Raw genomic sequence first — 56,729 nt, 5'->3', positions numbered from 1 at the left:
CGCGGGAAGGTCGGCGGTGGGGTTCTCATGGCCCTGCTCGGCGCAGGGATTCCGGCTCTGGTGGGAGCGGCCCTCCACACGGACGTCGGGCAGCCCTACCAGGAGACCCGGCTGTACTTCGGCACCCAACGGGCCGACGGCCGCAACCCGGTCGAGGAACGCGAGTTCATGAGGTTCCTGGACCTGGAGATCACCCCCGCCTTCCCCGAGGGGCTGACCCTCCACGACGGGTACGGCCAGTGGCGCGGCCAGGACGGCAAGATCGTCCGCGAGACCTCGTACGAGGTGGTCCTGCTCTACCCGGAGAAGGACGCCGACGAGCGCAGCACGCGCATCGAACGGATCCGGCAGGCGTACGAGGACCGGTACCAGCAGGATTCCGTCGGCCGGTCCGACGACAAGATCAGCGCCGGGTTCTGAGTCACCGGACCGTCGGACCGTCGGACTGCCAGGGCTTCGGCCTCAGTTGCCCGCCACGTCCTTCACGGCCACCTGTACCGGCGTCGAACCCGAGACCAGCTCCAGGGTCAGGCCCGCCGTCGCCGGGGTCTCGACCAACTCGGCCAGCACCGCCGCCACGTCGTCGCGCGGGACGGCCCCGCGGCCCGTCTGCACCTCCAGACGGACCAGGCCCGTCCCGGCGTCGTCGATCAGCGAACCGGGGCGCAGGACCGTCCACTCCAGGCCCAGCCGGGTCCGTACGTGGTCATCGGCCTCGCCCTTGGCCCGCAGGTACGCGTCGAAGACCTCGTCGCCCCCGTGATGCGTGTCCGCACCCATCGAAGAGACCATCAGGAAGCGCCGTACGCGGGCGCGTTCGGCGGCGTCGGCGAACAGCACCGCCGCGCCCCGGTCCACGGTGTCCTTCCGCCCGATCCCGCTGCCGGGGCCCGCACCGGCCGCGAACACCGCCACGTCCGCGCCCTGCAGAATCCCCGCCACATGCTCCACCGAGGCCGACTCCAGATCGCAGAGCACCGGCTCGGCGCCCGCCTGCCTCAGGTCGTCGCCCTGTGCCGGATCGCGGACGATACCCGCGACCTCGTACCCGCGCGCGGCGAGCAGGCGCTCCAGCCGCAGCGCGATCTGACCGTGTCCACCCGCGATGACGATGCGCATGACCCGACCGTACGACGAGCCGGGCGCCGACGCCCGCGAGCGGACGGCGAACTTCAGGTACCCGACTCCGTACGGCCCTGCCGGGGCAGGTCCAGGGCCACCGCGACGGCGGAGTCGCAGTACTCCCGTACGGCACTCGTACGGGCTACGACACGCCCGCGGTGGATCACGATCCGGCTGTAGGCGAGGGACAGCACGCCCGCGATCCGGTCCCCGCGAACGGCGAGCAGCTCCGCCGGGAAACCGGCCTCCACCCGGACCTCGGGCAGGCCCATGGCCTCGCGGGCGCAGCCGCTGACGGACTCGTAGGCCTCGGCCGCCCGGAGCCCTCCCTGGGAAGCCAGCAGATACGCGGCCTCCAACGGGTCCCCACGGCCGACGGGGTTCCCGGCGTCCCGCAGTGCCCCGCTGCCGGCCGCGACACGCACACCGGCGGCCCGTAGCAGCCGGACGGGGGCGGTGCGCAGGCCGCGGCGTTCCAGGGCCGCGCAGTCACCCTGGGGCAGGCAGGTGACCCGTACGCCGGCCGCGGCCAGTTGGTCGGCGGCGCGGGCGGCCGCGTCCAACGGGAGCCGGGCCAGACCACCACAGGGGCCGATGGTCACTCCGGGGCGCAACCCGCCGGCCATCGCCGCGAGCCGGGCGAGGCGGCCCGGGTCGTCACCGTCCGTGTGCAGGTCCACGGGGCAGCCGTGCTCGGCCGCGAGTTCCAGGACGGCTTCGAGGAAGCCCGTCGGGTCCGGGTCCAGGTCGGGGCAGCCGCCGATCACGGAGGCGCCCATCTTGACCGCGTCCCGCAGCATGGCCAGCCCGTCCGCGCCGGCCACCCCGGTCAGCAGCCGGGGAACGGCCACGGCGGTGAGGTCGGCGAGCCCGCGCAGGGAGCGGCGGGCCTGGAGCACGGCTTCCATGGGGCCGAGGCCGTGCACGTCGCCGATGCGGACGTGGGAGCGAACGGCGGTGGCGCCGTGGCCGAGCTGGAGCAGGGCGGCTTCGGTGGCCCGGCGCTGGACCTCGTCGGGGGTGTAGGACACGGGCCCGTCGGCGTCGGCGGTCAGCGCGGTGTCCCCGTGGGCGTGCGGCTCGGCGGGGGCGGGGAGCAGCAGGTAACCGGTCAGGTCCACCCGGGACAGCGCGGGGGCGGGGAGGCTGCCGGCGGTGCCCACGGCCTGGATCTGGCCGCCGCCGAGGCGGACGTCGACGGTGCGGCCGTCGGTGAGGCGCGCCCCGGTCAGCAGCAGGGTGGTGGCCTCGGCTGCGGCCGCGTTGCTGTTGCCGCCTCCGCCTCCGCTGCGGGGCGATTGGAACGGCTGCTGCGGCTGGCTGTCGGACATCGCGCTCCTGCGGTGGCTCGGGCGGTTCCTGGAGCCGTGGCCCGCGGCCCAAGATCACGCAGCGTGCTCCGAGCCTAGGGCGCGGGGCTGCTCGCTTCGCGGAAGAGCGCAATAGTCGTACCGGTGTGGTGCCATGCGCCGGAGCGCCCGCACGTGCGCCCCGACGGGCTCCAAGGCTCCGATCCGCGACCGTCGGAGTGTGAGCCCGACCACAATCTGCCCGAGAAGTGGGTCGGAAGTGATCCATGGGGTGATTGAGAGCGGCTCGCGAACCCCCTCGGAGCCCTGTCCCCGCAAAGGATTTGGGCGATCGGCAGGCAACCGTGTAATGTCTTCATCGCTCGCCCCAATAGCTCAGTCGGTAGAGCGTCTCCATGGTAAGGAGAAGGTCTGCGGTTCGATTCCGCATTGGGGCTCTGGTGAGAGAGGTTCCCCACCCTCGGGTGGGGAGCTGATCACATCAAAGCGGCGTAGCTCAGTCGGTAGAGCAAGCGGCTCATAATCGCTGTGTCACCGGTTCAAGTCCGGTCGCCGCTACACACAGTAGCCGATTGCGGGGTCGGTCTCCCGGTCGGCTACTCTTGTATGCGTTCATCCGTCCCAATTTCCGTCAAGGAGCACTCACGTGGCTGCCACCGACGTCCGCCCGAAGATCACGCTGGCCTGCGTGGAGTGCAAGGAGCGGAACTACATCACCAAGAAGAACCGGCGTAACAACCCGGACCGTCTTGAGATGAAGAAGCACTGCCCGCGCTGCAACTCGCACACCGCGCACCGCGAGACCCGCTGACCCTAGCGAAGTCTCGAATAACAGGCACCGTCATGAGGTCGTCCCCTTCATTGGGGGCGGCCTTGTGTCGTTTCCGTGCCCGTTCCTGTCTTTGTTCTTGCGTCATTCGTGTCCCTTCAACAGGAGGTAGTGAGTCATGGCTCTCGACCAGTCCTTCGTGGGGCGGAGCTACCCGCCCACCGATCCGTACGAGGTCGGCCGGGAGAAGATCCGCGAATTCGCGGCTGCGGTGGGTGACACCAATCCCGTCTTCAGCGATCCCGAAGCTGCGAAGTCGTTCGGCTACCCCGATGTGATCGCTCCGCCGACTTTTGTGTTCGCGATCACTTTCAAGGCCGCCGGCCAGGTCGTCCAGGACCCGCAGTTGGGACTGGACTACAGCCGCGTCGTGCACGGTGACCAGAAGTTCGCGTACTCCCGCCCGGTGCGCGCCGGTGACCGCCTGTCGGTGACCTCCACCATCGAGTCCGTGAAGTCGCTCGCGGGCAATGACGTCATCGACATCCGCGGCGAGGTCCACGACGAGACCGGCGAGCACGTGGTGACGGCGTGGACGAAGCTCGTCTCCCGCGCCCCCGAGGAGGCCTGACATGGCAGCGCAGATCCAGTACGCCGACGTCGAGGTCGGCACCGAGCTGCCGGCGGCGTCCTTCCCCGTGACGCGCGCCACGCTCGTCCAGTACGCGGGCGCCTCGGGCGACTTCAACCCGATCCACTGGAACGAGAAGTTCGCCAAGGAGGTCGGACTGCCGGACGTGATCGCGCACGGCATGTTCACCATGGCCGAGGCGATCCGCGTGGTCACCGACTGGGTCGGCGACCCGGGCGCGGTGGTCGAGTACGGCGTGCGCTTCACCAGGCCGGTCGTGGTCCCCAACGACGACCAGGGCGGGCTGATCGAGGTCACCGCGAAGGTCGCCGCGAAGCTGGACGACAACCGCGTCCGGGTCGACCTGACGGCCATGAGCGCGGGCCAGAAGGTCCTGGGCATGTCCCGCGCGGTGGTCGAACTGGCCTGAGCCGACGGTACGAAACGAGCAGGGCGGCGGCGCCGAAACGGCGCCGCCGCCCTTCTTCTTGGGGCGAGGCGGGCGGGGCAGGCCGGACGGTGGCCGGTCGGCCACCGCCACCCCGCAACCCCGGCTCGCCTCGCCACTTGACTTGGTTAGTGATTGAGCAATAACTTTGTCGCATGGTCAGGATGAGCGCGGACGAGCGGCGTGAGAGTGTCATTCGGGCGGCGATGCATGAGTTCGCCCGGGGTGGCTACTACGGGACGTCCACCGAGGCGATCGCCAAGCGGGTGGGGGTCTCGCAGCCCTATCTGTTCAGGCTCTTCCCCAACAAGCAGGCGATCTTCCTGGCCGCCTCCGAGCGCTGCCTGAGGGATACCCGCGAGGTCTTCGCCGCCGCGGTCGAAGGCCTGCGCGGCGAAGAGGCGCAGCAGGCCATGGCCAACGCGTACACCCAGCTGATCGTCGAGGATCCCGACAAGCTCCAGATGCAGCTCCAGATGTACGTCACCGTGGCCGCCGCCGAGGCGGCCGGGGATCACGAGCTCGGCGAGTTGGTCCGCAAGGGCTGGATGGAGCTCTGGGACACCGTGCACGTGCCGCTCGGCGCGGACGCGGGGGAGACCACGACCTTCATGGCGTACGGGATGCTCATCAACACCCTCGCCGCCATGGGGTTCCCGCCCGGGCATCGGGTCTGGCAGGGTCTCTACCCCGATGCCGTCGTCAAGGGGCGCCTGGAGAAGTGAGTGAACTCCGTGCCGGCTGTCCGGCGCGGCTTCGCATGATCGATGAAGTTAGTCATCAATAACTAACGAAGTAGGGGGAATCGTGAACACACCCGACACCGACACCAAGCTCCGCGGGCCCGCCGTCTGGGCCCTGATCCTCACCGGCGTGGCCAGCTTCATGGCCGCACTCGACAACCTGGTCGTCACCACCGCCCTCCCCGCCATCCGGGAGGACCTCGGCGGCAAGCTGGAGGACCTGGAATGGACGGTGAACGCGTACACGCTCACCTTCGCCGTCCTCCTCATGTTCGGTGCCGCCCTCGGGGACCGCTTCGGTCGCCGCCGGCTGTTCATCGTGGGCCTCGCGATCTTCACCGGCGCCTCCGCCGCGGCCGCCCTCTCGCCCGGCATCGACGCGCTCATCGCCGCCCGCGCCGTGCAGGGCGTCGGCGCGGCGATCATGATGCCGCTCACCCTCACCCTGCTCACCGCCGCCGTTCCGGCCGCCCGCCGTGGCATGGCGCTCGGGATCTACGGCGCCGTCACCGGCCTCGCCGTCGCCAGCGGCCCCCTCATCGGCGGCAGCCTCACCGAGCACATCTCCTGGCAGTGGATCTTCTGGCTCAACGTGCCGATAGGCCTCGCCCTGATCCCGCTCGCCCGCCTGCGCCTCGCCGAATCCACCGCCCCCGGCGCGCGCCTCGACGTCCCCGGCACCCTGCTCATCAGCGGCGGCCTCTTCGGCATCGTCTACGCCCTGGTCAACGCCAACTCCGAGGGCTGGACCAGCGCCACCGTCCTGACCGGCCTGATCGTCGGCGCCGCGCTCGTCGGCGGCTTCATCCACCACGGCTTCAACAACGCCAACCCCATGCTCCCCATGCGGCTCTTCCGTGACCGCGGCTTCCTCGGGATCAACCTGGCCAGCCTGCTGATGTTCCTCGGCATGTTCGGCTCGATCTTCCTGCTCAGCCAGTTCCTCCAAGGCGTCGCCGGCTACTCGCCCACCGAGGCCGGCCTGCGCATGCTCCCCTGGACCGGAATGCCGATGCTCGTCGCCCCGCTGGCCGGGATCCTCTCCGACCGCATCGGCGGCCGCCCCGTCGTCGCCGCCGGGCTCGCCTTCCAGGCCCTCGGTCTCGGCTGGTTCGCGGCGATCCTGAGCGCGGACGTCTCGTACGCGGCCCAGCTCCCGCCGCTGATCCTCAGCGGGATCGGTATGGCCCTCTACTTCGCCCCCGCCGCCAACGTCCTGATGTCCACCGTCGCCCCGGCCGACCAGGGCAAGGCCTCCGGCACCAACAACGCCCTGCGCGAGGTCGGCGGAGCCCTCGGCGTCGCGGTCCTGGCCTCGGTCTTCTCCGCCCAGGGCGGCTACGAGTCCCCGCAGGCCTTCACCGACGGCACCATCCCCGCCCTGTGGATCGGCGCCGGCGCGGTCGCCCTCGCCGCCGGCCTGGCCCTGCTGGTGCCCCGCAAGGCCAAGGCCGACCGGGCCCCCGCCGACCGGAGCGTCGCAGTCCTCGAGAAGGTCCCGGCCGCGGGCTGACCCGCCGGCACCACCACCCCGTACGCCCCGCCCCGCAGCCAAGGAGTGCCCGCCGTGCCCGACATCCCCTGGTCCACGCCCACCCAGGCCGCCCCCGACGCCGAGGTCTACGTCATGGCCTCCCGCTTCGAGACCGCCACGCTCGCCGGCGCCTTCCGGTTCTTCCTCAAGGCGCCCGGCATCATCCTCCAGATCCGCAAGGCCCCCGGTGCCCACGGCGTCGCCCTGCGCGCCCGCGTCCTGCGCCGTACCTTCCTCACCCTCTCCGCGTGGGAGGACCGGGACGCGCTCCACCGCTTCGCCCGCAGCGAGCCCCACCGCTCCAGCTCCCGCGCCGCCGGCGCCTATATGAAGGAATCGGCCTTCACCTACTGGACCGTGCCGGCCCGCGAGCTCCCCCTCACCTGGGCCGAGGCCGAACGCCGCCTCGCCGAGCAGAGCGCGGGCCACTGACCCGCCCGGCAGGGGGGACGAGTGAGTGCGGTCCGTGGCCCCGCAGGGATGCGAGGGGCACGGACCGTACTCTTGTCCACGTGCAGGAACTCCACGATGCCCCCCTCGCCCCGCTGACCACCTTCCGTCTCGGTGGTCCCGCCGCCCGCCTGGTCACCGCGACCACCGACGCCGAGGTCGTCGCCACCGTGCGCGCCGCGGACGAGAGCGGCACCCCGCTCCTGATCATCGGCGGCGGCAGCAACCTGGTCATCGGCGACCGCGGCTTCGACGGCACCGCCCTGCGCATCGCGACCACCGGCTTCACCCTCGACGGCACCACCCTGGAGCTCGCCGCCGGCGAGAACTGGAGCGACGCCGTCGCCCGCACCGTCGAGACCGGCCTCGCCGGTATCGAGTGCCTCGCCGGAATCCCCGGCTCGGCCGGCGCCACCCCGATCCAGAACGTCGGCGCGTACGGCCAAGAGGTCTGCGACACCATCACCGAGGTCGTCGCCTACGACCGCACCACCGGCGAAACGGTCACTCTGAGCGCCGCCGAGTGCGCCTTCCGGTACCGCAACAGCACCTTCAAGGACCAGCCCGACCGCTACGTCGTGCTGCGCGTGCGCTTCGCCCTGGAGGACGCCGGCGGCCTGTCCGCGCCGATCAAGTACCCCGAGACCGCCCGCGCCCTCGGCGTCGAGGCCGGCGACCGGGTCCCCGCCGCCACCGCCCGCGAGACGGTGCTGCGGCTGCGCGCCGGCAAGGGCATGGTCCTCGACCCCGCCGACCACGACACCTGGTCGGCCGGCTCCTTCTTCCACAACCCGATCCTGACCGACGAGGCCTACGCCGCCTTCCTCGCCCGCGCCCAGGACCGCCTCGGCCCCGACACCGCCCCGCCCGCGTACCCCGCCGGCGACGGCCGTACGAAGACCAGTGCGGCCTGGCTGATCGACAAGGCCGGCTTCACCAAGGGCTACGGCACCGGCCCGGCGCGCATCTCCACCAAGCACACCCTCGCCCTCACCAACCGAGGCGAGGCCACCACCGAGGACCTCCTCACCTTGGCCCGCGAGGTCGTCGCGGGCGTCCACGCGGCCTTCGGCGTCACCTTGGTCAACGAACCGGTGACGGTCGGCGTCAGCATCTGAGGAGCCCCGGCCGCCCATGCTCTGTCCCCTGCACGGGGCCGGTACGGACCCCACCCGTCTCGTGGGGCGCACGCTCAGCCGAGTCGTGGCGTCCTGGCACATCAGCGACGGCGAACGTTCCGAGGCGCCCCTCGACGTCTGGCTGATCGACAGCATCGGCGACACCATCCGCATCACCACCGGATCCGACCACTGCCTCATCGTCGAGTCCGCCACCCCGCACGCGGCGTACGACATGGGGGAGTGGGGCCGCATCGAGGTCGGTGAGGACCTCGGTGACCACCCCTTCCTGCGGCACCTCGGCGAGACCGTCGCCTCGGTCGCCGAGTTCGCCCTGCCCGAGCAGGGCCGCACCCACCTGGAGATCGGCTTCCTGGACGGCGGGCGGGTACGCGCCGACTGCTACGAGGGGGACCTGCGGCTCACCCGGTGAGCCAGTGGTCGATCCCCGACAGCAGCTTGGCCTGTACCTCTTCGGGCGCCGCGCTGCCGCGTACCGACTGGCGGGCCAGCTCGGCGAGTTCCGCGTCCGTGAAGGCGTGGTGGCGGCGGGCGATCTCGTACTGGGCCGCGAGCCGGGACCCGAAGAGCAGCGGGTCGTCGGCGCCCAGCGCCATGGGGACCCCGGCCTGGAAGAGGGTGCGCAGCGGGACGTCCTCGGGCCGCTCGTAGACCCCGAGGGCGACGTTGGAGGCCGGGCAGACCTCGCAGGTGATCTGCCGGTCGGCGAGCCGCTTGAGCAGCCGGGGATCCTCGGCGGCCCGCACCCCGTGCCCGATGCGGGAGGCGTGCAGGTCGTCGAGGCAGTCGCGGACGGAGGACGGTCCGGTGAGCTCGCCGCCGTGCGGGGCGGCGAGGAGGCCGCCCTCACGGGCGATCGCGAAGGCCCGGTCGAAGTCACGGGCCATGCCGCGGCGCTCGTCGTTGGAGAGGCCGAAGCCGACGATGCCGCGGTCGGCGTAGCGGACGGCGAGGCGGGCGAGGGTGCGGGCGTCGAGGGGGTGCTTCATGCGGTTCGCGGCGATGAGGACCCGCATGCCGAGGCCGGTCTCGCGGGAGGCCGCGTCCACGGCGTCCAGGATGATCTCCACGGCCGGGATCATTCCGCCGAGCAGGGGGGCGTAGGAGGTGGGATCCACCTGGATCTCCAGCCAGCCGCTGCCGTCCCGTACGTCCTCCTCCGCGGCCTCGCGGACCAGACGCCGGATGTCGTCGGGCTCGCGCAGGCAGGAGCGGGCGGCGTCGTAGAGCCGCTGGAAGCGGAACCAGCCGCGCTCATCGGTGGCGCGGAGCTTGGGCGGCTCCCCGGCCGTCAGGGCGTCGGGAAGGCGCACGCCGTACTTGTCGGCGAGCTCCAGCAGGGTCGATGGCCGCATCGACCCGGTGAAGTGCAGGTGGAGGTGGGCCTTGGGCAGAAGCGTGAGATCGCGTGCGTGCTCCATCTGGTGATCCTGCCGTACCGCTGCGCCCGGCGGGAGGGGGTTTTACCGATCGGGGGCTTGCGCGAACGCGTGAACGGGTGCGGATCCGCTGCGCGGGGGCCTTCCGGGCGCCGCCCGGACCCGCGCCTCAAACGCCGGCGGGGCTGAAGATCCGGCCTCCGCCCCGGACCCGCGCCGCGAACGCCGGCGGGGCTGAAGATCGGGGCTCCGCCCCGGACCCGCGCCGCGAACGCCGGCGGGGCCTGAAAAAGCGGCGGCCCCCCCCGCACCGGGGAGCCGCCGCCTCAGGTGGCTGTCAGGCCTTGGCCTCCGCCAGGAGCTTCTGGATGCGGGACACGCCCTCCACCAGGTCCTCGTCGCCCAGGGCGTAGGACAGGCGCAGGTAGCCGGGGGTGCCGAAGGCCTCGCCCGGGACGACCGCGACCTCGACCTCGTCCAGGATCAGGGCGGCGAGCTCGACGGAGCTCTGCGGGCGCTTGCCGCGGATCTCCTTGCCGAGGAGCTCCTTGACCGACGGGTACGCGTAGAACGCGCCCTCGGGGGTCGGGCAGAAGACGCCGTCGATCTCGTTGAGCATCTTCACCATCGTCTGGCGACGGCGGTCGAAGGCCTTACGCATCTCCGCGACCGCGTCGAGGTTGCCCGAGACGGCGGCCAGCGCGGCGACCTGGGCCACGTTGGAGACGTTCGAGGTGGCGTGCGACTGAAGGTTGGTCGCCGCCTTGATGACGTCCTGCGGGGCGATGACCCAGCCCACGCGCCAACCGGTCATGGCGTACGTCTTGGCGACGCCGTTGACAATGATGCACTTGTCGCGCAGGGCCGGGACCAGGACCGGCAGCGAGGTGAACTTCGCCTCGCCGTAGACCAGGTGCTCGTAGATCTCGTCCGTCAGCACCCACAGGCCGTGCTCGGCGGCCCACTCGCCGATCGCCTTCGCGTCGGCCTCGCTGTAGACCGAGCCGGTCGGGTTGGACGGGGAGACGAACAGGACGACCTTGGTGCGCTCGGTGCGCGCGGCCTCCAACTGCTCGACGGAGACGCGGTAGCCGGTGGTCTCGTCGGCGACGACCTCGACCGGGACACCGCCGGCGAGACGGATGGACTCCGGGTAGGTGGTCCAGTACGGAGCCGGGACGATGACCTCGTCACCCGGGTCCAGGATGGCCGCGAAGGCCTCGTAGATCGCCTGCTTGCCACCGTTGGTCACCAGGACCTGCGAGGCCTCGACCTCGTAGCCGGAGTCGCGCAGCGTCTTGGCGGCGATCGCGGCCTTGAGCTCGGGCAGACCGCCGGCCGGCGTGTAGCGGTGGTACTTGGGGTTGCGGCAGGCCTCGACCGCGGCCTCGACGATGTAGTCCGGGGTCGGGAAGTCGGGCTCGCCGGCACCGAAGCCGATCACCGGGCGTCCGGCGGCCTTGAGGGCCTTGGCCTTGGCGTCCACGGCGAGGGTGGCGGACTCGGAAATGGCGCCGATACGGGCGGACACCCGGCGCTCGGAGGAAGGCGTTGCAGAGGTCATACGAGCAATCGTCCCAGACGGCAAAGAAGCCCCGCACACCGTTTCAGTCAACGGACTGCCGCATGTCAGCTCGGGTGCTGTTCGACGTCAGGTCCCGGTTCACGTACACTCACCTGTCGTTGGCCCTCGCCAGCCGCTGAGAAGCGTGAGCACTCCGTGCACTCGCTCGGATGCGGTAGGTTGGGGGACGCAAAGGGTCGTAGCTCAATTGGTAGAGCACTGGTCTCCAAAACCAGCGGTTGGGGGTTCGAGTCCCTCCGGCCCTGCTCCACACTCCATCTCGGACGTGTGTGCGCAGGTACGTACTTAGATGCAACGCCGTGCGGCGCAACCGGGCGCGGTACGGCCACGACCCGGATTCAGGTGAGAGACGTGACGGACGCCCTGGGCTCCATCGACATGCCTGACGCCGAGGACGAGACGCGCGAGAAGAAGGCCCGCAAGGGCGGCAAGCGCGGCAAGAAGGGCCCTCTGGGCCGTCTCGCGCTTTTCTACCGCCAGATTGTCGCGGAACTCCGCAAGGTTGTCTGGCCTACTCGCAACCAGCTCACGACGTACACCACCGTGGTGATTGTCTTCGTGGTCATCATGATCGGTCTGGTTACCGTGATTGACTTTGGGTTCGAAAAAGCCATCAAGTTCGTCTTCGGCTGATCCCCGCGGAGGGCGGCGCCTTGATGGTGTCGCCCGTTTTCGCATGTTCCACCACCTTTTGTATCCAGGAAGAAGCAGCCACCGTGTCTGACCCGAACCTGAACGCGAGCCACGACTCCGTCGAGTCCGTCGAGGACGAGCTCGACATCGTCGAGGCGGCAGACGCTGTGGACCCCGACGAGGCCGAGCTCGCCGACGCCGAGGCGGGTGCCGCCGCCGAGGAAGCCGCGTTGCACGTCGAGTCCGACGAGGACGAGGACGAGGACGAGGCTGACGCCGAGGTCGACGCTGCGGTCGAAGAGGCTGCTGACGACGCCGAGGCCGACGAGGAAGAGGCCGAAGAGGCCGCTCCGGTCGAGCCCGCCGAGCCCGTCGACCCCATCCAGGCCCTGCGCGAGGAGCTGCGCCTGCTCCCCGGCGAGTGGTACGTGATCCACACCTACGCCGGCTACGAGAAGCGCGTGAAGGCCAACCTGGAGCAGCGCGCCGTCTCGCTGAACGTCGAGGAGTTCATCTACCAGGCCGAGGTGCCCGAGGAAGAGATCGTCCAGATCAAGAACGGCGAGCGCAAGAACGTCCGGCAGAACAAGCTGCCCGGCTACGTTCTCGTCCGCATGGATCTGACGAACGAGTCCTGGGGCGTCGTCCGCAACACGCCTGGCGTCACCGGCTTCGTCGGCAACGCGTACGACCCGTACCCGCTGACCCTGGACGAGATCGTCAAGATGCTCGCCCCGGAGGCGCAGGAGAAGGCCGCCAAGGCCGCCGCGGAAGAGGCCGGTCTGCCCGCGCCCGCCGTCAAGCGCACCATCGAGGTCCTGGACTTCGAGGTCGGCGACTCGGTCACCGTCACCGACGGCCCGTTCGCGACGCTGCAGGCGACCATCAACGAGATCAACCCCGACTCGAAGAAGGTCAAGGGCCTCGTCGAGATCTTCGGCCGCGAGACCCCGGTCGAGCTCAGCTTCGACCAGATCCAGAAGAACTGATCTTCTGAGCGACAGCTTCCGGACAGGTCAGATCGCCCCGTGAAGGGCGGTCTGACCTGCTCGGTTTTTAGCCCCGCACCGATACCCGTTATCGTGGTGCGGTATGCCTCCATCCGGATGACCGGATGGGCGGCTGAAAACTCTCACTAGGACCCGGAGAGAGCAATGCCTCCCAAGAAGAAGAAGGTCACGGGGCTTATCAAGCTCCAGATCAAGGCCGGTGCGGCCAACCCGGCTCCGCCGGTCGGCCCCGCGCTCGGTCAGCACGGCGTCAACATCATGGAGTTCTGCAAGGCCTACAACGCCGCGACCGAGTCGCAGCGTGGCATGGTCGTGCCGGTGGAGATCACGGTCTACGACGACCGCTCCTTCACCTTCATCACCAAGACTCCGCCGGCCGCGCGCCTCATCCTGAAGCACGCGGGCATCGAGAAGGGCTCCGGCGAGCCCCACAAGACCAAGGTCGCCAAGCTCACGGCTGCCCAGGTCAAGGAGATCGCCGAGCTGAAGATGCCCGACCTGAACGCCAACGACATCGACGCCGCCGTCAAGATCATTGCCGGCACCGCGCGTTCGATGGGCGTCACCGTCGAAGGCTGATCCAGCCACCCCAGCACCATCAGTGGTAGGACCAAGCGCTGGTCCGCACCACGACTCCATGCCTGAAGCCAAAACACAGGAGCAGAAGTGAAGCGCAGCAAGACTCTCCGCGCTGCGGACGCCAAGGTCGACCGGGAGAAGCTGTACGCCCCGCTCGAGGCCGTCCGTCTCGCCAAGGAGACCTCCACGACCAAGTTCGACAGCACCGTCGAGGTCGCCTTCCGCCTGGGTGTCGACCCGCGCAAGGCCGACCAGATGGTCCGCGGCACCGTGAACCTCCCGCACGGCACCGGCAAGACCGCCCGGGTCCTGGTCTTCGCGACCGGTGACCGTGCTGCGGCCGCGGAAGCCGCCGGGGCCGACATTGTCGGCGACGACGAGCTGATCAACGAGATCGCCAAGGGCAACCGCCTGAACGAGTTCGACGCCGTTGTGGCCACCCCGGACCTCATGGGCAAGGTCGGCCGCCTCGGCCGCGTGCTCGGTCCCCGTGGCCTGATGCCGAACCCGAAGACCGGCACCGTCACGATGGACGTCGCGAAGGCTGTCACCGAGATCAAGGGTGGCAAGATCGAGTTCCGCGTCGACAAGCACTCGAACCTGCACTTCATCATCGGCAAGGTCTCCTTCTCCGATGAGCAGCTGGTCGAGAACTACGGCGCGGCCCTGGACGAGATCCTTCGTCTGAAGCCGTCCGCCGCGAAGGGCCGCTACATCAAGAAGGCCGCCCTCAGCACCACGATGGGCCCCGGCATCCACCTGGACTCGAACCGCACCCGGAACCTCCTCGTCGAGGAAGACCCGGCTGCTGTCTGAGCCTGACGGCTCACCGAGTGGCTCAGCGGGCCCCTCGCCCCCTTCACAGGGTGGCGGGGGGCCCGCTTCCGTGTTCCGGGCCACACGTCCCTCGAGCGGGGCGTCACGGGGCGCGATCCGGCAGGGGGAACGTAGGGTCGGCTCGAACAAGCGATTGATCACGGGGTGGGGGATGCGCGTGTCCGCGTACCGGAAGAAGGCCATCGGCGCAGCGCTGGCCGCCGTACTGCTCGTCGGTGGTGCCACGGCATGCGAGGGCGGGGAGATCGCGCTGTCGGACCGTCCCGTGGTGGACGGTGCCGCCACCGAGGCGCTCGCGGCCGCGTACAAGAAGACCTCCGCCGCGAAGTCGGCCAAGTTCCGCATGACCATGACGATGCCCGCATCGCTCGGCGCGGGCGGCACCGTGGAGATGAGCGGCGTCCAGGGCTGGGACCCGCGGGTCATGGACGTCACCATGAAGGGCGCGCTCCCTCGGGGGTCGGGCGCCGACTCCCTGCGCATGATCATGTCGAACGACGTCGTGTTCATGGAGGCGCCGAAGGACTCCCCGATGACCGGGGGCCTGGAGGGCAAGCACTGGATGAAGCTGGACCTCGATGCGGTGGCGCAGGCCTCCGGCGACGCCGAGGCGCTCAAGAAGCTCAGCGGCATGAGCGGCATGAGCGGCGTGGACCAGAACCAGGACCCGGCCAAGCAGCTCGCCCTGCTGCTCAGCTCGCCGAACGTGAAGCACCTCGGAGCCGAGAAGGTCGAGGGCGTGGACGCCGAGCGCTACAAGGGCACCCTGACGCTCAAGGAGCTGCTTGCGGCGGACGGGTCCGGCAAGGCGCTGTCCGACGCCGAGCGCGCGCAGCTCGTCGAGGCCATGAAGAAGGCCGGCATCAAGGGCTACGACATGGACGTCTGGGTCGACAAGGACGGCCACCCGGTCCACATGAAGGTCGGCATCGGGACGCCGCAGGGGACCGTGAAGATGGACGCCTCCTACTCGGACTACGGCACCGGGGCCACGGTCCGGACGCCGTCGGAGAACGAGACCTTCGACCTGCTCGCGATGTTCGAGCAACTGGGTGAACTCGGCGCGGGGGCCTGACCGCCCCGCGTGCCGCGGCCGAGCCCCGGGACGGCAAGTCCTGGATGAGCACGGACCTGGCCAAGGGCGGCGAGCCCGGGCTCCGGCTCGACGACGACCCGGCCGAGTACCTCGCGATGCTGCTGGGCCAGGAGAAGCTCACGCACGTCGGCACGGAGAAGACGGCCGACGGTATCGACGCCCAGCACGACAAAGGCCGTGAAGCACATCACCACCTTCGAGAAGGAGGCCGACCGCACGCTGCGGGAGGCCGACAAGAAGCTCCGGGACGCCGGACCGGGCGGCCTGGACCTCGACTCCTGAGGCGATTTGCCTCGGCTGCACCCCTTCACGTAGTCTTCTCCAGAAGCCAAAGACCGCTGGTCGTTGCCGTGCCCGCAAGGGTTCGGTGGCCGAAGGATCCGTTGAATGCGGACGACCCGCGTAGGTGACTGTGGAAGGTTCCCGGAATTCGTTCCGGTCGAGCCACGCCCTGGCGCCTGCGCCGGGGCGTTTTTTGTTCAGCCCCTTCTGAGCGGTCCTCATCACCCGGAAGGAGGCGAACGCACCATGCCGACGCCCAACAAGGCTGCATCGGTAGCCGAGCTCAAGGACGCGTTCCAGAGCTCGAACGCCGCCGTGCTGACCGAGTACCGGGGTCTCACCGTCGCGCAGCTCAAGACGCTGCGTCGCTCCCTTGGTGAGAACGCCCAGTACGCCGTGGTGAAGAACACGCTGACCAAGATTGCGGCCAACCAGGCCGGGATCACCGCGCTGGACGAGCACTTCGCTGGTCCGACCGCGGTCGCCTTCATCACCGGTGACCCGGTGGAGTCGGCGAAGAGCCTGCGTGACTTCGCCAAGGACAACCCGAACCTCATCATCAAGGCGGGTGTCCTTGATGGTAAGGCGCTCACCGCCGATGAGATCAAGAAGCTTGCGGACCTCGAGTCCCGCGAGGTTCTGCTCAGCAAGCTGGCCGGCGCGTTCAAGGGCAAGCAGTCTCAGGCTGCCTCGCTCTTCCAGGCGCTGCCGTCGAAGTTCGTCCGCACCGCGGAAGCGCTTCGCGTCAAGCTCGCCGAGCAGGGCGGTGCCGAGTAATTCGGCTCGCGCACTGATCCACGCCGCCTAGTGCGTGGGTCGTAGCGGGCCGTTACGCCCGCCTCTATATACATCCGGCACCTGCCGATTTAGTGGAAGGATCGCCCATCATGGCGAAGCTCTCTCAGGACGACCTCCTCGCCCAGTTCGAGGAGATGACCCTCATCGAGCTCTCCGAGTTCGTGAAGGCCTTCGAGGAGAAGTTCGACGTCACCGCCGCCGCGGCCGTCGCCGCCGCCCCGGTCTCCGGTGGCCCGGTTGCCGACGCCCCCGAGGAGCAGGACGAGTTCGACGTCATCCTCACCGGTGCCGGCGACAAGAAGATCCAGGTCATCAAGGTCGTGCGTGAGCTGACCTCCCTGGGTCTGAAGGAGGCCAAGGACCTCGTGGACGGCGCTCCGAAGCCGGTCCTCGAGAAGGTCGCCAAGGAGGCCGCTGACAAGGCCGCCGAGTCCCTCAAGGCTGCCGGCGCGGCTGTCGAGGTCAAGTAACACCTCTGAGGCCCTCCTGGGCCTCATCAAAGGGCGATCACCCGTAAGGGTGGTCGCCCTTTGGCGTACCCGCAGTGCCTGACTTGCCCTGGTCTCGTTGGGGAGTAGGGTGATCATCGTTGCTCAGGAGCAGGGTCCGAAGATGATCCGCTCGGAGCAGGGGGCCTTGACGAACGGGACGCGGCGCGCAATTCTCAGTCCCGTCGAGAGGTCGACCGCCTGGATCCGAGATCCGAGGCATGGATCGACTACGAAGAGGGCAGTACTGATACGCGCTCTGTGCACGAGTACGGGCGCCGCAGCGTTGGACACAGTGTTGGTTGAACGACATGGGGAAGGCCTGTTGCCGGTTTCCGGAAACCTGGTCTGGACATCAGTGAGCCGAGTGGCTACACTGACCCTTTGCGCTGCCTGTTAGCTGTCCCCTGCCCGTCGCCAGGGACATGCCCACGCTTGAGCACACTTGATTGATCCACCCTGACCTGGCCTTTTCGGTTGGATTTGGGGGGCTTGTCTTCTGTGTCTGCTGGGACCGGTACGCGCGTAGTGAGTCCGAGCCCTCGGAAGGACCCCCTCTTGGCCGCCTCGCGCAACGCCTCGACCAATACGAACAACGGTGCCAGCACCGCCCCGCTGCGCATCTCCTTTGCAAAGATCAAGGAGCCCCTCGAGGTTCCGAACCTCCTGGCGCTGCAGACCGAGAGCTTTGACTGGCTTCTCGGCAATGCCGCCTGGAAGTCTCGCGTCGAGTCGGCGCTTGAGAGTGGACAGGACGTCCCCACCAAGTCCGGTCTGGAAGAGATCTTCGAGGAGATCTCGCCGATCGAGGACTTCTCCGGGTCGATGTCGCTGACCTTCCGCGACCACCGTTTCGAGCCGGCGAAGAACTCTGTCGACGAGTGCAAGGACCGCGACTTCACGTACGCGGCGCCGCTGTTCGTCACAGCCGAGTTCACGAACAACGAGACCGGAGAGATCAAGTCTCAGACGGTCTTCATGGGCGATTTCCCGCTCATGACCAACAAGGGCACCTTCGTCATCAACGGCACCGAGCGTGTCGTCGTGTCGCAGCTTGTCCGCTCCCCCGGTGTCTACTTCGACTCCTCCATCGACAAGACGTCCGACAAGGACATCTTCGCGGCCAAGATCATCCCGTCCCGGGGTGCCTGGCTCGAGATGGAGATCGACAAGCGCGACATGGTCGGTGTCCGCATCGACCGCAAGCGCAAGCAGTCCGTCACCGTCCTCCTGAAGGCTCTCGGCTGGACCACCGAGCAGATCCTCGAGGAGTTCGGCGAGTACGAGTCCATGCGCGCCACCCTGGAGAAGGACCACACCCAGGGTCAGGACGACGCGCTGCTCGACATCTACCGCAAGCTGCGTCCGGGCGAACCGCCGACCCGCGAGGCCGCTCAGACGCTGCTCGAGAACCTCTACTTCAACCCGAAGCGCTACGACCTCGCCAAGGTCGGCCGCTACAAGGTGAACAAGAAGCTCGGCGCCGACGAGCCGCTCGACGCCGGTGTGCTCACCACCGACGACGTCATCGCGACCATCAAGTACCTGGTCAAGCTGCACGCCGGCGAGACCGAGACCACCGGTGAGTCCGGCCGTTCGATCGTCGTCGAGACCGACGACATCGACCACTTCGGCAACCGTCGTCTGCGCAACGTCGGCGAGCTCATCCAGAACCAGGTCCGCACGGGTCTGGCTCGTATGGAGCGCGTCGTCCGCGAGCGCATGACGACCCAGGACGTCGAGGCCATCACGCCGCAGACCCTGATCAACATCCGGCCGGTCGTCGCCTCCATCAAGGAGTTCTTCGGCACCAGCCAGCTGTCGCAGTTCATGGACCAGAACAACCCGCTCTCGGGCCTGACCCACAAGCCCCGCCTGTCGGCGCTGGGCCCCGGCGGTCTGTCCCGTGAGCGGGCCGGCTTCGAGGTCCGTGACGTTCACCCGTCGCACTACGGCCGCATGTGCCCGATCGAGACCCCTGAAGGCCCGAACATCGGTCTGATCGGCTCGCTCGCCTCCTACGGTCGCGTCAACGCGTTCGGTTTCGTCGAGACCCCGTACCGCAAGGTCATCGACGGTGTCGTCACCGACGAGGTCGACTACCTCACGGCCGACGAGGAAGACCGCTTCGTCATCGCCCAGGCCAACGCCGGCCTGTCCGAGGACATGCGCTTCACCGAGAACCGCGTGCTGGTGCGTCGTCGTGGCGGCGAGATCGACTACATCGCCGGCGACGACGTCGACTACATGGACGTCTCCCCGCGCCAGATGGTGTCCGTCGCGACCGCGATGATCCCCTTCCTGGAGCACGACGACGCCAACCGTGCCCTCATGGGCGCGAACATGATGCGGCAGGCCGTTCCGCTCATCAAGGCGGAGGCCCCGCTCGTGGGCACCGGCATGGAGTACCGCTGTGCGGTCGACGCCGGTGACTCGATCCGTGCGGAGAAGGACGGTGTCGTCCAGGAGGTCTCGGCCGACTACATCACCGTCGCCAACGACGACGGCACGTACACCACGTACCGCGTCGCCAAGTTCTCCCGCTCGAACCAGGGCACCTCGGTCAACCAGAAGGTCATCGTCAACGAGGGTGACCGGATCATCGAGTCCCAGGTCCTCGCCGACGGTCCCGCGACCGAAGAGGGCGAAATGGCCCTCGGCAAGAACCTGCTCGTCGCGTTCATGCCCTGGGAAGGTCACAACTACGAGGACGCGATTATCCTGTCGCAGCGCCTCGTGCAGGACGACGTCCTCTCCTCGATCCACATCGAGGAGCACGAGGTCGACGCCCGTGACACCAAGCTGGGCCCCGAGGAGATCACCCGGGACATCCCGAACGTCTCCGAGGAGGTCCTCGCCGACCTCGACGAGCGCGGCATCATCCGCATCGGTGCGGACGTCGTCGCCGGCGACATCCTGGTCGGCAAGGTCACGCCCAAGGGTGAGACCGAGCTGACCCCGGAGGAGCGCCTGCTCCGCGCGATCTTCGGTGAGAAGGCCCGCGAGGTGCGTGACACCTCGCTCAAGGTCCCTCACGGTGAGATCGGCAAGGTCATCGGTGTCCGCGTCTTCGACCGCGAGGAGGGCGACGAGCTTCCTCCGGGCGTGAACCAGCTGGTCCGCGTCTACGTCGCCCAGAAGCGCAAGATCACCGACGGTGACAAGCTCGCCGGCCGCCACGGCAACAAGGGTGTCATCTCCAAGATCCTTCCGATCGAGGACATGCCCTTCCTTGAGGACGGCACGCCGGTCGACATCATCCTGAACCCGCTGGGTGTCCCGTCCCGAATGAACCCGGGACAGGTCCTGGAGATCCACCTCGGCTGGCTCGCCAGCCGCGGCTGGGACGTCTCCGGGCTCGGCGAGGAGTGGGCCGAGCGTCTGAAGGTCATCGGGGCCGACCGTGTCGAGCCCGGTACCAACGTCGCCACCCCCGTGTTCGACGGTGCCCGCGAGGATGAGCTCGCCGGCCTCTTCGAGCACACCATCCCGAACCGCGACGGTGACCGCCTGGTCCTCCCGTCCGGTAAGGCGCGTCTGTTCGACGGCCGCTCCGGCGAGCCGTTCCCGGACCCGATCTCGATCGGGTACATGTACATCCTCAAGCTCCACCACCTGGTCGACGACAAGCTCCACGCTCGGTCGACCGGTCCGTACTCGATGATCACGCAGCAGCCGCTGGGTGGTAAGGCGCAGTTCGGTGGCCAGCGCTTCGGTGAGATGGAGGTGTGGGCGCTCGAGGCTTATGGCGCCGCTTACGCCCTCCAGGAGCTGCTGACCATCAAGTCCGACGACGTCACCGGTCGCGTGAAGGTCTACGAGGCCATCGTCAAGGGCGAGAACATCCCCGAGCCGGGCATTCCCGAGTCCTTCAAGGTGCTCATCAAGGAAATGCAGTCGCTCTGCCTCAACGTGGAGGTGCTGTCCTCGGACGGCATGTCCATCGAGATGCGCGACACCGACGAGGACGTCTTCCGCGCGGCGGAGGAGCTCGGTATCGACCTGTCCCGGCGCGAGCCGAGCAGCGTCGAAGAGGTCTGACGGGCCTGACGGGGGGCTCGCTCAAGAGCCCCCCGTCATCCCCGGGACCGTTCAGACCATGATTGAGACTCGACCCCGAAAGAGGGATTGACGCACAGTGCTCGACGTCAACTTCTTCGACGAGCTGCGGATCGGCCTTGCCACCGCGGACGACATCCGAACCTGGTCGCACGGCGAGGTCAAGAAGCCGGAGACCATCAACTACCGCACCCTCAAGCCCGAGAAGGACGGACTCTTCTGCGAGAAGATCTTCGGTCCTACCCGGGACTGGGAGTGCTACTGCGGCAAGTACAAGCGTGTCCGCTTCAAGGGCATCATCTGTGAGCGTTGTGGCGTCGAGGTCACGCGCGCCAAGGTGCGCCGTGAGCGGATGGGCCACATCGAGCTTGCCGCTCCCGTCACCCACATCTGGTACTTCAAGGGCGTCCCGTCGCGCCTCGGATACCTGCTGGACCTCGCGCCGAAGGACCTCGAGAAGGTCATCTACTTCGCCGCGTACATGATCACGTTCGTCGACGACGAGCGTCGCACCCGCGACCTCCCGTCGCTGGAGGCGCACGTCTCCGTCGAGCGCCAGCAGATCGAGAACCGCCGTGACGCGGACCTCGAAGGCCGGGCCAAGAAGCTCGAGACCGACCTGGGCGAGCTCGAGGCCGAGGGCGCGAAGGCCGACGTACGCCGCAAGGTGCGCGAAGGTGCCGAGCGCGAGATGAAGCAGCTCCGTGACCGCGCCCAGCGCGAGATCGACCGCCTCGACGAGGTGTGGGCCCGCTTCAAGAACCTCAAGGTCCAGGACCTGGAGGGCGACGAGCTCCTCTACCGCGAGCTGCGTGACCGCTTCGGCACGTACTTCGACGGTTGCATGGGCGCCGCCGCGCTGCAGAAGCGCCTGGAGTCCTTCGACCTCGAGGAGGAGGCCGAGCGCCTCCGCGAGATCATCCGTACCGGCAAGGGCCAGAAGAAGACCCGTGCGCTCAAGCGCCTCAAGGTCGTCTCCGCGTTCCTGCAGACCAGCAACAAGCCCAAGGGCATGGTTCTGGACTGCGTGCCGGTGATCCCGCCGGACCTGCGTCCGATGGTGCAGCTGGACGGTGGCCGCTTCGCGACCTCCGACCTGAACGACCTGTACCGCCGCGTGATCAACCGCAACAACCGTCTGAAGCGTCTCCTCGACCTCGGTGCCCCCGAGATCATCGTGAACAACGAGAAGCGCATGCTTCAGGAGGCCGTGGACGCCCTCTTCGACAACGGTCGTCGTGGTCGTCCGGTGACCGGTCCCGGTAACCGTCCCCTGAAGTCCCTCAGCGACATGCTGAAGGGTAAGCAGGGTCGATTCCGTCAGAACCTTCTCGGTAAGCGTGTGGACTACTCCGCGCGTTCCGTGATCGTCGTCGGTCCGCAGCTGAAGCTGCACCAGTGCGGTCTGCCCAAGGCCATGGCGCTGGAGCTCTTCAAGCCGTTCGTGATGAAGCGCCTGGTCGACCTGAACCACGCGCAGAACATCAAGAGCGCCAAGCGGATGGTCGAGCGCGGCCGCACGGTCGTCTACGACGTCCTCGAAGAGGTCATCGCCGAGCACCCGGTTCTGCTGAACCGTGCGCCCACGCTGCACCGCCTCGGCATCCAGGCCTTCGAGCCCCAGCTGGTCGAAGGCAAGGCCATCCAGATCCACCCGCTCGTCTGCACCGCGTTCAACGCGGACTTCGACGGTGACCAGATGGCCGTGCACCTGCCGCTCTCCGCGGAGGCGCAGGCCGAGGCCCGCATCCTGATGCTGTCCTCGAACAACATCCTCAAGCCGGCCGACGGCCGTCCGGTCACGATGCCGACCCAGGACATGGTCCTCGGTCTGTTCTTCCTGACCACCGACGGTGAGCTCCGTGACACCAAGGGCGAGGGCCGCGCGTTCGGCTCCACGGCCGAGGCGACCATGGCGTTCGACAACGGCGAGCTCGCGCTCCAGTCGTCCGTCGACATCCGCTTCCCGGTGGGCACCATCCCGCCGCGCGGTTGGGTGGCGCCGGTCGCCGAAGAGGGCGAGCAGGAGTTCCAGCCGGGCGACAGCTTCCGTCTGAAGACGACCCTGGGTCGCGCGCTCTTCAACGAGCTGCTGCCCGAGGACTACCCGTTCGTCGACTACTCGGTGGGCAAGAAGCAGCTCTCCGAGATCGTCAACGACCTGGCGGAGCGCTACCCCAAGGTCATCGTGGCGGCGACGCTCGACAACCTGAAGGCGGCCGGCTTCCACTGGGCGACCCGTTCGGGCGTCACCGTGGCCATCTCCGACGTCGTCGTGCCCGAGGCCAAGAAGGCCATCGTCGCGGGCTACGAGGCGATGGACGAGAAGGTCCAGAAGCAGTACGAGCGCGGTCTGATCACCAAGGACGAGCGCACGCAGGAGCTCATCGCGATCTGGACCAAGGCGACCAACGAGGTTGCCGAGGCGATGAACGCGAACTTCCCCAAGACGAACCCCATCTTCATGATGGTTGACTCGGGTGCCCGAGGAAACATGATGCAGATGCGACAGATCGCCGGTATGCGTGGTCTGGTGTCGAACGCGAAGAACGAGACCATCCCGCGTCCGATCAAGGCGTCCTTCCGTGAGGGCCTCACCGTTCTGGAGTACTTCATCTCCACGCACGGTGCCCGTAAGGGTCTGGCGGACACCGCCCTGCGTACCGCCGACTCGGGTTACCTGACCCGTCGTCTGGTGGACGTCTCGCAGGACGTGATCATCCGCGAGGAGGACTGTGGCACCGAGCGCGGTCTGAAGCTGAAGATCGCCGTTCGCGGCGAGGACGGCGTGCTGCGCAAGGCCGACGACGTCGAGACCTCGATCTACGCCCGCATGCTGGCCGAGGACGTCGTCATCGACGGCAAGGTCATCGCGCCGGCCAACGTCGACCTCGGTGACGTGCTCATCGACGCACTGGTCGCCAACGGCGTCGAGGAGGTCAAGACCCGCTCGGTCCTGACCTGTGAGTCCGCGGTCGGCACCTGTGCCTTCTGCTACGGACGCTCGCTCGCCACCGGCAAGCTGGTCGACATCGGTGAGGCGGTCGGCATCATCGCCGCCCAGTCCATCGGTGAGCCCGGTACCCAGCTGACGATGCGTACCTTCCACACCGGTGGTGTGGCCGGTGACGACATCACGCAGGGTCTGCCGCGTGTCGTCGAGCTCTTCGAGGCCCGTACCCCGAAGGGTGTCGCCCCGATCTCCGAGGCCGCAGGCCGCGTGCGGATCGAGGAGACCGAGAAGACGAAGAAGATCGTCATCACGCCCGACGACGGCAGCGACGAGACGGCGTTCCCGATCTCGAAGCGCGCCAAGGTCATCGTGCACGAGGGCGACCACGTCGAGGTGGGCCAGAAGCTCACCATGGGTGCCACCAACCCGCACGACGTGCTGCGCATCCTCGGTCAGCGTGCCGTCCAGGTCCACCTGGTCGGCGAAGTCCAGAAGGTCTACAACTCGCAGGGCGTGTCGATCCACGACAAGCACATCGAGATCATCATCCGGCAGATGCTGCGCCGCGTGACGATCATCGAGTCCGGCGACGCGGAGCTCCTGCCGGGCGAGCTGGTCGAGCGGTCGAAGTTCGAGACCGAGAACCGTCGTGTGGTCACCGAGGGCGGTCACCCCGCCTCCGGCCGTCCGCAGCTGATGGGTATCACCAAGGCCTCGCTGGCGACGGAATCCTGGCTGTCGGCCGCCTCCTTCCAGGAGACGACCCGAGTCCTGACGGATGCGGCGATCAACGCCAAGTCCGACAGCCTCATCGGCCTCAAGGAGAACGTCATCATCGGTAAGCTCATCCCGGCCGGTACGGGCCTCGCCCGCTACCGCAACATCCGGGTGGAGCCCACCGAGGAAGCCAAGGCAGCGATGTACTCGGCCGTCGGTTACGACGACATCGACTACTCGCCCTTCGGCTCCGGCTCCGGCCAGGCTGTCCCGCTGGAGGACTACGACTACGGCCCGTACAACGGCTAAGAGCTCGTAAGAAGAAGCCCCCCGCCGCTCCGAGAGGAGCGGCGGGGGGCTTCTTCGTTCCCTGGGGGCCGCGAGGACGTCGCCGGGTCGCCTCGGGGCGGTCAGCGGTGTCGGCGGCGGAGGGTGGTGACCTGGACCGCGGCGAGGGCCAGCAGGGCCAGGGCGGCGCCCGCCAGGCCCGGGGCGAGGCCCTTCGGGGTGAAGGTGCAGGAGAACGTGGTGGTGCCCGGCGGGAGGTCCACGGCAAGCAGGCCGTGGAAGGGCTTCAGGGGGGCCGAGCACTGCCAGCCGGGGATGGCGGTCGTGGCGATGACGGCCGTGCCGCCGGCGGGCGTGGGGAGGGTGGCCGCGATGGTGTGGCCGCCCGGACGGACCGCGGTGGCGCCGGTGGCGGTGAGGTGCCGGACGGCCGCGTCGAGCGCCGCGCGGTCCAGGCAGCCGAGCGGGTACGCGCCCGCGTCCGCGTCCTTCGTACGGGTCTGCACGGTGACGTCGACCCGGCCCGAGGCGGGGACGGTGCCCAGCGGGGTCACGCCGGTCATCCGGTCCTCCAGGAGCCGCTGGGGGCCATCACCGGCGCGGACGGTGCCGTACAGGGCGGGGGAGTACCAGTAGGCCTCGGAGCCGGGGGTGCAGCGGGCGGTGTACGTCTGCTCGGTGGCGGTGCCGCCGCGGGTGACGGGCGGGACCTGGTGGACGGTGGTGCCCAGGACGTTCTCCTGGCGGGCGTAGACGCTGTCGGCCGGGTTGGGGGAGGTGTACGGCGCGGTGCGGACGGTGACCAGCGGGGGCGCGGGGAACTTCGAGGCCGTCCAGGTGCCCGGGGTGGTCCCCGGGCGGACCCGCGCGCCGATCGAGAAGATCGCGTCGAGTACCGGGTCGTCGGCGCCGAAGAAGGTCCGGCCGTCGTTCTTGAAGCCGTAGCCCAGGGGCTCCAGGGCCTGGTAGGTGGCCTCGGGGAGGTAGCTGCTGTAGTACTGCGGCCCCTCCGCGCGCAGCGCCAGGGCGTCGTTGTACGCGCTCTGCGGCGCACCCGAGTCGGTCCGGTGGGCGGGCCAGCCTGCCACGTCCCGTACGGCCTCGAAGTGGTTGCCGATCGAGCGGTCGGACGTGATGACGGGCTTGGCCCAGCGCTCGCGGGCCCGGCGGGCGTCCGCGTTGGCGGCGGCCACCGTGGACTCGGCGAACACGACGCCGATCATCAGGGCGGCGGCCACCGGGATCAGGAACCGGCGCTTCTCGCCGAGCCGCAGCAGGACCAGGGCCAGCAGGGAGACCGCGCCGCCGCCGAGCACGGCGGGCCAGGTCCACCCACCGAAGTCGTCGGCGCGCCGCAGGACGAAGGTGGCCGCCACCAGGAGGGCGGCGACCAGGGCCACGTGCAGCGGGCGCGGCCGGTTGGCCAGCGCCAGCCAGGCCAGCACCACCACCATGGCGCTGAAGACGAAGGTCTCGCGGTACGGGTTGCCGTTCGGCACCGCCAGCCCGTGCCACACGTACTGCGTGGGCGGGAACTGGAAGGAGGCGAGGACCAGCGCGGTGGCGACCGCCCACACCAGGCGGGTCCGCCGCGCGACGGTGGTGTTGAGGAGGAAGGAGCCGGCCAGGATCAGGGCGAGCGAGGCGACGTAGAGCCGGGGGCGGCCGCCCCACAGGTGTGTGGCCGGGAGCATGCCGGCGAGGAAGAGCTCGATCCGTACGGGGTCGAAGGCGGCGGCCTTGGTGGGCTGCGCGGCCCCGCTGGCCAGGAACGACGGCAGGAGCAGCGGCAGGGTCAGCAGGACCCCGGTGCCGGTGGCGGTCGCGGCGCGCCACAGCGCGCGCAGCCGCTGCCGGCCCGTCATGTCACGGGTGATCATGCGGATGGCCAGCAGCACGCAGGCGGCCATCGTGGCCATCATCGCGGTGTAGAAGTTCCCGAACCAGGCGAGCGCGACCAGCAGAGCCACGCCGGGCCAGCGGCGCTCCTCCAGGCACCACTCGACGGCGATGCCGAGCATCGGGAACGCGACCAGGCCCCAGAGCCACATCGGGATGTACGAGGCGTCGCTGAGCGCCCAGCCGCACAGGCCGTACGTCGCTCCGAGCACGCCCCGCTGCCACCACGGGCCGGGGTGCAGCTTGCCGAGGTAGACCGTCATCACGGCCGCGGCGGTGCCCAGCGTGAGGGGGGTGATCGCGAAGACGGCGAGGTCGACGTGGGCGCGGGGGACGAGGACGGCCAACCAGGAGAAGGGGTTGCCGAGGTAGGTGTGGTAATCGGCGAGGAACTGCTGTCCGAAGCCGCCGCGCCAGGTGAAGAGCAGGTCTCCGGCGGCCTGCCCGTGGACCAGGTCCCACAGCGCCCGGTGGAAGGGCACGTACTGGTTGGCCTGGTCGTTCAGGGCCCGACCGGTGTTCCCGAAGGGGAAGGTGCCGCGGGCCACCCAGGCCGCGCAGAAGGCGGCCGAGGCGATCAGTAAGGCCAGCAGGGGGCCGCGGGCCCGGGTGATCCGGCGGATGGCGGTTCTGTGCGGGGCCGGTCTGCGGGGGGCCGGGAGGCGGGCGTCGACTGTGGTCGGCTCAGGTGCCACGGTCCCCAATGTGCTGCTCCCTGCTGATCGACTCGTAGGCGTCCCGCGCCCGGTCAAGCTGTCAGTTTAGGGCGCCGGGGTGGGGCACAGGGCCGATCGGGCCGCTCCCCACTTGCGCGCGGCGGGTTTTCGTGCTGGGCATTTGTTTTGACCTACCTCTGTGAGGTAGGTACGCTCTGACCTTGTGCCTGGGGTGTGCCCTGGGCTCCCGCGTGTGCTTAAGACCCCGCGGAGAGCCGAGAAGACCACACCGCAATCTGCGCCCGACTCACTTCGGTGAAAGCGTGCAGTGTTCGACACACCCGACCGCGTGGGTCGGGGGAGTTCCAGGTTAGTTTCACTACACGGCACACAGAAACCGGAGAAGTAGTGCCTACGATCCAGCAGCTGGTCCGTAAGGGCCGGCAGGACAAGGTCGAGAAGACAAAGACCCCCGCGCTTGAGGCTTCGCCCCAGCGTCGCGGCGTCTGCACGCGTGTGTTCACGACCACCCCGAAGAAGCCGAACTCGGCGCTCCGTAAGGTCGCGCGTGTGCGTCTGACCTCCGGCATCGAGGTCACCGCTTACATTCCGGGTGAGGGACACAACCTGCAGGAGCACTCGATCGTGCTCGTGCGTGGTGGCCGTGTGAAGGACCTGCCGGGTGTTCGTTACAAGATCATCCGCGGTGCGCTTGACACCCAGGCTGTCAAGAACCGCAAGCAGGCCCGCAGCCGCTACGGCGCCAAGAAGGAGAAGTAAGAATGCCTCGTAAGGGCCCCGCCCCGAAGCGCCCGGTCATCATCGACCCGGTCTACGCATCTCCTCTGGTGACGTCGCTCATCAACAAGATCCTCCTGAACGGCAAGCGCTCCACCGCCGAGCGCATCGTTTACGGCGCCATGGAAGGCCTCCGCGAGAAGACCGGCAACGACCCGGTCATCACGCTGAAGCGCGCGCTGGAGAACGTCAAGCCGTCCCTCGAGGTCAAGTCCCGCCGTGTCGGTGGCGCGACCTACCAGGTCCCCGTCGAGGTCAAGCCGGGTCGCCAGTCGACCCTGGCCCTCCGCTGGCTCGTGGGTTACTCCCGCGCCCGTCGTGAGAAGACCATGACCGAGCGCCTCATGAACGAGCTGCTCGACGCCTCCAACGGTCTTGGCGCTGCCGTCAAGAAGCGCGAGGACACGCACAAGATGGCCGAGTCCAACAAGGCCTTCGCGCACTACCGCTGGTAGTCCCACCCCACATCGAGACCGAGAGAAGACCGAAGCCTTATGGCTACCACTTCGCTTGACCTGGCCAAGGTCCGCAACATCGGGATCATGGCCCACATCGACGCGGGCAAGACGACCACCACCGAGCGCATCCTGTTCTACACCGGTGTGTCGTACAAGATCGGTGAGGTCCACGACGGCGCCGCCACGATGGACTGGATGGAGCAGGAGCAGGAGCGTGGTATCACCATCACGTCTGCCGCGACGACCTGCCACTGGCCCCTCGACGACGTTGACCACACGATCAACATCATCGACACCCCGGGTCACGTCGACTTCACCGTCGAGGTGGAGCGTTCGCTCCGCGTCCTCGACGGCGCCGTCACCGTCTTCGACGGTGTGGCCGGCGTCGAGCCGCAGTCCGAGACCGTTTGGCGTCAGGCGGACCGCTACGGCGTGCCGCGTATCTGCTTCGTCAACAAGCTCGACCGCACCGGCGCCGAGTTCCACCGCTGCGTCGACATGATCAAGGACCGCCTCGGTGCGGTTCCGATCGTCATGCAGCTCCCCATCGGTGCCGAGATGGACTTCCAGGGCGTTGTCGACCTGGTCACCATGAAGGCGTTCGTCTGGTCCGCCGAGGCGACCAAGGGCGAGATGTACGACATCGTCGACATCCCGGCCACGCACACCGAGGCTGCTGAAGAGTGGCGCGGCAAGCTGGTCGAGACCGTCGCCGAGAACGACGACGAGATCATGGAGCTGTTCCTGGAGGGCAACGAGCCCTCCGTCGAGCAGCTGCACGCCGCCGTCCGTCGGATCATCCTGAACTCCGGCAAGGGCAAGGGCGAGCCCACGATCACCGCGGTGTTCTGTGGCACGGCGTTCAAGAACAAGGGCGTTCAGCCCCTGCTCGACGCCGTCGTCCGCTACCTGCCGTCGCCGCTGGACATCGAGGCCATCGAAGGCCACGACGTCCGCGACGCCGAGGTGGTCGTGAAGCGCAAGCCGTCCGACGAGGAGCCCCTCGCCGCGCTCGCGTTCAAGATCATGAGCGACCCGCACCTCGGCAAGCTCACCTTCGTCCGGGTTTACTCGGGCCGCCTGGAGGCCGGCACTGCGGTGCTGAACTCCGTCAAGGGCAAGAAGGAGCGCATCGGCAAGATCTACCGCATGCACGCCAACAAGCGTGAAGAGATCGCCGCGGTGGGCGCCGGTGACATCGTCGCCGTCATGGGCCTGAAGCAGACCACCACCGGTGAGACGCTGTGTGACGACAAGGCACCCGTGATCCTGGAGTCCATGGACTTCCCGGCTCCGGTCATCCAGGTCGCCATCGAGCCCAAGTCCAAGGGTGACCAGGAGAAGCTGGGTGTCGCCATCCAGCGTCTCGCGGAGGAGGACCCCTCCTTCCACGTTCACTCGGACGAGGAGACGGGCCAGACCATCCTCGGCGGTATGGGCGAGCTGCACCTCGAGGTGCTGGTCGACCGTATGAAGCGCGAGTTCAAGGTCGAGGCCAACGTCGGCAAGCCGCAGGTCGCGTACCGCGAGACGATCCGCAAGGCCGTCGAGCGTCACGACTACACGCACAAGAAGCAGACCGGTGGTACCGGTCAGTTCGCCAAGGTGCAGATCGCGATCGAGCCCATCACCGAGACCGACGGTCCGGCGTACGAGTTCGTGAACAAGGTCACCGGTGGACGCGTCCCGAAGGAGTACATCCCTTCGGTCGACGCCGGTGCGCAGGAAGCCATGCAGTTCGGCATCCTGGCCGGCTACGAGATGACGGGCGTTCGCGTCACGCTTCTCGACGGTGGCTACCACGAGGTCGACTCCTCGGAGCTCGCCTTCAAGATCGCCGGTTCGCAGGCCTTCAAGGAGGCCGCGCGCAAGGCTTCTCCCGTGCTCCTCGAGCCGATGATGGCCGTAGAGGTCACCACGCCCGAGGACTACATGGGTGACGTCATCGGTGACATCAACTCCCGCCGTGGCCAGATCCAGGCCATGGAGGAGCGTCACGGTGCTCGTGTCGTGAAGGGCCTCGTGCCCCTTTCGGAGATGTTCGGCTACGTCGGAGACCTCCGCAGCAAGACCTCGGGTCGCGCCAGCTACTCGATGCAGTTCGACTCCTACGCCGAGGTTCCCCGGAACGTCGCCGAGGAGATCATCGCGAAGGCCAAGGGCGAGTAACTCTTCCGAGTACACGCTTTAGGCTTGTCACCGGAGCCTCTGGGGCAACAGGAGTAACCCTCCGTTGCCCCGGAGGGACCGGCTTTCCAGCAAAGATCACCTGGCGCCGATGAGTAAGGCGTACAGAACCACTCTCCAGGAGGACCCCGTGGCGAAGGCGAAGTTCGAGCGGACTAAGCCGCACGTCAACATCGGCACCATCGGTCACATTGACCACGGTAAGACGACCCTCACGGCCGCCATTACCAAGGTGCTGCACGACGCGTACCCGGACCTGAACGAGGCCTCGGCCTTCGACCAGATCGACAAGGCTCCTGAGGAGCGCCAGCGCGGTATCACCATCTCGATCGCGCACGTCGAGTACCAGACCGAGGCGCGTCACTACGCCCACGTCGACTGCCCGGGTCACGCCGACTACATCAAGAACATGATCACCGGTGCCGCGCAGATGGACGGCGCGATCCTCGTGGTCGCCGCCACCGACGGCCCGATGCCGCAGACCAAGGAGCACGTGCTCCTGGCCCGCCAGGTCGGCGTCCCCTCCATCGTTGTCGCCCTGAACAAGGCCGACATGGTGGACGACGAGGAGATCCTGGAGCTCGTCGAGCTCGAGGTCCGCGAGCTGCTCTCCGAGTACGACTTCCCGGGCGACGACCTGCCGGTCGTCCGCGTCTCCGCGCTGAAGGCGCTCGAGGGCGACAAGGAGTGGGGCGAGAAGCTTCTCGGCCTCATGACCGCCGTCGACGACTTCATCCCGACCCCCCCGCGTGACACCGAGAAGCCGTTCCTCATGCCCGTCGAGGACGTCTTCACGATCACCGGTCGCGGTACCGTCGTCACCGGCCGTATCGAGCGTGGTGTCCTGAAGGTCAACGAGACCGTCGACATCATCGGTATCAAGGAGACCAAGACCACCACCACGGTCACCGGTATCGAGATGTTCCGCAAGCTGCTCGACGAGGGCCAGGCGGGCGAGAACGTCGGTCTGCTCCTCCGTGGCATCAAGCGCGAGGACGTCGAGCGCGGCCAGGTCATCATCAAGCCCGGTTCGGTCACGCCGCACACCGAGTTCGAGGCCCAGGCCTACATCCTGTCGAAGGACGAGGGTGGCCGTCACACCCCGTTCTTCAACAACTACCGCCCGCAGTTCTACTTCCGTACCACGGACGTCACGGGTGTCGTCACCCTGCCGGCCGGCACGGAGATGGTCATGCCGGGCGACAACACCGAGATGACGGTCGCGCTGATCCAGCCGGTCGCCATGGAGGAGGGCCTGAAGTTCGCCATCCGTGAGGGTGGTCGTACCGTGGGCGCCGGCCAGGTCATCAAGATCACGAAGTAATTTCGTGCTCTGACCTGGTAGCCCGTTCATCGGGCACCAAGTTGCACTGAAGGGCCCCTTCCCATCGCCTCGGCGGTGGGAAGGGGCCCTTCGGCATGTCCGGGTGCCCGGGTGCCCGGGTGCCCGGGTCCCCCGTCCGTACCGACGGGGGCGGGCGCGGGTACGAGTGAGGGCCGCACCCCGGAGGGGGTACGGCCCTCACTCGTGTACGGCGGTGGGTCAGTTCACGCGCAGGGATTCGGTGAACTCGACGCAGGCGGCGTGGTCGGGCAGCAGACCGGTCGCGAGGGCCTCGGCCAGCGAGGGCGCGGCCTCGTCGCGGGCGGACAGCAGCGGGACGTCGGCCGGCCACTCGATGCCCAGGTCGGGGTCGAGCGGGTGCACCGAGTGCTCGCCGGTCGGGTTGTAGGTCTCCGAGCAGAGGTACGACAGCGTCGCGTCGTCGCTCAGAGCGCAGAAGCCGTGGCCGAGACCCTCGGGGATGTAGACCGCGCGGCGGTCCACGTCGTCGAGGCGGACACCCTCCCACCGGCCGAAGGTGGGGGAGCCGACCCGCAGGTCGACGATGACGTCGAGCGCGGCGCCGCGTACGCAGGTCACGTACTTGGCCTGGCCGCGCGGTACGTCGGCGAAGTGGATGCCGCGGACCACGCCCGCGGAGGAGACCGAGAGGTTCGCCTGCGCCAGGTTCAGCGGGTGGCCGACGACCTCGGCGAGGCGGTCGAAGCGGTACCACTCGGTGAACAGTCCACGCGGGTCGCCGTGCAGCTGCGGGGTGACCTCGAAGGCGCCGGCGATGGAGAGTTCGCGGAACTTCATCGGGCGTCCTCCTCGGCGAGCAGCATCAGCAGGTAGTCGCCGTAGCCGCTCTTGGTCAGCGGTTCGGCGAGCGCGCGCAGCTGCGCGGAGTCGATGAGGCCGGCCCGCCAGGCCGCCTCCTCGATGCAGCCGATCTTGAAGCCTTGGCGCTCCTCGATCACGCGGACGAACTCGGAGGCCTGCACCATCGAGACGAAGGTGCCGGTGTCCAGCCACGCGGTACCGCGGTCGAGGATGGTCACGTTGAGCTCGCCGGCCTGGAGGTAGGTGTCGTTGACGGCGGTGATCTCCAGCTCGCCGCGGGCGCTGGGCTTCAGGCCCTTGGCTATCTCGACGACCCGGTTGTCGTAGAAGTACAGACCCGGCACCGCGTAGCGGGACTTGGGCTTCTCGGGCTTCTCCTCGATGGAGATGGCCTGGCCGTGCTCGTCGAACTCGACCACGCCGTAGGCGGTGGGGTCCGCCACCGGGTACGCGAACACGCGGCCGCCCTTGGCGTTCGTGTGCTGGGCGAGGCGGGTGCCGAGGCCACTGCCGTGGAAGATGTTGTCGCCGAGGATCAGCGCGACGGACTCGTCACCGATGAAGTCGGCGCCGAGGACGAACGCCTGGGCGATGCCCTCCGGGCGCTCCTGGACGGCGTACTCCAGCCGCAGGCCGAACTGCGAACCGTCGCCGAGCAGTCGCTCGAACTGTTCGCGGTCGTCCGGGGTGGTGATGATCAGGATTTCGCTGATACCCGCCATCACGAGGGTGGAGAGGGGGTAATAGATCATCGGCTTGTCGAAGACGGGGAGCAGTTGCTTCGAGACCGCCCGGGTCAGCGGCCAGAGTCGAGATCCGGTGCCGCCGGCTAAGAGGATTCCACGCATGGGGAGAACCCTATGCGGGAGCGCGCGGGGGGAAGCGGAGCTCAGCACATGTGACGTTGGGCGGCCGCTGGACTACTCTTCGTATTATGCGCATTCTTGTGACCGGCGGCGCCGGGTTCATCGGTTCAGAATTCGTCCGCCAGCAGCTCGCTGCAGATGGCACGGCGCAGATAACTGTTTTCGACAAGCTGACGTACTCGGGCGTCGAGGCGAACCTCGCCCCGGTCGCCGACCACCCCGGATACACCTTCGTCCAGGGCGACATCTGCGATGCGGAGGCCGTCGACCAGGTCATGCCCGGTCACGATGTCGTCGTGCACTTCGCGGCCGAGTCCCATGTCGACCGTTCGATCGCCGGCGCGGGCCCGTTCGTGATGACCAACGTGGTCGGCACCCAGGTGCTGCTCGACTCCGCCCGCAAGCACGGCGTCGGCCGCTTCGTCCACATCTCCACGGACGAGGTCTACGGGTCGATCGGCGAGGGCTCCTGGACGGAGGAGTGGCCGCTGGTGCCGAACTCCCCGTACTCCGCCTCGAAGGCGTCGTCCGACCTGCTGGCGCTGGCCTACGCGCGCACCCACGGCATGGACGTGGTGGTCACCCGCTGCTCCAACAACTACGGGCACTACCAGTTCCCGGAGAAGGTCATCCCGCTGTTCGTCTCGAACCTGATGGACGGCAAGAAGGTCCCGCTGTACGGCAACGGCGGCAACGTCCGCGACTGGCTGCACGTCTCCGACCACTGCCGCGGCATCGACCTGGCCATGCGCAAGGGCCGGGCCGGCGAGGTCTACAACATCGGCGGCGGCACGGAGCTCACCAACAAGGAGCTCACCGGTGTCCTGCTGGAGGCCGCGGGCCTCGGCTGGGACATGGTCGAGCACGTCGAGGACCGCAAGGGTCACGACCTGCGCTACTCCATCGACATCAGCAAGATCGGCGCCGAACTCGGTTACGCCCCGCAGGTCACCTTCGAGGACGGCATCAAGGCCACCGTCGACTGGTACCGCGAGAACCGTGCCTGGTGGGAGCCGCTCAAGGTGAAGGCGGCCCTGCAGAAGTGATCGCGGACCCGCGAGCCAGCCGCTGGCTCGTCACCGGAGCCGCCGGAATGCTCGGCCAGGACGTCCTGGCCGTCCTGAAGGACGCCGGTGTCGAAGCCGAGGGCTTGCGCCGCGCCGACCTCGACATCACCGACCCGGCAGCCGTCCGGGCCGCCGTCGAGGGTGTCGCGGTCGTCGTCAACTGCGCGGCCTGGACCGACGTGGACGGCGCCGAGACCGCCGAGGAGGCCGCCACCGCCGTCAACGGCACCGGCGTACGCGTCCTCGCCGCGGCCTGCGCCGAGGTCGGTGCCCGCCTGCTGCACCTCTCCACCGACTACGTGCTGCCCGGCAACGCCACGCAGCCGTACCGCGAGGACGCCGAGACCGGTCCGGTCAACGCCTACGGACGCTCGAAGCTGGTCGGCGAACAGGCCGTCGCCGAGCTCCTCCCGCAGGACGGCTACATCGTGCGGACCGCGTGGCTGTACGGGGAGCACGGGCCGAACTTCGTCGCCACCATGCTGAAGCTGGCCGCCCAGCGGGACACCCTCGACGTGGTCGACGACCAGCACGGCCAGCCCACTTGGTCCTACGCGCTGGCCCGCCACCTCGTCGACCTGGGCCTCGCCGCGCTGGCGGGGAAGGCCCCGGGCGGGGTCTACCACGGCACCGCGAGCGGCCGGACGACCTGGATGGGGCTGGCGCGCGAGGCCTACCGGCTGAGCGGACTCGACCCGGAGCGGATCCGGCCGACCACCTCCGACGCGTTCGTACGCCCCGCCGCGCGCCCGGCCTTCAGTGTCCTTGCTCACGAGGGTTGGTCGGCCGCGGGGCTCGAACCTTTGGCCGACTGGCGGGTTCAGCTCGCCGAGGCGATCACCCGCCCGGCCTTCTCTGATCTGCTGAGACTGCCTTCCGCCAGGTGATTCGGAGAGGCTGATCGCCTGCACGCGCACGTTGTCGACGGGGCCCGGAACGCAACCTTTCGGGCCTCATTCGCGTCATGCGAGGTGCCATATGCCTCTCCTGTAAAGATGTTGGCCCTTTCGCGCGAAAGGCGCCGTCCGCTGTGCGACTCTCCGTTCTGACCTCCATCACCGGTCTTCTGGTGCTGGGGTACGTCCTCGAGCTGCTGCGCCGCCAGCAACTGAGGTAGAAGTACCGGCGTACGTGCCGGCGCTGCTGGAGCGCCTCGCCGTCGGCGACGCCGACCTGGTCATCGGCGCCCGGTTCGCCGGCGACGGGGACTACACCGTGCGCGGCCCGCGCAAGTGGGCGATGTCGCTGTTGTCCGTCGTGCTGTCGCGCATCACCCGGACCAAGCTCACCGACACCACCTCGGGCTTCCGCGCCTGCAACCGGCCGCTCATAGGTTCTTCGCCCGCTGGTACCCCGTGGAGTACCTCGGGGACACCATCGAGTCCATGGTGGGCGCAGCCCGCTCCGGCTTCACCGTGCGCCAGATACCCGTGGCGATGCGCGAACGCACCACCGGCCGGCCGAGCGCCTCGCCGTTCCGGGCGATGGTCTACCTGTCCCGGGCCGGCCTCGTGCTGCTGCTCGCGATGATCCGCCGGATGCCCGACGAGCTCAAGGCGTTCACGCCCGGCACCCCGGCGTACACCGCCTTCCAGCAGCGCACCGCCGAGCTGGTCGACCGCCGGCTGACCAAGGCCTAGGCCGTCTCTTCCGGATCTTGCCGTGCCCGGCAAGCCCGGCACGGCCCCTCGCCGCGTTGTCGGGACACCCGAGTACGTCCAGTACACGGGCGCCCCTCCGCCTTGCGAGGCACCGCACCGGACGACCCGGGCTCACCCGACAAGATCTGAAAGAGACGACCTAGGGCGGGAACAGTCTCGGGGGGCGGGTTCCGGGTGGGCGGAAATATGATGTGCACGGGCTTTTCGCGCAGCGGAAGCAGGGACGAATGGATGCACCTCGGAGCGTTCCGTGACTCCTCGCCGTGCCCCGCGGGCGGCCAGCGCCGACCTGCTCAGCACGCTCGGGCGGCTCGCCGACCAGGCCCGCCGCGGGGTGGAGCTGCAGCAGGCCCGGGTGGACCTGGCCGAAGCGCTGCAGAGCGAGATGCTGCCCGCCACGCTGCCCGCACTGCCGGGCCTGCGGACCGCCGCCCGGTACGCGCCCGCCCGGCACGGCCTGGACATCGGCGGTGACTGGTACGACGGCTTCCGGCTGCCCGAGGGGGCTCTCGCCTTCTGCATCGGTGACGTCCAGGGGCACGACGTGGAGGCGGCCGCCTTCATGGGGCAGGTACGGATCTGCCTGCGCGCCGTGGCGGCCGTGGTCGTCGATCCGGGCGAGGTGCTGAGCCGGGCCAACGAGGTGCTGCTCTCCATGGACCGCGACCTCTTCGCGACCTGCAGTCTGCTGCGCTTCGACCCGGAGACCCGGGAGCTGGAGACCGCCCGGGCCGGCCATGTTCCGGCGGTCTGGGCCACCGTCGACGGCGAGTACGGCATAGCGGACGAGGACGGCGGCCTGCCGCTGAACCTGGCGCCCGGGGCCGGGTACGCGGTGACCCGCCGCCGGCTGACGAAGGCGGGGTCGATCGTGCTGCTCACCGACGGTGTGGTCGAGGGGCCGAAGTTCCCGATCGAGGTGGGTCTGGAGCGGGTGGCCCAGGTGGTGCGGGAGGCCGCGGGCACCGATCCGGGCGAGCTGGCCGCCGAGGTGATGAAGGTGGCCGACTCCACCGGCCACACGGACGACGCCGCCGTACTCGTGCTCACCCACGACGCCCGGCCCGACCCGCAAGACACCCCCTAGAGGGTGTCTTGTCGGTCAGGGTGGATCAGGGAGACCACCGCGAGCCCGCCCTGATCGGCAAGACCCCCCCTAGCGCGTGTCATGGCCCGCGGGGGCGCCGGGCTGTTGTCTGATGCTGTGGTGCGCACCGAGGGATGGCGACGTCTGCCCGCAGCTCTGCTGCCGATCCTCGCCGTCACCATCGCCTACTACGTGGGTGGCCTGATCGGCCTGTACCAGCGTGTGGTCGTCGACGGCGCCGAGGTGACCCCCCTGTGGCTGCCGACCGGCATCGCGGTGGCCTCCTTGCTCTGGATGGGCCTGCGGGCGTGGCCCGGGATCGCGCTCGGTACGTACCTCACCATCGAGCGGATCACCGATTTCGACCTGCCCGGCCTGATCATCGTCGCGGGGAACGTCCTCGCCCCCGTGTGCGCGTACCTGATGCTGCGCAGGGCCGGTTTCCGTACCGAGATGGACCGGCTGCGGGACGCCCTGGCGCTGGTCTTCCTGGGCGGTCTGCTGCCCATGCTGATCAGCGCGACGATCGGGACCTGCACGCTCGTGCTCACCGGGGACCTGCCGATGTCGCAGTTCTGGCCGGTCTGGGCGGCCTGGTGGGCCGGGGACGCGATGGGCGTCCTCGTGGTGACCCCGCTGCTGCTGGTCCTGCGCCGGCTCGTGGGCGTCCGACGGCCCCGGGAGGGCTACCGGGCGGCCGAGGCGGCGGCCCTGGTGGTCGCCTCCGTCGCCGTCACCCTCGTGGCCACCCGGAGCCCCCTCTCGTTGCTCTTCCTCGTCTTCCCGCTGATCATCTGGGCGGCCGTACGCTTCCAGCTCGCCGGGAGCGCTCCGGTCACCCTGCTGGTGTCCGTCCTGGCGATCGCGGCGGCGACCGCGCATACCGGCCCGTTCGCCCACCACACCCTCTTCGAAGTCATGATCAACCTCCAGGGCCTCAACGGTGCGGCGGCCCTGACGGGACTGCTGCTGTCGGCCCTGGTCACCGAGCAGAACAACGTCCGCCTGAAGATCGAGCAGGTCTGCGAGGACCTGGCCGAACTGGTGGAACACCTGGCCCCGGGCAAGCCGGATCGCTAGCCGCCGGCTGTCGGAGGCGGGGCTCAGGGTCGGTCGCGCACGACACGAGCCGCAGGAGACCTCCATGCCGTCAGGGCACCCGCAGCAGGACACCGCCCAGGCCCGCCCGACCGGGCCCCGGCCGCTGGCGCCGATCCCCTTCGACGTGGAGGCGGTCTTCCCGGAACTGACCGGCACGGCCCGGGAGGTCACCCTGCTCTACCCCCGGGCGGGCCGACCGGGACCGGGTGACAGCTCCATCGGCGGGCCGCTGCTGTGGCCGGCCGACGATCCCTGGCCGATGTGCGCCGAACCGGACCACTACAAGCCGCTGAGCGCCCCCGTCGGGCCCGAGCCGGTCGCGATGGTCCCGGTGGTCCAGCTGTACGCGCGGGACGTGCCCGGCCTCGTCTTCCCGGCCGGCACCGACCTGTTGCAGATCCTGTGGTGCCCCCTCGTCCACGAGACCGCCCCGTACGCGGCCGACCCCCGGCTCCACTGGCGCAGCGCGGCATCGACGGCGGCCGGCGCCACCGTCGGGGAGCCGCCGTACCCGCACACCGCCGAGGAGGAGTTCCTGCCGCGCCCGTGCACGGTGTCCCCCACTCCGGCGGTGGAATACCCGAACTGGGACATGCCGGAGGGGCTCGGTGAGCTGCTCGACGCGCGGTTCGAGGCCCTGCGGGAGGAGCGCGGCTTCGGCTTCCACGACGTGGCCACCACCCAGCAGAGCAAGGTCGGCGGCTATCCGGGGTGGACCCAGCCGCCCGCCTGGCCCGACTGCGCGGGCTGCGGCACCCGCATGGAGCACCTGCTCAGCGTGACCGCGACCGAACCGGAGTCGGGCCGTTGGCTGCCCCTGGACGACCGGTACCCCGGCCGGGAGGGGGCCGCGACCCCGTCCTGGAAGGCCGAGGCGGACCCCGCCGCCCTCGACGGGTTCGGGCACGGCATGGAGCTGGGCGACTTCGGCGGGACGTACTTCTTCGTCTGCCGCGGCTGCCCGGACACCCCGTACGCCCACCGCTACGACTGCTGAGCACCGACCGGGCGGCCGCGGGGGCCACGCCGCCGGGGGCTACCAGGCCAGCTGCGAGATCTCCTCGGCGACCACCGCGCACGCGTCCGCCGCCGGGTCGATCAGCGGGAAGTGCCCGACGGCGTCGAGGAGGGTCAGCCCGACCATCTCCCCCGCCTTCGCGGCCGCCGCCACGTACGCCTCGGCCACCTGCTGCGGGACCACGATGTCGTCCCGGCCCTGGACCACCGCCGTGGCGATCCCGGTCGGCAGCAGCGCCGCCGGATCGGCGTACGGCAGTCGCTCGTCCCAGTGGTCCGCCCCGCCCAGGAGCTGCGCGCTCGCGCCGCCGCACACGCCCAGTTCCTCCGCCACCGCGAAGTCGGCGATCGGGGCCAGCGCCACCACGCCGCGCAGCATCGGTGGGGCGGGCAGCCGCCACGGGGAGCCGGCCGGGAGTACGTGCCGGGCCGCGGCCCACAGCGCGAGGTGGCCGCCCGCCGAGTGGCCGGTGACGACCGTGCGGCGCACATCGGCCTGCGGGAGGGCGTCGGCCGCCAGGCCGGGCAGGGCGTCCATCGCTGCGGCGACATCGTCGAAGGTCTCCGGCCAGCGCCCGGCAACAGGCCCCTCGGCGTTCTGGTGCGGCAGCGAACTACCGCGCCGGTACTCGACGTTGGCGACGGCGAAACCCCGACGGGCCAGGAAGTCCGCGAATGGCGTGACGTGTTGCCGGTCGTACGGGGCCCGCCAGGCGCCCCCGTGCAGCAGCACCACGAGCGGGGCCGGGCCCTGGGTCTCACCGCGCGGGGCGTAGAAGTCGACGACGTGGTCGGGGTGTTCCCCGTACGTGGCGGTCGCGTCCGGCGCCACGGCCGGGTGGGCGAAGGCCGAGGCGGCCTCCGCGGCGTCCCGTTCCACTGCGGCGGGGTCCGTCATCGGCTCAACCTCTCGGTAACGCGTGGGACAGCGGGGACAGATGTTCCGGTGTTCCGGCAGAGCGGGACCGTATCAGTCCGGAACAGGCACTTCCGTGCGGGGCCCGGAATATGACCGGGCGGACGGAGCCGTAGCCCCGCCCGCCCGGTGATGTGACGTTTCGCTACCGAGTCACCCGAAAATGTGACCCAGTGTCCGCGCCGCGCGCTCGGCGTCGGCGAAACCGACGTAGAGCGGGGTGAAGCCGAAGCGCAGGACGTCGGGTGCGCGGAAGTCGCCGATGACCCCCCGGGAGATGAGCTCCCCCATGACCTCACGGGCGTTCTCGGTCCGCAGCGAGATCTGGCTCCCGCGGCGGCCGTGCTCGACCGGGGTGACCGACTCGACCCGGCCCTGCGGGACGTACGCCGCCACGCATGCGAGGAAGAAGTCGGTCAGGGCGAGGGACTTGGCCCGTACGTCTTCGACGGACACCCCGTCCCAGGCGTCGAGCGCCGACTCCAGGGCCAGCATGGACAGGATGTCCGGCGTGCCGACGCGCCCACGGGTCGCGCCCTCGGCCGCCTGGAAGGCCGGGGTCATCGCGAACGGATCCGCGTGACCGTTCCAGCCCGGGAGCGGGGAGTCGAAGTCGGCCTGGTGGCGGGCGGCGATGTACAGGTACGCGGGCGCGCCGGGGCCGCCGTTGAGGTACTTGTACGTGCAGCCCACCGCGAGGTCGACGGCGTGCGCGTCGAGGTCGACGGGGAGGGCTCCGGCGGAGTGGCACAGGTCCCAGACCGTGATCGCCCCGGCGGCGTGGGCCGCCGTGGTGAGGGCGGGGAGGTCGTGGAGCCGACCGCTGCGGTAGTCGACGTGGTTGAGGAGGACCACGGCGGTGTCCGCGTCCATCGCCTCGGCCGCGTGCGAGGGGTCCACCGGGACGACGGTCAGGCCCGTCATCCGGGCCGCCGACTGCGCGATGTACCCGTCGGTGGGGAAGGTGGCCGCGTCGACCAGCAGCTTCGTCCGGCCGGAGGCCGCGAGCCGGGCGGCGCCGACCAGGGCCTTGAAGAGGTTGACGCTGGTGGAGTCACCGACGACCACCTGGCCGGGGGCCGCGCCGACGAGCGGGGCGAGCTTGTCGCCGATCCGCTCGGGCGCGGTCCACCAGCCGCTCTCGTCCCAGGACCGGATGAGGAGCTCGCCCCACTGCCGGGCCACGACGTCCGCGGTGGTGCCCGCGACACCGGCCGGGAGCGCGCCGAGGGAGTTGCCGTCCAGGTAGACGACCCCGTCGGGCAGGGTGAAGCGCTCGCGGAGCTTGGCGAGCCCGTCGGCGGCGTCCAGCTCGGCCGCACGGTCGCGCAGGTCCGCCGAAGACTCCGCCGCTATGTTCGTGGAGTCGTCAGACATAGCTGCGGGCCGTCCAGAGCTCCGGGAAGACGTTCTTCGTCGCCCGCTTCTCCAGCCAGGTCACGCCGGCCGAGCCGCCCGTGCCCGTCTTCGCGCCCATCGCGCGGCGGGTGGCGACCAGGTGGTCGTTGCGCCAGCGCCAGACGAGCTCGGCGACGTCCGTGAGGACCTCGCCGAGGCGGTGCAGGTCCACGGTCTCGTTGTCGTCCGGGGCGGCGTACAGGCCCGTCCAGACGGCCTCGACCTCGGGGGAGGGTTCGTAGCGCAGCGACAGGTCGCGGTTCAGGACGGCTTCCGGGACCGGCAGGCCGCGGCGGGCGAGCAGGCGCAGCACCTCGTCGTAGAGGCTGGGCTCGTGCAGGGCCTTCTCCAGCTCCGCGTGGACGCGCGGAGCGCCCCGGTGCGGGACCAGCATGGAGGAGGACTTCTCGCCGAGCAGGAACTCCATCCGGCGGTACATCGCCGACTGGAAACCGGAACCCTCGCCGAGGGCGGCGCGGTAGGCGTTGAACTGTCCCGGGGTGAGCTGGGCGAGCGGGCGCCAGGAGGCGTTGAGGGCTTCCAGTTCGCGGAGGGAACGTTTCAGCGCATCCATCGCGACCGGGATGTGGTCCTCGCGCAGGGCCTTCGCGGCGGTCTCCCACTCGTGGACGATGACCGTGAACCACAGCTCCATGACCTGGGTCGTCACCAGGAAGACCATCTCGCCCGGGTCGTCCGAGCGGAGGTGCTGGAGGTGGGTGAGGACGTCCGCCTGGACGTAGTCCTCGTACGGGGTCGTGCCGTCGAAGTCGAGGTTCGGGGTTTCCGACCCGCCGACTCCGGAGGCATCAAGGGTTTTCGACATCGCTGTCTCCTCGACACGTGCTTCCGGGTAGCGGTCCGCCCCTTCCGTGAGGTGAGTGGAGCCCCGGTCCCCTGCCCGCAGCATAGGACACCGGCGCGCCGGCGCTCCAGCGGAGAGTGACACAGACCACACAATTCGGTGCGTGTCACTCCCCGCCGTACGGACTCAGGCGCTCAGCGTGTCCGCGGCCGTCGGGGACGAGTCACGCAGGAAGGTCGAGCAGCGCTCGTACTCCTCCTTCTCGCCGATCACCTCGGCCGCGCGGGCCAGGGCGTGCAGGGCGCGCAGGAAGCCGCGGTTCGGCTCGTGCTCCCACGGGACCGGACCGTGGCCCTTCCATCCGGCGCGGCGCAGCGCGTCGAGGCCGCGGTGGTAGCCCGTACGGGCGTAGGCGTACGACTCGACGGTGCGGCCGCCGGCGAAGGCCTCGTCGGCGAGGATCGCCCAGGCGAGGGACGACGTGGGGTGCGCGGCCGCCACCTCGACGGCGGGGGTGCCGGCGGCGACGGCCTCGCGGCCGGGCTCGTCGGGCAGGTGGGTGGGGGCGGGGCCCCCGAGCAGGTTCTGGTGAATGGACATGCCCCCAGTCTGCCGGGCCGCTGCCGCCGGGCGAGCGGTGGTCCGCCGGATCCCCGGTGCGGGGCGCGACGTTGTCGATCGGGCGCGGCGGCGCGCGGGCCGACGCGGTACGGCCCCGGGCCGCCGGAACCTGATCCACGGCCCGGCGGCAAGGATCAGCCGACGCCGGCCGGGACCGGTGCGGAGGGGCTCGAACAGTCGCATCCGGGGGCCTCGTCCGTGCCGTGCAACACCCGCGCGCCGCGCCCCGGCGCGGTGTCGAGTCGGGCCGCGACGGCCGGGACCACCAGGCTCGGCAGCACGCTCGTGTAGAGCGCCGAGATCTCCCGGTCCAGGTCGAGCCCGAGGGTCTGCGACATCACGTTGAGCCCGGCGAAGGAGCCGACCACCAGCCGCGAGGGCCCCGCCGGGTCCACGTGCGGGAGCAGTTCGCCGTGCTCCTTCGCCCGCACCAGCAAGGCGGTGTGCAGGTCGATCCATCCTTGGTACGGCGCCGCCCGGTCCAGTTCCCGGCCGTTCTGCTCCAGGGTGAGCCGAGCGCTGCCGCGCATCAGCACGTCGTACCGCAGGCGGTGCGAGAAGACCATGCCGACGTCGACGAACTCCTGCGCCCGGAACTCCTGCGGGGTGACCGGCGCGTGCATGATGACCTGGGCGTCGATCACGGCCTGCGCCAGGTCCTCCTTCGAGTCGAAGTGGAAGTAGAGCGCGCCTTTGGTGACGTTGGCGAGCTCGACGATGTCCGTCAGTTTGGCCGCGCCGTAGCCCCGCTCCTCGAACACCACGGCGGCGGCTTCCAGGATCGCCCGGCGGGTGCGCACGGCTCGGTCCTGCTTCGCCTGCGTTCGTTCGGCCCTCATGTGCGCATGCCCTCTCCCCCGCCCCCGACCGATCGGTCCGTACATGCCCCCGACACGTACTCCGGGGCAGTTCACACCATCGTGCGGTCACCGTCCACCGCCGCCGCCGTCACCCCTGCCGGGGGACGCCGAAGGGCCCGGCCTCCGTCGTGGGACGGGGGCCGGGCCCTTCGGTTCGACTCGCTGCGGTCGACTACTTCAGCTTGGTACCGGTGGAGCGCAGGTTCGCGCACGCCTCGGCGACGCGCGCGGCCATGCCCGCCTCGGCGGCCTTGCCCCAGGTGCGGGGGTCGTACTTGGACTTCGTACCGACCTCGCCGTCGACCTTCAGCACACCGTCGTAGTTGCTGAACATGTGGTCCACGACCGGGCGGGTGAAGGCGTACTGGGTGTCGGTGTCGAGGTTCATCTTCACGACGCCGTTCTCCAGCGCGGTGGCGATCTCCTCGGCCGTGGAGCCCGAGCCGCCGTGGAAGACGAAGTCGAACGGGGAAGCCTTGCCGTACTTCTCGGCGACACCGGCCTGAAGGTCCTTGAGGAGCTCGGGGCGCAGGACGACGTTGCCCGGCTTGTAGACGCCGTGGACGTTGCCGAACGAGGCGGCCAGCAGGTAGCGGCCCTTCTCGCCCAGGCCGAGGGCCTCGGCGGTGCGGATCGCGTCGTCGACGGTCGTGTACAGCTCGTCGTTGATCTCGTGGGTGACGCCGTCCTCCTCGCCACCGGTCGGGGTGATCTCGACCTCAAGGATGATCTTGGCGGCGACGGCCTTGGCGAGCAGCTCCTGGCCGATGGCCAGGTTGTCGGCCAGGGTCTCGGCGGAACCGTCCCACATGTGCGACTGGAAGAGCGGGTTCAGACCGCGGGCCACGCGCTCGGCGGAGATGTCGAGCAGCGGACGTACGTAGCCGTCCAGCTTGTCCTTCGGGCAGTGGTCCGTGTGCAGGGCGACCGTGATGTCGTACTTGGCGGCCACGATGTGCGCGAACTCGGCCAGGGCGACCGCGCCGGTGACCATGTCCTTGTTGTGCTGGCCACCCAGGAACTCCGCACCACCGGTGGAGATCTGGATGATGCCGTCGCTCTCGGCCTCCGCGAAGCCGCGCAGGGCAGCGTGCAGGGTCTGGGAGGAGGTCACATTGATGGCCGGGTAGGCGAACTTGCCTGCCTTCGCCCGGTCGAGCATCTCGTTGTAGACCTCGGGGGTTGCGATGGGCATCTGCCGGCTCCTTGGATGTGCGGGGAGTGTGCTTATTGCGGGCCCTGACCTGGGGGCGACGTCATCGTCGCGCCTATCTTTCCAGACTCAGCGCAGGGGTCCAGACTGCCGGTCTCACGTGGTGGGCGAACGGCCCGGGATGTTTCACGTGAAACACCCCGGGCGTCCGGGAAAGGGCAGGTCAGGCCGGTCGGAGGGGCCGCCGAGAACCTTCTCCACCAGTTCTCCCGGTGGCCGGACGGAGCCCGGACGCGGGCAGGACCGGGGCTGACCCGGGGGCCGCGGCGGGGCGGGCCGGGCCCGGCGAGCCGGGAGAGACGACCTAGGACAGGCCGAGGTCCTGGAGCTGGTATCCGGTGAGGTAGGGCAGGCCGGCACCGGCGATCGCGTCGGCCGCACCGCGGTCGACGATCGTCGCGACGGCGACGACCTCGCCGCCGGCCTCGCGGACCGCCTCGACGGCGGTAAGCGGGGACCCGCCGGTGGTCGAGGTGTCCTCGACCACCAGGCAGCGCTTGCCCTTCACGTCGGTGCCCTCGATACGGCGCTGCATGCCGTGGGCCTTCTGCGCCTTGCGGACGACGAAGGCGTCCAGGCGCTCACCGCGCGCCGCGGAGGCGTGCAGCATCGAGGTCGCGACCGGGTCGGCGCCCAGGGTCAGACCGCCGACGCAGTCGAATTCGAGCTCGGCCGTGAGGTCGAGCATGACCTGGCCGACCAGCGGGGCCGCCTCGCCGTCGAGGGTGATCCGGCGGAGGTCGATGTAGTAGTCGGCCTCAAGACCGGAGGAGAGGGTCACCTTGCCGTGCACGACGGCCTTGTCCTTGATCTGCTGCAGAAGCGCATCGCGTACGTCACTCATGCCCCTGAGCTTAGAGGGGGGCGAGAAGAGGGCCTAGCCGAGCCGCCGCCAGGTCCAGGTCGTGGAGACCTCCAACGGATCGACCGGGGTGACCAGGCGCGGAAGGGAATTCAGCCCGTTCGGCGGACCCGACTGCGGCTCCACGCAGACGGCCTCGGGCTCCTCGTCGTAGATGACCACCCATTCGGCCCGGCTGGTGACCCGCAGTTCGAGGGCGCCCGGCCAGGTGAGGGTGACGTCGACGCCGTGCGGCATTCCGAAGCAGTCGTCCCAGGGGCGGGGCTTCGGGTCGATGCGCTTGCCGGTGGGGATGTGGTCCTCGCCGCGCTCCTCCTGCCATCCGGGCTCGAAGGAGACCTCCGCGTCCGGGCCGCCGGCCCCGAGGTTGCGCAGGAACCAGGGGTGCCAGCCGACCTGGGCCGGGAAGGAGTCCCCGTACGTCTCGACGCCCATGGCGAGGGTCAGCGAGTCCTCGGCGAGCGTGACGACCTGCGTCACCCGGCCGGGGTACGGCCACGGGTCGGCGAGGTCGTAGGAGAAGGCGGCCTCGGTGCCGGTGGCCCCGGCCGGGCGCCAGGACGAGTCGCGGCCGAAGCCGTGGAGCGCGTGCGGCGGGTGGTTGAGCGGCATCTGATGGACGGTCGCGCCGTCGTGGAACCGTCCGTTCGCGACCCGGCCGCACCACGGGACCATCGGGAAGGCCCCGTACCTCGGTCCCTGGCGCAGCAGTTCCGTTCCGTCGATGCGCAGGCTGCTGATCCGGCAGCCGTTCTCCTGGTCGACCGTCACCTCGGCGCCGCCGGCGCTCAGTTGCGTACTCATGCGGTCGACCCTAATGCGGCAGAACCACGGATCAGCGACGACGGCGCAGGGCACGGCCGATGACGACCGCCGAGGCCAACGCGAAGGCGGCGGCCGGAGCGATCCACCGCAGGCTGTCGCCGGCGCCTGCCGAGGCCGGCGCGGGGACCGGGGCGTACCGACCGCGCGGCGGCGCGTGGTCCACCTCCTCCGCGCTGCGGCCGATCATGGTGCGGCGGGCGTGGGCGGCCTCGGCCGGAGGCCGCGGGGCTCCGTCGGAGGCCTCGAACCGACCGGCGAGGAAGGGGTCCAGGGACGGCTGCGGTACGTCGGTCTCGAAGAGGGAGGCGGTGACCTCGGTGACGTCGTCCTCGACGTACCCGGGGCCCTGTCCGTCCGCTCCGCCCTCGCCGCCCTCCGCTTCCTCGGCCTCGGCCACCGGGTCGCTCACGGCGTCGGGCGCGGCGGCGAGGGTCAGCGCTCCGGCGGCCCGGTCGAGCAGCCGCACCACGGCCGTGGCCGCGGCCTCGGGCGGGAAGGCCGCGGCGCGCCCGTCGGCGGTGGCGCCGGCGGTGAAGTCCAGCCGGGTCCCGTCCGGGACCGGGGTCAGCCGCAGGTCGAGGGAGAACGTCACCGTTCCGCTGCCCCGGGCCTCCGTGCCCGCGCCGTCGAAGGTGAAGTGCCCGGGGTCCCGCTCGGTGACGGTCAGGGCGCCCCGGTAGGTCACGGTGCTCCCGCCGACCCGGACCTTGAGCCGGCCCGAGACCGGCCCGGCGTCGGTGTCGGCGTCCTGCTGGAGTCCCGGCACGCACCGGGCGACCTGGGCGGGGTCGCGCAGCACGGCGCGGAGATCGTCTGCCGGTACCGGGACGAACACCTGATGCTCCATGTGGTCGAGCCTACCGACGAGACCCGCACCGGGTCACGAATACCGCGGGTGCGGCAGGGTCGACGGGGGGAGTCCGGGCACCCGGGTGCGTTCCGCGTCGCGTGCGGCGTCCTGCAGGGAGCGGGTCGAGAGCGAGCGCAGCGCGGGCGTGTCGCGGTCCACGCGCAGCGGCGGGTCCTGGTCCCGGGCGGCCAGGACGAAGCCCCAGTCCTGCGGCGGTACGTCCGTCACGCCGTGGGGGGTGCGGTCGGGCCCGGCGGCGAAGCCCGTGAGGCGGCCGCCCGCGCTGTAGGGGGCGGTGCGCAGGCCGGCCGCGCGGAGGGTGGAGTCGACGGTCCAGTAGGCACGCGGGCGCGTGGCCATCGGTCCGGCGTGCACGGCGATGCGGCCCCCGGGGCGCAGGGCCCGCGCGGCCAGCCCGTAGAACTCCTGCGAGTACAGCTTCGTGCTGGGGGTGATGCCCGGGTCGGGGAGGTCGGAGACGATGACGTCGAAGCGGTCGCCGGAGGCCGGCCCCCGCAGCCAGCGGAAGGCGTCCTGCGTGACGACGGCCAGCCGCGGGTCCTCGTACACCCGGGCGTTGAGCGCGGAGAGCATCGGATCGGTGCGGGCGAGGCGGACCACGCCGGGGTCGAGTTCGACGACGGTGACGGAGGAGACGTCCCGGTAGCGGAGCACCTCGCGCGCGGCGAGCCCGTCGCCGCCGCCGAGGACCAGGACGCGGGTGTGCGGGCCGGTCATCGCGGGGTGGACCAGGGCCTCGTGGTAGCGGTACTCGTCGTAGCCGCTGACCCGCAGCCGGCCGTCCAGGTAGAGGTCGAGGGAGCGCGGGGAGCCGGTCCGCGGGCCGGTGAGCACCAGCTCCTGCACCCCGGTCCGGACGGCGACCCGCACCTCCCCGCCGTAGACGGCGCGCCGGGCGTTGCGCTCGAAGTCGTCGGCGAGGACGGTCGCGGAGGCGAGCACGGCCAGGACGGTCACGTTCGCGCCGATCAGCAGCCAGCGGCTGCGTCTGCTCAGGTCCCGGCGGAACAGCCACAGGACCAGCCCGCCGCCGACGATCACGTTGACGGTGCCGGTGACCATGGCGCCGGTGAGCTGGCCGAGCATCGGGAGCAGCAGGAAGGGGAAGGCGAGGCCGCCGACCAGGGCGCCCACGTAGTCGGCGGCGAACAGGTCGGCGACGGCCCCGCCGGCGTCCTGCCGGCGGATCCGCTGGATGAGGACCATCAGCAGCGGGATCTCGGCGCCGATGAGCACCCCGATGGCGAAGGAGAAGCCGACGAGCGCGGGGCGGGACTCCCCCAGCCAGGCGAAGCTCGCGTACAGCGCTATGGCCGACAGCCCGCCGAGCAGGGCCAGCCCGGCCTCGATGGCGCCGAAGCCGAAGGCGGGCCGGTGGCGGAAGCGCTTGGCAAGCAGGGAGCCGACGCCCATGGCGAAGACCATGACGGACAGCACGACCGACGCCTGGGTGACGGAGTCGCCGATGAGGTAGGTGCCGAGGGCGAGCAGCTCCAGCTCGTACACGAGCCCGCAGGCGGCGCAGATGAACACGGTGGCCAGGACGAGGAGTCGGCCGGTCCGGGGCCGTACGGGCAGGGCGGCCGGGACGGTCGCGGCGCCCCGCGGCTCCGGGGCCGGGAGTACCCGGCGCGGGACGGAACGGTCGATCATGAAGCGAACCGTACGTCACCATCCCCTCACATCCGGTCACCCACATGGGTGTAAGTGACGTACTGATCCCGCCAGTTGGCGTAACCGTGGCGGGATAATCGCGCCCCCGCGCCCGCTACAGCAGCGCGGGCGAATCCAGGGCCGCCGCCGCGGGCGCCCCGATCCGTACGCCCACCCGCGTCCGGGTGGCCACCAGCTGGCCCTCCTGCGGGTACGCGTGCCAGGTCCGCCAGCGCACCTGACCCTCGTAGCGCTGCGCGAGCATGGCGGTGAAGGCGTGCGGACTTCCGGGAAAGGTGCCCGCTAGTCCGTTCGGGTGATCCGCCACCAATGCGAGCAACTCCTGGGCCCGCCCGGCGAAAGAGCCGCGGGAGAGGGTCTCGACCCGCGCGGCGAACTCGTACTCCCAGTCGCCCACCCGCTTGGCCACGCCGAGCGGCAGCGGCGTGCTGCTGCCGGGCATACAGGCGACGGTCTCCGAGCAGAGCACCTCCCCCTCCTCCAGAAGCACCTGATGGGACGCCCCGAGCAGGCGCAACTCCACCTTCGCCCCCGAAAGTTCGAGGTTCAGTACGGCCAGGGCGGGCAACCGGTCCCGACCCAGAGCCCAGGCGAGATCGGCGGCACGCGTGTCGGTGTATGAGGTCTGGAGGGTCGTGAGCATGAGTCGGCTCCGCAAACGCGCGAGGGAGATGGGCCGGGGCCCGCCAGCGGTAGCAAGCACGGGTGGGGGGAAACCGGCACGGGTCCACAGGAAGTCCCGGGAGGTCCGAGGACTGGTCTACTCAACCGAGGGAATCATGAAAGGCACGGCACTCACAGCGTTTTTACCCAACTTGACGGGGTTTACATCCCCCCGGGGGCTCCGCAGTTCACGTGTTCAACAGATTGCGTCCCGCGCGTCGTCATGCATCGGCGAACGAGAGGGCGCCCGACGGCAGTCGGACCGTCGAACGCCCTCGTCCACGCGGTGCCGCGCGGGTGCCGGGCGAGTACCCGGCGAGTACCGAGCAAGTGCCGAGCGGGTGCCCGGCGGTGCTCGATCCACGGTGCCCGGTGTCAGCTGGACCCGCCACCGCACCCGCCGCCGCCACCACCGCCACCGCACGAGGAGGACGATCCCCCGCACGACGAGGAGGACCCACAGCCGCCCCCCGAGTCACCGCCGCCGTCACCCGCCCACCAGCCACCGTGGCTGCGGCGGCCACCGCGGCGGGCCGAACCGCGACCCGCGGACGACCGGCCCAGCTTCGTAAGGAGGTACACCGCGATGATGCTCAGGAACACAACGAAGACGAACCCCATGTCCGCCACCTCTCTCACACCCCGGTCTTCCCGGGGGAGCGGGATCCCCGCGTCCCGCGTGAAGGGGAAATGCCCCCGGGCCGCGCGGCCCAAAGCACACTTGAGGAAGTCCAGAGGTTGCCCTCAGGATGACGACCATGAGCACACCCGTGAGCAGTGACCGCCCCTTCCTGAACCGCCGTCTGGCGGCCTTCGGCACGACGATCTTCGCGGAGATGTCGGCGCTGGCCACGCGCACCGGTTCGATCAACCTCGGCCAGGGTTTCCCCGACACCGACGGTCCGGCGCAGATCGCCGAGGCGGCCTCCCGCGCGGTCCTCACGGGACTGGGCAACCAGTACCCGCCGGGGCCGGGCGTCCCGGAGCTGCGCACCGCGATCGCCGCGCACCAGCAGCGCTTCTACGGTCTCGCCCACGACCCCGACACCGAGGTCCTCGTCACGGCGGGCGCCACGGAGGCCATCGCCGCCGCCCTCCTCGCCCTCCTGGAGCCGGGCGACGAGGTCATCGCCCTGGAGCCGTACTACGACTCGTACGCGGCCTGCATCGCCATGGCCGGCGCGGTACGCGTACCCGTCACCCTGCGCCCGCACGCCGGGGCCTTCGCCCTCGACCTGGACGAACTGCGCGCCGCCGTCACCCCGCGCACCCGCCTGCTGCTCCTGAACACCCCGCACAACCCGACGGGCACCGTCCTGACGCCGGCCGAGCTCACGGCGATCGCCGAGCTGGCCGTCGAGCGCGACCTGCTGGTCGTGACGGACGAGGTGTACGAGCACCTGGTCTTCGAGGGCGCCCACACGCCCCTGGCGGGCCTCCCGGGCATGCACGAGCGCACGGTCACCATCTCCTCGGCCGGGAAGACCTATTCGTTCACGGGCTGGAAGGTCGGCTGGATCACCGCGTCCCCGGAGCTGATCACGGCGGTCCGCTCGGTGAAGCAGTTCCTGACCTACGTCTCCTCGGGCCCCTTCCAGTACGCGATCGCCGAGGCCCTCGCCCTGCCCGACAGCTACTACGACACCCTCCGCGCCGACCTGGCCGCCAAGCGCGACATCCTCGCCGACGGTCTCGCGGCGGCCGGCTTCGAGGTCTTCCGCCCACAGGGCACGTACTTCATCACCACCGACATCACCCCCCTCGGCGAGAAGGACGGCCTCGCCTTCTGCCGCGCCCTCCCGGAACGCTGCGGCGTGGTCGCCATCCCGAACCAGGTCTTCTACGACGACAAGAGCGCGGGCGCCACCCAGGTCCGCTGGGCGTTCTGCAAGCGCGAGGACGTCCTGCGCGAGGCCGCCGAGCGGCTGCGCCGGCTCTGACTGCGGCCCCCGGGATCTCGTTCGGACGGGCCGTTCCGACAGCGGACATCCGGCGTCCTTGCGGGGTTGTGGGGGCGGTGTGAAGCTGTGCGTCGTGCGAGTGCCCGAAGCCCTCACCGCCGGGTGAGCGGACCACCGCGAGCTGGAAAGTCGGGGGATTGATGGCAACGGGCAGAGCCGGCGTGTCCACGTCGCCGCTGGAGACGCGCGCGGTCCGGGCCGTGCGCTCGGCCGCGCCGACGACGGTGATCGCGCTCGGGGTGTTCGCCGCCGTGCGCGGGGGCGGAGTGCTGGTGCTCGGCCTCGGGTCCTGGTGGGCCGGGCGGGATCCGCTGAAGGTGCTCGGCAGGTCCTGGGACTCGGACTGGTACCTGCGGATCGCCGTCCACGGCTACGGGCGGACCCTGATGTGGCCCGAGGTCGCCACCGGGACCGGGCCCGTACAGAGCGACTACGCCTTCTTCCCGCTCTACCCCACCCTGATACGCCTCGTCTCGGCGATACTGCCCGGCGGGACGATCCCCGCCGCGCTCCTCGTCGCCTGGGTCTCCGCCGCCGTGGCCGCACTCGGGATCTACCGGGTCGGGGAGCGGGTGATCGGCCCGCGCGCCGGGCTGCTGCTCGTGGGGCTGTGGGCGGCGCAGCCGCACGCGGTGGTGCTCACCCTCGCCTATACCGAGGCCCTGCTGGCCGCCTTCGCCGCCTGGGCGCTGTACGCACTGCTGCGCGGCCGCTGGCTGTGGGCCGCCGGTCTCGCCGTCCTGGCCGGGCTGACCCGGCCGACCGGGCTGGCCGTCGCGGCCGCCGTCTCGGTCGTGGCCCTGCACGCCGTCGTCGTACGAAGATCCCGGGCACCCGAGGTGTGGCTGGCCGGGCTGGTGGCGCCGGCGGGCTGGACGGCGTACGTCCTGGCCGTCGGCGTGAAGGTGGGCGACCCCTTCGGCGGCTACTTCGCCGTGCAGCGCGGCTGGGGCTCCCGCTTCGATTTCGGCGTCGGGGCGCTGCGCTCCGTCGAGCGGGTGCTGACCGGCGGGCACGTGCCGCTCGCCACCACCGTGACGGTGGTCCTGCTGGCCATGGCCGGGCTGTCGGCGATACCGCTGCTCCTGGACCGCACCCCGCTGCCGCTGCTCGTGTACACCGCGATCCTGCTGGTCATCGGCTTCGGCGGGGCCGGCTTCTTCGAGTCCAAGCCGCGGTTCCTGCTGCCGGCCTTCCCGCTGCTCCTGCCGATGGCCGCCGTCGTGGCGAGAGCCCGGCCGCGCACCGCGGTCATGGTGACCGCGGTGGTGGCCGGGCTCGGTTACGGCTACGGGCTGTATCTGCTGCTCATCGCCCGCGTACCGCTGTAACGGCTAGCTGTTGTTGTCGCCGTTGCTGTCGTCGTCGCCGTCGGTGGAGTCGATGTCCTGCTCCAGGCCGAGCTGCTCGACGAGCCACTTGTCGAACTCGATGGACGCGCGGACCCAGCTGACCGTGGAGGACACGAAGTGCTCCAGGTTGACGCCGGTGCCGATCAGCATCTGCGCCTCACCGATCAGACGGACCGAGCCGTCGTCGTGCGTGTGGCTGTAGACCTTCGGCCACAGGGTGCGGCGGTTCCAGTCGTCGATCGACTCGAGAAGCTGCGGCTTCTCGTCGATCTTGTGCGGACGGTCGTAGAAGGTCCGCACCGAGAAGACCTGCTGCTCGTCCTCGCCGCGGAACATGAAGTACGTGCGGAACTCCTCCCACGGCGCCGCGAGGTCACCCTCGTCGTCGACGACGTACTTGAGCTCCATCTGCTCCAGCAGCTGCTTGACCAGATCCTGGTCGGGGACGACGGGGCCCGCCGGTCCTGTGGCCTGCGGATCGGGCTGCTGCCCTCCGAAGTTCGGAATCGAGGCCGGGTCGATGCTCACCGTGTTTTCCCTTCGTGCGGATACCTGCATCCTCCCCCATCGCGCCCACCTTGTGTCCAGCCCCGCACGTACGATCCGCTCCGGGCAGAACGGGTAAGAACCGAGTAAGGGGAGTGCATGGCCACGCGCGGTGCGTCGAAGGCGGTCCTGGGGGCGGCGGTGGCCGTCGGCGTCGCCGTGGGCGCCGCAGTGCTGTGGTCGGTCGTGGGGGATCCGGGCGACCCCGACGGCCCCCGGGGGACGGCCGACTGCGCGGAGGTCCTCGCCTTCGCCCGGATGGCCCCGCCGGCGGACTTCCGGGACGGGAGGTGCGACCGGAGCGCGACGGCGGACGGCCGCGCGACGGTCCTCGGCACGTTCCGCATGGAGCACGCCGATGTCGAGGCCTGGGTCGCGTCCTTCCCGAAGGCGCCGGAACGGGTCGCCTGCCCGGGGCCCCATCCGGAGAACTACGACCCGGAGAGCGAGGGCTGCTTCACCCTCGCCCACGACGCGCCGCAGCCCGGCCGGGCAGCCGGGCTGCGGCTGCGGATCACCCCGGAGGTCGGGACGACCGCGAAGGTCCGCTTCGACGCGTCCTGAGGCGACCTGAGCGACCCGCGGCCGCCCCGCTCAGAGCGCCTTGCCGACCAGCAGGTCCTCGCCCGCCACGTCGACCCGTACGGTGTCGCCGTCCCGGACCTCGCCGGAGAGGATCTCCTTCGCCAGGCGGTCGCCGATCGCCGTCTGGATCAGGCGCCGCAGCGGCCGGGCGCCGTACGCCGGGTCGTTGCCCTTGTCGGCCAGCCAGGCCAGGGCCTCCGGCGTGACGTCCAGGGTCAGCCGGCGTTCGGCCAGGCGCCGGGCCAGGCGGCCGATCTGGAGCTCCGCGATGTGCGCGAGCTCGTCCTGGGTCAGCGCGGAGAAGACCACCAGGTCGTCCAGGCGGTTGAGGAACTCCGGCTTGAAGGAGGCCCGCACCACGTCCAGGACCTGCTGCTTCTTCTGCTCCGGCGGGGTCAGCGGATCCACCAGGAACTGGCTGCCCAGGTTCGAGGTCAGGATCAGGATGGCGTTGCGGAAGTCCACGGTCCGGCCTTGGCCGTCCGTGAGCCGGCCGTCGTCCAGGACCTGCAGCAGGACGTCGAAGACCTCGGGGTGGGCCTTCTCCACCTCGTCCAGGAGCACCACGCTGTACGGGCGGCGGCGCACGGCCTCGGTGAGCTGGCCGCCCTCCTCGTAGCCGACGTAGCCGGGCGGGGCGCCGACGAGCCGGGCCACGCTGTGCTTCTCGCCGTACTCCGACATGTCGATGCGGACCATGGCCCGCTCGTCGTCGAAGAGGAAGTCGGCGAGGGCCTTGGCCAGCTCCGTCTTGCCCACGCCCGTCGGGCCGAGGAAGAGGAAGGAGCCGGTCGGACGGTCCGGGTCGGCGATACCGGCCCGGGTGCGGCGGACGGCGTCCGAGACGGCCCGTACGGCCTCGCCCTGGCCGATCAGGCGGCGGCCCAGCTCGTCCTCCATCCGGAGCAGCTTCTGGGTCTCGCCCTCCAGCAGCCGGCCGGCCGGGATGCCGGTCCAGGCGCCCACCACGTCGGCGATGTCGTCGGGGCCGACCTCGTCCTTGACCATGGAGTCCTTGGAGCTGCCGGTCTTGGAGGCCTCCGCCTCCTCCTCCGTGGCCTCGGCCAGCTCGCGCTCCAGGGTCGGGATCTCCCCGTAGAGCAGCTTGGACGCGGTGTCGAAGTCGCCGTCGCGCTGGGCGCGCTCGGCCTGGCCGCGCAGGTCGTCCAGGCGCTCCTTCAGCTCACCGACCCGGTTGAGGGACTGCTTCTCCTTCTCCCAGCGGGCGGTCAGTCCGCGCAGCTCCTCCTCCCGGTCCGCGAGGTCCTTGCGGATCTTCTCCAGGCGCTCGATGGAGGCCGGGTCGGACTCGTTCTTCAGGGCCAGCTCCTCCATCCGCAGGCGGTCCACGGAGCGCTGGAGCTCGTCGATCTCCAGCGGGGAGGAGTCGATCTCCATGCGCAGCCGGGACGCGGCCTCGTCGACGAGGTCGATGGCCTTGTCGGGGAGGAAGCGGGAGGTGATGTACCGGTCGGAGAGGGTCGCGGCGGCCACCAGCGCGCTGTCGTTGATGACGACCTTGTGGTGGGCCTCGTAGCGGCCCTTGAGCCCGCGCAGGATCGCGATCGTGTCCTCGACGGACGGCTCGGCGACCAGCACCTGCTGGAAGCGCCGCTCCAGCGCCGGGTCCTTCTCGATCCGCTCGCGGTACTCGTCGAGGGTGGTCGCGCCGACCATCCGCAGCTCGCCGCGGGCCAGCATGGGCTTGAGCATGTTGCCCGCGTCCATGGCGGAGTCGCCGCCGGCGCCCGCGCCGACGACGG

Annotated in this window: 51 protein-coding genes and 3 tRNA genes (1 of these 54 running past the window's edge); 34 read left to right on the top strand and 20 right to left on the bottom strand. The window is 69.9% G+C overall.

Translation table 11 applies throughout. The features are described from left to right. The first annotated feature begins 27 nt into the window (after window positions 1-27). On the top strand, window positions 28-420 hold the full coding sequence (locus AB8A24_RS05945; protein ID WP_369475007.1) for a DUF3574 domain-containing protein: 393 nt from the start codon (window positions 28-30) through the stop codon (window positions 418-420). A gap of 42 nt (window positions 421-462) precedes the next feature. On the opposite strand, the gene AB8A24_RS05940 is transcribed toward AB8A24_RS05945, so the two are convergent. Together AB8A24_RS05940 and AB8A24_RS05935 are read right to left on the bottom strand one after the other, a co-directional pair. Then, the gene (locus AB8A24_RS05940; protein ID WP_369475005.1) at window positions 463-1,119 is read right to left on the bottom strand and encodes an SDR family oxidoreductase; all 657 of its coding nucleotides are present in this window, start codon (window positions 1,117-1,119) and stop codon (window positions 463-465) included. Window positions 1,120-1,172: 53 nt separating this feature from the next. Further along, a complete protein-coding gene (locus tag AB8A24_RS05935; protein ID WP_369475004.1) occupies window positions 1,173-2,453 on the bottom strand; it encodes an amidohydrolase family protein in 1,281 nt (426 codons plus the stop codon). 343 nt (window positions 2,454-2,796) lie between these two features. On the opposite strand from AB8A24_RS05935, the gene AB8A24_RS05930 reads away from it, so the two are divergent. The 10 genes from AB8A24_RS05930 (at window position 2,797) to AB8A24_RS05885 (ending at window position 8,558) form a co-directional block, all read left to right on the top strand. Then, window positions 2,797-2,869, top strand: a tRNA-Thr gene (locus AB8A24_RS05930). A 48-nt stretch (window positions 2,870-2,917) separates the two neighbouring features. Then, window positions 2,918-2,990, top strand: a tRNA-Met gene (locus AB8A24_RS05925). Window positions 2,991-3,078: 88 nt separating this feature from the next. Next, window positions 3,079-3,243, top strand: a complete 165-nt coding sequence (gene rpmG, locus AB8A24_RS05920; protein WP_003956487.1) for a 50S ribosomal protein L33 — start codon at window positions 3,079-3,081, stop codon at window positions 3,241-3,243. A 136-nt stretch (window positions 3,244-3,379) separates the two neighbouring features. After that, window positions 3,380-3,832, top strand: a complete 453-nt coding sequence (locus tag AB8A24_RS05915; protein WP_328962080.1) for a MaoC family dehydratase N-terminal domain-containing protein — start codon at window positions 3,380-3,382, stop codon at window positions 3,830-3,832. 1 nt (window position 3,833) lies between these two features. Continuing rightward, window positions 3,834-4,262, top strand: coding sequence for a MaoC family dehydratase (locus AB8A24_RS05910; RefSeq protein ID WP_030758157.1), 429 nt, complete (start codon window positions 3,834-3,836; stop codon window positions 4,260-4,262). Window positions 4,263-4,435: 173 nt separating this feature from the next. Then, entirely contained in the window at window positions 4,436-5,005 is a 570-nt protein-coding gene (locus tag AB8A24_RS05905) for a TetR/AcrR family transcriptional regulator (RefSeq protein WP_266483004.1), read from the top strand. A gap of 82 nt (window positions 5,006-5,087) precedes the next feature. Continuing rightward, the gene (locus tag AB8A24_RS05900; RefSeq protein WP_369475002.1) at window positions 5,088-6,536 is read left to right on the top strand and encodes an MFS transporter; all 1,449 of its coding nucleotides are present in this window, start codon (window positions 5,088-5,090) and stop codon (window positions 6,534-6,536) included. Window positions 6,537-6,590: 54 nt separating this feature from the next. Continuing rightward, entirely contained in the window at window positions 6,591-6,989 is a 399-nt protein-coding gene (locus tag AB8A24_RS05895) for a DUF3291 domain-containing protein (RefSeq protein WP_328962078.1), read from the top strand. Beyond that, window positions 6,986-8,125 carry a UDP-N-acetylmuramate dehydrogenase gene (locus AB8A24_RS05890; RefSeq protein ID WP_328965887.1) on the top strand — a complete coding sequence of 380 codons (1,140 nt, stop codon included), beginning with the start codon at window positions 6,986-6,988 and terminating at the stop codon, window positions 8,123-8,125. Before AB8A24_RS05895 ends, AB8A24_RS05890 begins: the two co-directional genes overlap by 4 nt. Before the next feature lie 16 nt (window positions 8,126-8,141). Continuing rightward, complete coding sequence (locus AB8A24_RS05885) at window positions 8,142-8,558, top strand: hypothetical protein (protein ID WP_030725989.1); 417 nt, start codon at window positions 8,142-8,144, stop codon at window positions 8,556-8,558. Here the strand turns inward: AB8A24_RS05885 and AB8A24_RS05880 are convergent. Both AB8A24_RS05880 and AB8A24_RS05875 read right to left on the bottom strand, forming a co-directional pair. Further along, a complete protein-coding gene (locus AB8A24_RS05880) occupies window positions 8,548-9,567 on the bottom strand; it encodes an adenosine deaminase (RefSeq protein WP_369475000.1) in 1,020 nt (339 codons plus the stop codon). The genes AB8A24_RS05885 and AB8A24_RS05880 overlap by 11 nt on opposite strands. Window positions 9,568-9,862: 295 nt before the next feature. Beyond that, window positions 9,863-11,089 (bottom strand): pyridoxal phosphate-dependent aminotransferase, encoded by a 1,227-nt coding sequence (locus tag AB8A24_RS05875; RefSeq protein WP_328962077.1) that lies wholly within the window; start codon window positions 11,087-11,089, stop codon window positions 9,863-9,865. A gap of 193 nt (window positions 11,090-11,282) precedes the next feature. Here AB8A24_RS05875 and AB8A24_RS05870 point away from each other — a divergent pair. The 10 genes from AB8A24_RS05870 to AB8A24_RS05825 all read left to right on the top strand — a co-directional run bounded on the left by AB8A24_RS05870 (window position 11,283) and on the right by AB8A24_RS05825 (window position 24,871). Further along, window positions 11,283-11,355, top strand: a tRNA-Trp gene (locus tag AB8A24_RS05870). Window positions 11,356-11,461: 106 nt separating this feature from the next. After that, window positions 11,462-11,743 (top strand): preprotein translocase subunit SecE, encoded by a 282-nt coding sequence (gene secE / locus AB8A24_RS05865; protein ID WP_030388883.1) that lies wholly within the window; start codon window positions 11,462-11,464, stop codon window positions 11,741-11,743. Between the two features lie 83 nt (window positions 11,744-11,826). After that, complete coding sequence (nusG, locus tag AB8A24_RS05860) at window positions 11,827-12,732, top strand: transcription termination/antitermination protein NusG (RefSeq protein WP_369474998.1); 906 nt, start codon at window positions 11,827-11,829, stop codon at window positions 12,730-12,732. A gap of 165 nt (window positions 12,733-12,897) precedes the next feature. After that, a complete protein-coding gene (rplK, locus tag AB8A24_RS05855) occupies window positions 12,898-13,332 on the top strand; it encodes a 50S ribosomal protein L11 (protein WP_030008445.1) in 435 nt (144 codons plus the stop codon). 87 nt (window positions 13,333-13,419) lie between these two features. Beyond that, window positions 13,420-14,148 carry a 50S ribosomal protein L1 gene (rplA, locus tag AB8A24_RS05850; RefSeq protein WP_328962075.1) on the top strand — a complete coding sequence of 243 codons (729 nt, stop codon included), beginning with the start codon at window positions 13,420-13,422 and terminating at the stop codon, window positions 14,146-14,148. 172 nt (window positions 14,149-14,320) lie between these two features. Further along, window positions 14,321-15,244, top strand: a complete 924-nt coding sequence (locus AB8A24_RS05845) for a hypothetical protein (RefSeq protein WP_369474995.1) — start codon at window positions 14,321-14,323, stop codon at window positions 15,242-15,244. Between the two features lie 549 nt (window positions 15,245-15,793). Beyond that, window positions 15,794-16,324 (top strand): 50S ribosomal protein L10, encoded by a 531-nt coding sequence (rplJ, locus tag AB8A24_RS05840; protein ID WP_030008449.1) that lies wholly within the window; start codon window positions 15,794-15,796, stop codon window positions 16,322-16,324. Window positions 16,325-16,434: 110 nt separating this feature from the next. Then, on the top strand, window positions 16,435-16,815 hold the full coding sequence (gene rplL / locus AB8A24_RS05835; protein WP_053682630.1) for a 50S ribosomal protein L7/L12: 381 nt from the start codon (window positions 16,435-16,437) through the stop codon (window positions 16,813-16,815). Between the two features lie 576 nt (window positions 16,816-17,391). Further along, window positions 17,392-20,874 carry a DNA-directed RNA polymerase subunit beta gene (gene rpoB, locus AB8A24_RS05830; RefSeq protein WP_369474992.1) on the top strand — a complete coding sequence of 1,161 codons (3,483 nt, stop codon included), beginning with the start codon at window positions 17,392-17,394 and terminating at the stop codon, window positions 20,872-20,874. Between the two features lie 97 nt (window positions 20,875-20,971). Next, window positions 20,972-24,871 carry a DNA-directed RNA polymerase subunit beta' gene (locus AB8A24_RS05825; protein WP_030725970.1) on the top strand — a complete coding sequence of 1,300 codons (3,900 nt, stop codon included), beginning with the start codon at window positions 20,972-20,974 and terminating at the stop codon, window positions 24,869-24,871. Window positions 24,872-24,972: 101 nt separating this feature from the next. Here AB8A24_RS05825 and AB8A24_RS05820 read toward each other — a convergent pair whose 3' ends face one another. Further along, the gene (locus AB8A24_RS05820; protein WP_369474990.1) at window positions 24,973-27,444 is read right to left on the bottom strand and encodes a YfhO family protein; all 2,472 of its coding nucleotides are present in this window, start codon (window positions 27,442-27,444) and stop codon (window positions 24,973-24,975) included. A gap of 369 nt (window positions 27,445-27,813) precedes the next feature. On the opposite strand from AB8A24_RS05820, the gene rpsL reads away from it, so the two are divergent. The 4 genes from rpsL to tuf all read left to right on the top strand — a co-directional run bounded on the left by rpsL (window position 27,814) and on the right by tuf (window position 32,172). After that, window positions 27,814-28,185, top strand: coding sequence for a 30S ribosomal protein S12 (gene rpsL / locus AB8A24_RS05815; RefSeq protein WP_007265893.1), 372 nt, complete (start codon window positions 27,814-27,816; stop codon window positions 28,183-28,185). Window positions 28,186-28,187: 2 nt separating this feature from the next. Beyond that, window positions 28,188-28,658: a 30S ribosomal protein S7 gene (gene rpsG / locus AB8A24_RS05810; protein ID WP_007265894.1), complete on the top strand. Its 471-nt coding sequence runs from the start codon at window positions 28,188-28,190 to the stop codon at window positions 28,656-28,658. A 39-nt stretch (window positions 28,659-28,697) separates the two neighbouring features. Continuing rightward, the gene (fusA, locus tag AB8A24_RS05805) at window positions 28,698-30,830 is read left to right on the top strand and encodes an elongation factor G (protein WP_030725964.1); all 2,133 of its coding nucleotides are present in this window, start codon (window positions 28,698-28,700) and stop codon (window positions 30,828-30,830) included. 148 nt (window positions 30,831-30,978) lie between these two features. Next, entirely contained in the window at window positions 30,979-32,172 is a 1,194-nt protein-coding gene (gene tuf / locus AB8A24_RS05800; RefSeq protein ID WP_328962065.1) for an elongation factor Tu, read from the top strand. A 219-nt stretch (window positions 32,173-32,391) separates the two neighbouring features. Here tuf and rfbC read toward each other — a convergent pair whose 3' ends face one another. Both rfbC and rfbA read right to left on the bottom strand, forming a co-directional pair. Continuing rightward, window positions 32,392-32,991 carry a dTDP-4-dehydrorhamnose 3,5-epimerase gene (rfbC, locus tag AB8A24_RS05795; protein WP_369474986.1) on the bottom strand — a complete coding sequence of 200 codons (600 nt, stop codon included), beginning with the start codon at window positions 32,989-32,991 and terminating at the stop codon, window positions 32,392-32,394. Next, entirely contained in the window at window positions 32,988-33,863 is an 876-nt protein-coding gene (gene rfbA, locus AB8A24_RS05790) for a glucose-1-phosphate thymidylyltransferase RfbA (protein ID WP_328962063.1), read from the bottom strand. Before rfbA ends, rfbC begins: the two co-directional genes overlap by 4 nt. Window positions 33,864-33,949: 86 nt before the next feature. Between rfbA and rfbB the strand changes: the two genes are divergently transcribed. From rfbB to AB8A24_RS05760, 6 genes are all read left to right on the top strand, one after another. Next, window positions 33,950-34,927 (top strand): dTDP-glucose 4,6-dehydratase, encoded by a 978-nt coding sequence (gene rfbB / locus AB8A24_RS05785; RefSeq protein ID WP_369474985.1) that lies wholly within the window; start codon window positions 33,950-33,952, stop codon window positions 34,925-34,927. Beyond that, window positions 34,924-35,835 (top strand): dTDP-4-dehydrorhamnose reductase, encoded by a 912-nt coding sequence (gene rfbD, locus AB8A24_RS05780; protein ID WP_369474984.1) that lies wholly within the window; start codon window positions 34,924-34,926, stop codon window positions 35,833-35,835. Before rfbB ends, rfbD begins: the two co-directional genes overlap by 4 nt. Window positions 35,836-36,333: 498 nt before the next feature. Next, window positions 36,334-36,588, top strand: coding sequence for a hypothetical protein (locus tag AB8A24_RS05775; protein WP_328962060.1), 255 nt, complete (start codon window positions 36,334-36,336; stop codon window positions 36,586-36,588). 271 nt (window positions 36,589-36,859) lie between these two features. Continuing rightward, the gene (locus AB8A24_RS05770; RefSeq protein ID WP_328962339.1) at window positions 36,860-37,696 is read left to right on the top strand and encodes a PP2C family protein-serine/threonine phosphatase; all 837 of its coding nucleotides are present in this window, start codon (window positions 36,860-36,862) and stop codon (window positions 37,694-37,696) included. 117 nt (window positions 37,697-37,813) lie between these two features. Next, window positions 37,814-38,776, top strand: a complete 963-nt coding sequence (locus tag AB8A24_RS05765) for an MASE1 domain-containing protein (RefSeq protein WP_328962340.1) — start codon at window positions 37,814-37,816, stop codon at window positions 38,774-38,776. Window positions 38,777-38,840: 64 nt separating this feature from the next. Further along, the gene (locus tag AB8A24_RS05760; protein WP_328962341.1) at window positions 38,841-39,794 is read left to right on the top strand and encodes a hypothetical protein; all 954 of its coding nucleotides are present in this window, start codon (window positions 38,841-38,843) and stop codon (window positions 39,792-39,794) included. A gap of 39 nt (window positions 39,795-39,833) precedes the next feature. Here the strand turns inward: AB8A24_RS05760 and AB8A24_RS05755 are convergent, their stop codons facing one another. The 11 genes from AB8A24_RS05755 to AB8A24_RS05705 all read right to left on the bottom strand — a co-directional run bounded on the left by AB8A24_RS05755 (window position 39,834) and on the right by AB8A24_RS05705 (window position 50,502). After that, window positions 39,834-40,712, bottom strand: a complete 879-nt coding sequence (locus AB8A24_RS05755; protein WP_328962342.1) for an alpha/beta hydrolase — start codon at window positions 40,710-40,712, stop codon at window positions 39,834-39,836. A 171-nt stretch (window positions 40,713-40,883) separates the two neighbouring features. Then, window positions 40,884-42,107, bottom strand: a complete 1,224-nt coding sequence (kynU, locus tag AB8A24_RS05750; protein WP_369474982.1) for a kynureninase — start codon at window positions 42,105-42,107, stop codon at window positions 40,884-40,886. Further along, window positions 42,100-42,954, bottom strand: coding sequence for a tryptophan 2,3-dioxygenase family protein (locus tag AB8A24_RS05745; protein ID WP_030726538.1), 855 nt, complete (start codon window positions 42,952-42,954; stop codon window positions 42,100-42,102). Before AB8A24_RS05745 ends, kynU begins: the two co-directional genes overlap by 8 nt. Window positions 42,955-43,119: 165 nt before the next feature. Next, window positions 43,120-43,533: a DUF3151 domain-containing protein gene (locus tag AB8A24_RS05740; protein WP_328962344.1), complete on the bottom strand. Its 414-nt coding sequence runs from the start codon at window positions 43,531-43,533 to the stop codon at window positions 43,120-43,122. Window positions 43,534-43,688: 155 nt separating this feature from the next. After that, the gene (locus tag AB8A24_RS05735) at window positions 43,689-44,393 is read right to left on the bottom strand and encodes a ScbR family autoregulator-binding transcription factor (RefSeq protein ID WP_328962345.1); all 705 of its coding nucleotides are present in this window, start codon (window positions 44,391-44,393) and stop codon (window positions 43,689-43,691) included. Window positions 44,394-44,586: 193 nt separating this feature from the next. Beyond that, a complete protein-coding gene (gene fbaA, locus AB8A24_RS05730) occupies window positions 44,587-45,609 on the bottom strand; it encodes a class II fructose-bisphosphate aldolase (RefSeq protein WP_328962346.1) in 1,023 nt (340 codons plus the stop codon). A gap of 322 nt (window positions 45,610-45,931) precedes the next feature. Beyond that, the gene (gene pyrE / locus AB8A24_RS05725) at window positions 45,932-46,471 is read right to left on the bottom strand and encodes an orotate phosphoribosyltransferase (protein ID WP_328962347.1); all 540 of its coding nucleotides are present in this window, start codon (window positions 46,469-46,471) and stop codon (window positions 45,932-45,934) included. 33 nt (window positions 46,472-46,504) lie between these two features. After that, window positions 46,505-47,293 (bottom strand): aldose 1-epimerase, encoded by a 789-nt coding sequence (locus tag AB8A24_RS05720; protein WP_328962348.1) that lies wholly within the window; start codon window positions 47,291-47,293, stop codon window positions 46,505-46,507. Window positions 47,294-47,324: 31 nt separating this feature from the next. Next, on the bottom strand, window positions 47,325-48,161 hold the full coding sequence (locus AB8A24_RS05715; RefSeq protein WP_328962349.1) for an SRPBCC family protein: 837 nt from the start codon (window positions 48,159-48,161) through the stop codon (window positions 47,325-47,327). Between the two features lie 33 nt (window positions 48,162-48,194). Continuing rightward, window positions 48,195-49,838: a polyamine aminopropyltransferase gene (locus AB8A24_RS05710; protein WP_328962350.1), complete on the bottom strand. Its 1,644-nt coding sequence runs from the start codon at window positions 49,836-49,838 to the stop codon at window positions 48,195-48,197. 115 nt (window positions 49,839-49,953) lie between these two features. Next, window positions 49,954-50,502, bottom strand: coding sequence for a DUF2617 family protein (locus AB8A24_RS05705; RefSeq protein WP_328962351.1), 549 nt, complete (start codon window positions 50,500-50,502; stop codon window positions 49,954-49,956). 778 nt (window positions 50,503-51,280) lie between these two features. Here AB8A24_RS05705 and AB8A24_RS05700 point away from each other — a divergent pair. Both AB8A24_RS05700 and AB8A24_RS05695 read left to right on the top strand, forming a co-directional pair. Then, window positions 51,281-52,462: a pyridoxal phosphate-dependent aminotransferase gene (locus tag AB8A24_RS05700; protein WP_369474978.1), complete on the top strand. Its 1,182-nt coding sequence runs from the start codon at window positions 51,281-51,283 to the stop codon at window positions 52,460-52,462. A 161-nt stretch (window positions 52,463-52,623) separates the two neighbouring features. Further along, window positions 52,624-53,814, top strand: coding sequence for a glycosyltransferase family 39 protein (locus tag AB8A24_RS05695; RefSeq protein WP_369474977.1), 1,191 nt, complete (start codon window positions 52,624-52,626; stop codon window positions 53,812-53,814). Window positions 53,815-53,817: 3 nt separating this feature from the next. On the opposite strand, the gene AB8A24_RS05690 is transcribed toward AB8A24_RS05695, so the two are convergent. Further along, window positions 53,818-54,363: a YbjN domain-containing protein gene (locus AB8A24_RS05690; RefSeq protein ID WP_030726566.1), complete on the bottom strand. Its 546-nt coding sequence runs from the start codon at window positions 54,361-54,363 to the stop codon at window positions 53,818-53,820. Window positions 54,364-54,480: 117 nt separating this feature from the next. Here AB8A24_RS05690 and AB8A24_RS05685 point away from each other — a divergent pair, with 117 nt between their 5' ends. Beyond that, the gene (locus AB8A24_RS05685; protein ID WP_328962354.1) at window positions 54,481-54,945 is read left to right on the top strand and encodes a hypothetical protein; all 465 of its coding nucleotides are present in this window, start codon (window positions 54,481-54,483) and stop codon (window positions 54,943-54,945) included. Between the two features lie 30 nt (window positions 54,946-54,975). Here AB8A24_RS05685 and clpB read toward each other — a convergent pair whose 3' ends face one another. Further along, window positions 54,976-56,729: the 3' portion of an ATP-dependent chaperone ClpB gene (clpB, locus tag AB8A24_RS05680; RefSeq protein ID WP_369474975.1), read on the bottom strand. Its footprint extends 847 nt past the window's final position; 1,754 of the gene's 2,601 nt are visible here — the last part of the coding sequence; the start codon falls outside the window, past its right edge — the gene reads right to left on this strand; its stop codon occupies window positions 54,976-54,978.

The organism is Streptomyces sp. BF23-19, from assembly GCF_041106355.1.
Taxonomy (GTDB): Bacteria; Actinomycetota; Actinomycetes; order Streptomycetales; family Streptomycetaceae; genus Streptomyces; species Streptomyces virginiae_A.
The sequence above is the reverse complement of the archived record's forward strand: the minus strand, read 5'-3'. Positions and strand labels throughout refer to the sequence as shown.

Bases quoted from the DNA above. Each gene is read 5' to 3' on its own strand.
- AB8A24_RS05845 (WP_369474995.1), top strand. From the start codon at position 14,321: ATGCGCGTGTCCGCGTACCGGAAGAAGGCCATCGGCGCAGCGCTGGCC.
- rfbA (WP_328962063.1), bottom strand. From the start codon at position 33,863: ATGCGTGGAATCCTCTTAGCCGGCGGCACCGGATCTCGACTCTGGCCG.
- pyrE (WP_328962347.1), bottom strand. From the start codon at position 46,471: ATGAGTGACGTACGCGATGCGCTTCTGCAGCAGATCAAGGACAAGGCC.
- AB8A24_RS05935 (WP_369475004.1), bottom strand. From the start codon at position 2,453: ATGTCCGACAGCCAGCCGCAGCAGCCGTTCCAATCGCCCCGCAGCGGA.
- kynU (WP_369474982.1), bottom strand. From the start codon at position 42,107: ATGTCTGACGACTCCACGAACATAGCGGCGGAGTCTTCGGCGGACCTG.
- AB8A24_RS05685 (WP_328962354.1), top strand. From the start codon at position 54,481: ATGGCCACGCGCGGTGCGTCGAAGGCGGTCCTGGGGGCGGCGGTGGCC.
- AB8A24_RS05745 (WP_030726538.1), bottom strand. From the start codon at position 42,954: ATGTCGAAAACCCTTGATGCCTCCGGAGTCGGCGGGTCGGAAACCCCG.
- rpsG (WP_007265894.1), top strand. From the start codon at position 28,188: ATGCCTCGTAAGGGCCCCGCCCCGAAGCGCCCGGTCATCATCGACCCG.
- AB8A24_RS05940 (WP_369475005.1), bottom strand. From the start codon at position 1,119: ATGCGCATCGTCATCGCGGGTGGACACGGTCAGATCGCGCTGCGGCTG.
- AB8A24_RS05905 (WP_266483004.1), top strand. From the start codon at position 4,436: ATGGTCAGGATGAGCGCGGACGAGCGGCGTGAGAGTGTCATTCGGGCG.
- fbaA (WP_328962346.1), bottom strand. From the start codon at position 45,609: ATGCCCATCGCAACCCCCGAGGTCTACAACGAGATGCTCGACCGGGCG.
- AB8A24_RS05915 (WP_328962080.1), top strand. From the start codon at position 3,380: ATGGCTCTCGACCAGTCCTTCGTGGGGCGGAGCTACCCGCCCACCGAT.
- AB8A24_RS05880 (WP_369475000.1), bottom strand. From the start codon at position 9,567: ATGGAGCACGCACGCGATCTCACGCTTCTGCCCAAGGCCCACCTCCAC.
- AB8A24_RS05740 (WP_328962344.1), bottom strand. From the start codon at position 43,533: ATGTCCATTCACCAGAACCTGCTCGGGGGCCCCGCCCCCACCCACCTG.
- AB8A24_RS05875 (WP_328962077.1), bottom strand. From the start codon at position 11,089: ATGACCTCTGCAACGCCTTCCTCCGAGCGCCGGGTGTCCGCCCGTATC.
- AB8A24_RS05710 (WP_328962350.1), bottom strand. From the start codon at position 49,838: ATGATCGACCGTTCCGTCCCGCGCCGGGTACTCCCGGCCCCGGAGCCG.
- rfbC (WP_369474986.1), bottom strand. From the start codon at position 32,991: ATGAAGTTCCGCGAACTCTCCATCGCCGGCGCCTTCGAGGTCACCCCG.
- AB8A24_RS05735 (WP_328962345.1), bottom strand. From the start codon at position 44,393: ATGAGGGCCGAACGAACGCAGGCGAAGCAGGACCGAGCCGTGCGCACC.
- fusA (WP_030725964.1), top strand. From the start codon at position 28,698: ATGGCTACCACTTCGCTTGACCTGGCCAAGGTCCGCAACATCGGGATC.
- AB8A24_RS05695 (WP_369474977.1), top strand. From the start codon at position 52,624: ATGGCAACGGGCAGAGCCGGCGTGTCCACGTCGCCGCTGGAGACGCGC.
- AB8A24_RS05885 (WP_030725989.1), top strand. From the start codon at position 8,142: ATGCTCTGTCCCCTGCACGGGGCCGGTACGGACCCCACCCGTCTCGTG.
- rfbB (WP_369474985.1), top strand. From the start codon at position 33,950: ATGCGCATTCTTGTGACCGGCGGCGCCGGGTTCATCGGTTCAGAATTC.
- rplJ (WP_030008449.1), top strand. From the start codon at position 15,794: ATGCCGACGCCCAACAAGGCTGCATCGGTAGCCGAGCTCAAGGACGCG.
- AB8A24_RS05755 (WP_328962342.1), bottom strand. From the start codon at position 40,712: ATGACGGACCCCGCCGCAGTGGAACGGGACGCCGCGGAGGCCGCCTCG.
- AB8A24_RS05910 (WP_030758157.1), top strand. From the start codon at position 3,834: ATGGCAGCGCAGATCCAGTACGCCGACGTCGAGGTCGGCACCGAGCTG.
- rplK (WP_030008445.1), top strand. From the start codon at position 12,898: ATGCCTCCCAAGAAGAAGAAGGTCACGGGGCTTATCAAGCTCCAGATC.
- AB8A24_RS05715 (WP_328962349.1), bottom strand. From the start codon at position 48,161: ATGGAGCATCAGGTGTTCGTCCCGGTACCGGCAGACGATCTCCGCGCC.
- AB8A24_RS05720 (WP_328962348.1), bottom strand. From the start codon at position 47,293: ATGAGTACGCAACTGAGCGCCGGCGGCGCCGAGGTGACGGTCGACCAG.
- AB8A24_RS05945 (WP_369475007.1), top strand. From the start codon at position 28: ATGGCCCTGCTCGGCGCAGGGATTCCGGCTCTGGTGGGAGCGGCCCTC.
- AB8A24_RS05775 (WP_328962060.1), top strand. From the start codon at position 36,334: ATGGTGGGCGCAGCCCGCTCCGGCTTCACCGTGCGCCAGATACCCGTG.
- AB8A24_RS05760 (WP_328962341.1), top strand. From the start codon at position 38,841: ATGCCGTCAGGGCACCCGCAGCAGGACACCGCCCAGGCCCGCCCGACC.
- AB8A24_RS05700 (WP_369474978.1), top strand. From the start codon at position 51,281: ATGAGCACACCCGTGAGCAGTGACCGCCCCTTCCTGAACCGCCGTCTG.
- AB8A24_RS05705 (WP_328962351.1), bottom strand. From the start codon at position 50,502: ATGCTCACGACCCTCCAGACCTCATACACCGACACGCGTGCCGCCGAT.
- rplL (WP_053682630.1), top strand. From the start codon at position 16,435: ATGGCGAAGCTCTCTCAGGACGACCTCCTCGCCCAGTTCGAGGAGATG.